This is a genomic window from Flavobacterium sp. CG_9.1, assembly GCF_015751645.1.
GTDB classification, from domain to species: domain Bacteria; phylum Bacteroidota; class Bacteroidia; order Flavobacteriales; family Flavobacteriaceae; genus Flavobacterium; species Flavobacterium xanthum.
In genome coordinates this window covers 57672-115342 of record NZ_JADOVC010000010.1, presented here as the reverse complement: position 1 = coordinate 115342, position 57671 = coordinate 57672, and the positions used below count along the sequence as shown (strand labels likewise).

General features: G+C 34.1%; 53 protein-coding genes (1 of these 53 only partly in view). 20 read left to right on the top strand and 33 right to left on the bottom strand.

Annotated elements, in window-relative coordinates:
* Positions 1-215: 215 nt before the first annotated feature.
* Entirely contained in the window at positions 216-521 is a 306-nt protein-coding gene (locus IWX83_RS07525) for a helix-turn-helix domain-containing protein (RefSeq protein ID WP_196828793.1), read from the bottom strand.
* A complete protein-coding gene (locus IWX83_RS07520) occupies positions 505-843 on the bottom strand; it encodes a type II toxin-antitoxin system RelE/ParE family toxin (RefSeq protein WP_073351169.1) in 339 nt (112 codons plus the stop codon). Before IWX83_RS07520 ends, IWX83_RS07525 begins: the two co-directional genes overlap by 17 nt.
* A 441-nt stretch (positions 844-1284) precedes the next feature.
* On the opposite strand from IWX83_RS07520, the gene IWX83_RS07515 reads away from it, so the two are divergent.
* Complete coding sequence (locus IWX83_RS07515; protein ID WP_196828791.1) at positions 1285-2292, top strand: IS110 family transposase; 1008 nt, start codon at positions 1285-1287, stop codon at positions 2290-2292.
* Positions 2293-2388: 96 nt separating this feature from the next.
* On the opposite strand, the gene IWX83_RS17450 is transcribed toward IWX83_RS07515, so the two are convergent.
* The 5 genes from IWX83_RS17450 to IWX83_RS07490 form a co-directional block, all read right to left on the bottom strand.
* On the bottom strand, positions 2389-3846 hold the full coding sequence (locus tag IWX83_RS17450) for a Helicase associated domain protein (protein WP_370568396.1): 1458 nt from the start codon (positions 3844-3846) through the stop codon (positions 2389-2391).
* 8 nt (positions 3847-3854) lie between these two features.
* Positions 3855-4043, bottom strand: coding sequence for a hypothetical protein (locus IWX83_RS07505; protein WP_196828787.1), 189 nt, complete (start codon positions 4041-4043; stop codon positions 3855-3857).
* Positions 4044-4284: 241 nt separating this feature from the next.
* The gene (locus tag IWX83_RS07500; RefSeq protein ID WP_196828785.1) at positions 4285-5622 is read right to left on the bottom strand and encodes a DEAD/DEAH box helicase; all 1338 of its coding nucleotides are present in this window, start codon (positions 5620-5622) and stop codon (positions 4285-4287) included.
* 217 nt (positions 5623-5839) lie between these two features.
* Entirely contained in the window at positions 5840-7384 is a 1545-nt protein-coding gene (locus IWX83_RS07495; RefSeq protein WP_073351180.1) for a DEAD/DEAH box helicase, read from the bottom strand.
* A gap of 107 nt (positions 7385-7491) precedes the next feature.
* The gene (locus IWX83_RS07490; RefSeq protein ID WP_196828783.1) at positions 7492-8019 is read right to left on the bottom strand and encodes a DUF6155 family protein; all 528 of its coding nucleotides are present in this window, start codon (positions 8017-8019) and stop codon (positions 7492-7494) included.
* A gap of 146 nt (positions 8020-8165) precedes the next feature.
* Here IWX83_RS07490 and IWX83_RS07485 point away from each other — a divergent pair, with 146 nt between their 5' ends.
* Positions 8166-8450, top strand: coding sequence for a DUF3817 domain-containing protein (locus IWX83_RS07485; RefSeq protein WP_196828781.1), 285 nt, complete (start codon positions 8166-8168; stop codon positions 8448-8450).
* Positions 8443-9699: a mechanosensitive ion channel family protein gene (locus tag IWX83_RS07480; protein WP_196828779.1), complete on the top strand. Its 1257-nt coding sequence runs from the start codon at positions 8443-8445 to the stop codon at positions 9697-9699. Before IWX83_RS07485 ends, IWX83_RS07480 begins: the two co-directional genes overlap by 8 nt.
* 37 nt (positions 9700-9736) lie before the next feature.
* Here IWX83_RS07480 and IWX83_RS07475 read toward each other — a convergent pair whose 3' ends face one another.
* Positions 9737-10120, bottom strand: coding sequence for an acyl-CoA thioesterase (locus IWX83_RS07475; protein ID WP_066077555.1), 384 nt, complete (start codon positions 10118-10120; stop codon positions 9737-9739).
* 70 nt (positions 10121-10190) lie between these two features.
* Between IWX83_RS07475 and IWX83_RS07470 the strand changes: the two genes are divergently transcribed.
* The 16 genes from IWX83_RS07470 to IWX83_RS07395 all read left to right on the top strand — a co-directional run bounded on the left by IWX83_RS07470 (position 10191) and on the right by IWX83_RS07395 (position 26813).
* The gene (locus IWX83_RS07470) at positions 10191-10592 is read left to right on the top strand and encodes a glyoxalase (RefSeq protein ID WP_196828771.1); all 402 of its coding nucleotides are present in this window, start codon (positions 10191-10193) and stop codon (positions 10590-10592) included.
* A gap of 295 nt (positions 10593-10887) precedes the next feature.
* On the top strand, positions 10888-11601 hold the full coding sequence (locus tag IWX83_RS07465; protein WP_073351190.1) for an esterase family protein: 714 nt from the start codon (positions 10888-10890) through the stop codon (positions 11599-11601).
* A 43-nt stretch (positions 11602-11644) separates the two neighbouring features.
* On the top strand, positions 11645-12592 hold the full coding sequence (locus IWX83_RS07460; RefSeq protein ID WP_196828769.1) for a RimK family alpha-L-glutamate ligase: 948 nt from the start codon (positions 11645-11647) through the stop codon (positions 12590-12592).
* 193 nt (positions 12593-12785) lie between these two features.
* Positions 12786-13892, top strand: coding sequence for a carboxylate-amine ligase (locus IWX83_RS07455; protein ID WP_196828766.1), 1107 nt, complete (start codon positions 12786-12788; stop codon positions 13890-13892).
* A 42-nt stretch (positions 13893-13934) separates the two neighbouring features.
* Entirely contained in the window at positions 13935-14765 is an 831-nt protein-coding gene (locus IWX83_RS07450) for a type 1 glutamine amidotransferase (protein ID WP_196828764.1), read from the top strand.
* 15 nt (positions 14766-14780) lie between these two features.
* Entirely contained in the window at positions 14781-15971 is a 1191-nt protein-coding gene (locus tag IWX83_RS07445; RefSeq protein WP_196828762.1) for a hypothetical protein, read from the top strand.
* A 459-nt stretch (positions 15972-16430) separates the two neighbouring features.
* Positions 16431-16994, top strand: a complete 564-nt coding sequence (locus IWX83_RS07440) for a gluconate 2-dehydrogenase subunit 3 family protein (RefSeq protein WP_196828760.1) — start codon at positions 16431-16433, stop codon at positions 16992-16994.
* A gap of 48 nt (positions 16995-17042) precedes the next feature.
* Entirely contained in the window at positions 17043-18746 is a 1704-nt protein-coding gene (locus tag IWX83_RS07435) for a GMC family oxidoreductase (RefSeq protein ID WP_196828758.1), read from the top strand.
* Between the two features lie 7 nt (positions 18747-18753).
* On the top strand, positions 18754-19917 hold the full coding sequence (locus tag IWX83_RS07430) for a Gfo/Idh/MocA family protein (protein ID WP_231379856.1): 1164 nt from the start codon (positions 18754-18756) through the stop codon (positions 19915-19917).
* 39 nt (positions 19918-19956) lie between these two features.
* On the top strand, positions 19957-21009 hold the full coding sequence (locus IWX83_RS07425; RefSeq protein ID WP_073351208.1) for a sugar phosphate isomerase/epimerase: 1053 nt from the start codon (positions 19957-19959) through the stop codon (positions 21007-21009).
* A gap of 19 nt (positions 21010-21028) precedes the next feature.
* Entirely contained in the window at positions 21029-21403 is a 375-nt protein-coding gene (locus IWX83_RS07420; RefSeq protein ID WP_196828756.1) for a c-type cytochrome, read from the top strand.
* Positions 21404-21490: 87 nt separating this feature from the next.
* The gene (locus IWX83_RS07415) at positions 21491-22948 is read left to right on the top strand and encodes a Gfo/Idh/MocA family protein (RefSeq protein ID WP_196828754.1); all 1458 of its coding nucleotides are present in this window, start codon (positions 21491-21493) and stop codon (positions 22946-22948) included.
* Between the two features lie 32 nt (positions 22949-22980).
* Positions 22981-23718: a DUF1080 domain-containing protein gene (locus IWX83_RS07410; RefSeq protein WP_196828752.1), complete on the top strand. Its 738-nt coding sequence runs from the start codon at positions 22981-22983 to the stop codon at positions 23716-23718.
* Positions 23719-23774: 56 nt separating this feature from the next.
* Positions 23775-25013: a nucleoside permease gene (locus IWX83_RS07405; RefSeq protein WP_196828750.1), complete on the top strand. Its 1239-nt coding sequence runs from the start codon at positions 23775-23777 to the stop codon at positions 25011-25013.
* A gap of 11 nt (positions 25014-25024) precedes the next feature.
* Positions 25025-25918, top strand: a complete 894-nt coding sequence (locus IWX83_RS07400; protein ID WP_196828748.1) for a hydroxypyruvate isomerase family protein — start codon at positions 25025-25027, stop codon at positions 25916-25918.
* 19 nt (positions 25919-25937) lie between these two features.
* Positions 25938-26813: a sugar phosphate isomerase/epimerase gene (locus IWX83_RS07395; RefSeq protein WP_196828747.1), complete on the top strand. Its 876-nt coding sequence runs from the start codon at positions 25938-25940 to the stop codon at positions 26811-26813.
* A gap of 66 nt (positions 26814-26879) precedes the next feature.
* On the opposite strand, the gene IWX83_RS07390 is transcribed toward IWX83_RS07395, so the two are convergent.
* The 24 genes from IWX83_RS07390 to IWX83_RS07275 form a co-directional block, all read right to left on the bottom strand.
* Positions 26880-28535 (bottom strand): M1 family metallopeptidase, encoded by a 1656-nt coding sequence (locus IWX83_RS07390; RefSeq protein ID WP_073351331.1) that lies wholly within the window; start codon positions 28533-28535, stop codon positions 26880-26882.
* A 58-nt stretch (positions 28536-28593) separates the two neighbouring features.
* Complete coding sequence (locus IWX83_RS07385) at positions 28594-29637, bottom strand: alkaline phosphatase D family protein (RefSeq protein ID WP_196828745.1); 1044 nt, start codon at positions 29635-29637, stop codon at positions 28594-28596.
* Positions 29638-29783: 146 nt separating this feature from the next.
* A complete protein-coding gene (locus IWX83_RS07380; protein ID WP_196828743.1) occupies positions 29784-30998 on the bottom strand; it encodes an acetyl-CoA carboxylase biotin carboxylase subunit family protein in 1215 nt (404 codons plus the stop codon).
* Between the two features lie 3 nt (positions 30999-31001).
* A complete protein-coding gene (locus IWX83_RS07375; RefSeq protein WP_196828741.1) occupies positions 31002-32435 on the bottom strand; it encodes a M17 family metallopeptidase in 1434 nt (477 codons plus the stop codon).
* An 11-nt stretch (positions 32436-32446) separates the two neighbouring features.
* A complete protein-coding gene (locus IWX83_RS07370) occupies positions 32447-33223 on the bottom strand; it encodes an alpha/beta fold hydrolase (RefSeq protein WP_196828739.1) in 777 nt (258 codons plus the stop codon).
* Positions 33224-33296: 73 nt separating this feature from the next.
* A complete protein-coding gene (locus tag IWX83_RS07365) occupies positions 33297-34427 on the bottom strand; it encodes an alpha/beta hydrolase (protein ID WP_196828737.1) in 1131 nt (376 codons plus the stop codon).
* Positions 34428-34558: 131 nt separating this feature from the next.
* Positions 34559-35158: a bifunctional phosphoribosyl-AMP cyclohydrolase/phosphoribosyl-ATP diphosphatase HisIE gene (hisIE, locus tag IWX83_RS07360; protein WP_196828735.1), complete on the bottom strand. Its 600-nt coding sequence runs from the start codon at positions 35156-35158 to the stop codon at positions 34559-34561.
* A gap of 31 nt (positions 35159-35189) precedes the next feature.
* Entirely contained in the window at positions 35190-35945 is a 756-nt protein-coding gene (gene hisF / locus IWX83_RS07355; RefSeq protein WP_196828733.1) for an imidazole glycerol phosphate synthase subunit HisF, read from the bottom strand.
* A 99-nt stretch (positions 35946-36044) separates the two neighbouring features.
* A complete protein-coding gene (gene hisA / locus IWX83_RS07350; RefSeq protein WP_196828731.1) occupies positions 36045-36806 on the bottom strand; it encodes a 1-(5-phosphoribosyl)-5-[(5-phosphoribosylamino)methylideneamino]imidazole-4-carboxamide isomerase in 762 nt (253 codons plus the stop codon).
* A 103-nt stretch (positions 36807-36909) separates the two neighbouring features.
* On the bottom strand, positions 36910-37539 hold the full coding sequence (gene hisH / locus IWX83_RS07345; protein WP_196828729.1) for an imidazole glycerol phosphate synthase subunit HisH: 630 nt from the start codon (positions 37537-37539) through the stop codon (positions 36910-36912).
* 44 nt (positions 37540-37583) lie between these two features.
* A complete protein-coding gene (hisB, locus tag IWX83_RS07340) occupies positions 37584-38720 on the bottom strand; it encodes a bifunctional histidinol-phosphatase/imidazoleglycerol-phosphate dehydratase HisB (protein WP_196828727.1) in 1137 nt (378 codons plus the stop codon).
* A gap of 131 nt (positions 38721-38851) precedes the next feature.
* Positions 38852-39901, bottom strand: coding sequence for a histidinol-phosphate transaminase (gene hisC, locus IWX83_RS07335; RefSeq protein ID WP_196828725.1), 1050 nt, complete (start codon positions 39899-39901; stop codon positions 38852-38854).
* Entirely contained in the window at positions 39891-41183 is a 1293-nt protein-coding gene (gene hisD / locus IWX83_RS07330) for a histidinol dehydrogenase (RefSeq protein WP_196828723.1), read from the bottom strand. Before hisD ends, hisC begins: the two co-directional genes overlap by 11 nt.
* 87 nt (positions 41184-41270) lie before the next feature.
* A complete protein-coding gene (gene hisG, locus IWX83_RS07325) occupies positions 41271-42128 on the bottom strand; it encodes an ATP phosphoribosyltransferase (RefSeq protein WP_073351247.1) in 858 nt (285 codons plus the stop codon).
* Positions 42129-42397: 269 nt separating this feature from the next.
* Complete coding sequence (locus IWX83_RS07320; RefSeq protein WP_066077505.1) at positions 42398-42901, bottom strand: DUF2231 domain-containing protein; 504 nt, start codon at positions 42899-42901, stop codon at positions 42398-42400.
* 99 nt (positions 42902-43000) lie between these two features.
* Positions 43001-44119 carry a VIT1/CCC1 transporter family protein gene (locus IWX83_RS07315; protein WP_066077503.1) on the bottom strand — a complete coding sequence of 373 codons (1119 nt, stop codon included), beginning with the start codon at positions 44117-44119 and terminating at the stop codon, positions 43001-43003.
* Between the two features lie 19 nt (positions 44120-44138).
* Positions 44139-45254 carry an efflux RND transporter periplasmic adaptor subunit gene (locus tag IWX83_RS07310; protein WP_196828721.1) on the bottom strand — a complete coding sequence of 372 codons (1116 nt, stop codon included), beginning with the start codon at positions 45252-45254 and terminating at the stop codon, positions 44139-44141.
* 9 nt (positions 45255-45263) lie between these two features.
* Positions 45264-49598 carry a CusA/CzcA family heavy metal efflux RND transporter gene (locus tag IWX83_RS07305; protein WP_196828719.1) on the bottom strand — a complete coding sequence of 1445 codons (4335 nt, stop codon included), beginning with the start codon at positions 49596-49598 and terminating at the stop codon, positions 45264-45266.
* 57 nt (positions 49599-49655) lie between these two features.
* Entirely contained in the window at positions 49656-51050 is a 1395-nt protein-coding gene (locus IWX83_RS07300; protein ID WP_196828717.1) for a cell wall metabolism sensor histidine kinase WalK, read from the bottom strand.
* Between the two features lie 4 nt (positions 51051-51054).
* A complete protein-coding gene (locus IWX83_RS07295) occupies positions 51055-51717 on the bottom strand; it encodes a response regulator transcription factor (protein ID WP_196828715.1) in 663 nt (220 codons plus the stop codon).
* Between the two features lie 27 nt (positions 51718-51744).
* Complete coding sequence (locus IWX83_RS07290; RefSeq protein ID WP_196828713.1) at positions 51745-53187, bottom strand: DUF3570 domain-containing protein; 1443 nt, start codon at positions 53185-53187, stop codon at positions 51745-51747.
* Between the two features lie 43 nt (positions 53188-53230).
* On the bottom strand, positions 53231-53443 hold the full coding sequence (locus IWX83_RS07285) for a DUF4266 domain-containing protein (RefSeq protein WP_196828711.1): 213 nt from the start codon (positions 53441-53443) through the stop codon (positions 53231-53233).
* A 14-nt stretch (positions 53444-53457) separates the two neighbouring features.
* Positions 53458-54441: an FAD:protein FMN transferase gene (locus IWX83_RS07280; RefSeq protein ID WP_196828709.1), complete on the bottom strand. Its 984-nt coding sequence runs from the start codon at positions 54439-54441 to the stop codon at positions 53458-53460.
* Positions 54438-54875 (bottom strand): thioredoxin family protein, encoded by a 438-nt coding sequence (locus IWX83_RS07275; protein ID WP_196828707.1) that lies wholly within the window; start codon positions 54873-54875, stop codon positions 54438-54440. The genes IWX83_RS07280 and IWX83_RS07275 overlap by 4 nt, the downstream gene beginning before the upstream one ends.
* Before the next feature lie 162 nt (positions 54876-55037).
* Here IWX83_RS07275 and IWX83_RS07270 point away from each other — a divergent pair, with 162 nt between their 5' ends.
* Entirely contained in the window at positions 55038-57137 is a 2100-nt protein-coding gene (locus IWX83_RS07270) for an LTA synthase family protein (protein WP_196828705.1), read from the top strand.
* Between the two features lie 57 nt (positions 57138-57194).
* Here the strand turns inward: IWX83_RS07270 and IWX83_RS07265 are convergent, their stop codons facing one another.
* Positions 57195-57671, bottom strand: partial view of a zinc dependent phospholipase C family protein gene (locus tag IWX83_RS07265; protein ID WP_073351267.1) — the 3' portion only. The gene runs 522 nt beyond the window's last position; 477 of the gene's 999 nt are visible here — the last part of the coding sequence; its start codon lies beyond the right edge, outside the window — the gene reads right to left on this strand; it ends in the stop codon at positions 57195-57197.

Here is a 57671-nt window from a genome sequence, read left to right as displayed (position 1 = left end):
AAAAAAGTTATTTAAAACGATATGTTTAAATGATTATGTATATTAAACATGCAAAATAAATAAAACAACTGCTACTTAATATTAGATTTATGTTTCTTTTCATATTTATGTCTTAATATATAATCAGCGCTAATGTGGGAGCATCGGACATGTAATTTCGCGCTAACTTCGCGTTGTTATATCCTAGCGATCTGGATTCATTGTTTGTATGCTCACTATAGTTTAATTGATAATTCCAAATGGCCACCTAAACCAAGTTCAACAATTTTTTGTAAGGTAGAAAATCGGGCTTCTTTGACATTATTTTCAATTTTTGAAATGTAAGACTTTGTAGTTCCAACTTTATCGGCAAGCTCTTCCTGAGTTAATCCTTTTTGAAGTCTTGCATCATGAATCATTGTACCAATTTTAAAGTTGATAAAGCCTGCTTCAAGTTCGTCACGTTTCTCAGTTCCTACAGCTCCGTAATGTTTAGTTTTAAACTGATCGAGTGTTTGGATAGATCTATTTTTCGTTTTCATATTCCTTTTTTATTTTAATTGCTTTTTCAATTTCATTTTTGGGAGTCTTTTGTGTCTTTTTTTGAAATCCATTCGTAAGAATTACTAATTGGCCTTCATCAAAAAAACAAAAGATTCTAAAAATATCACTTCCTTGCTGAATTCGTATTTCAAAAAGTCCGTCTGTATTTTCAATATGTTTAAGATACGTTTCGGGAATTCTATCTAATTCTTCAATTAATTCCAACGTCCAAATAATTTTCGCCTTGACTTTTTCACGCTGCCTGATAAAGAATTCTTCAAAGTAATCTTTAAAAAAAATTATTGTTCGTTTCTTACTCATTTTACAAAGATATAAAAGTTGCACCAAAGTGAAACTTATATTTGATGATTTTATAGTGTATTGTCATTTCGACGGTGGAGAAATCTTCATCAGTTGCTCATGGTATTTGATTTCTCCTTCATAGAAATGACAATATAAACGTAAATTTGATTAACGGTTTTTATACCTGCATACTATTGTACTATGGCTAGCAGGATTCTCATGTTGGGCAAGGAATGCAATTCCGCCTTTACTTTGTATTTGACAAAAAAACATTAAATTTATTCAAAGGAAAACAGAGGTGAACTATCAAATCCGCCAAGTTTATGACTTATTTAGCGCATTAGTCCTCTGTCTTCTCCTTGAATCCCGTTGAATTGCTTCAAATAGAATGATAGACATCAAGGTCTAATAAAGGCTCTAAAGAAGTTCAACATTTTTGTTTATCCTAAATTCAAAGTTATGAAAAACTATTTATTTTACGTAGGTATTGACATTTCAAAATCAAAATTAGATGTAGTTATTTTAAAAAAAGAAGCACCCAATGTAACTAATCATTTCATTGTCGAAAACAACTTAAAAGGTATTAAAGAAATTTTAAAAAACTTAATAAAACAGAAAATAGATTTGACTACTGTTTTGTTTTGTTGCGAAAACACGGGTATTTATACATTTCCTTTGAGTAGCCATTTATCTGAAATCAACCTTGATTTCTGGGTAGTTCCAGCCATAGAAATCAAACGATCTAAAGGAATTTCCAGAGGTAAAAATGACAAGGCAGATGCAAAAGATATTGCTTTATATAGTATTCGAAATATCGACAAACTAAAGCTTTCGACTTTGCCTGAAACGGTAATTCAACAGCTGAAATTGCTTTATACTGAAAGAGAAAAAGTGATGAAATCTTTTAAGATTTTTAAGGCTATAAAAGAAAATGTTGATTTTATGCCCAAACAAGTTTACAAAACAATCGTAGGAATAAATAATAAAACGGTGAAATTTTTAAAAGCAACATTAAAAGCTATTGAGAAGGAAATGAAAGCAATAATATCTAATCAATTGGAATTGAAAAATCAATTTGAATTGATTAAAAGTGTTCCTGGTATTGGGGATAAAACTGCTATTTATATGCTCATTGCAACAAGAGGATTCACGGCTTTTGATAACGCAAGAAAATTTGCTTGTTACGCCGGAACTGCACCTTTTGAATACAGTTCGGGTTCTAGTATTAAAGGACGAACCAAAGTGAATCATATGGCAGATAAAAAGATGAAATCAATATTACAAATGTGTGCTTTAGTTGCCGTAAAACATGATCCGCAACTCAAAGAATATTATGAAAGAAAAAAAGGTGAAGGTAAGAACGCAATGCTGGTTTTAAACAATGTAAAATGTAAAATTATTGGTCGTGTTTTTTCTGTAATTAACAGACAAACTCCCTATATAAATACATATAAATTTGCCTGTTAAATTTTAAATTTTTTTTTGTTTTTTATCATAGAATGCGCTAACTTCACTTTGCGATATCTGAGCGATCTGGATTCTAGCTGTTGGCAGATATTACCTTTATGTCCAATCAAAACCTATTTCATTCAACCTATCTATTCTCCATTTTCCCTCTTCAGACTTATCATCTTTATAATTGTATTTGATGCTAGCTTTAATTTCTAACATTTTACTAAATCTAATATCTCCCCGAACACCTTTTCCATCTGGATATTCTTTTTTAAATTCTAAATAAGTTGCAATAAATTTTTCAAGATTTGCTTTTCTGATGTTTAGTTGATAATCAAAATCAACTCCAAGGTCAATTAACCACTCTTCACGTTCTTTTGTTAATTTTATTATTTCTCCATTTGCTTTTTTTCTTCCAGTATTCCTTAAAGTTCTTTGGTCATTAACCCATTTACCTAATTTTTTTATTTCTAAATCTTTATCTATTTGCGATGGATTTGCATTTCCAGTTTTAGTTTTATACTCTTCTAGTTTAAAATAATTTTCAAACCATTTTCTATCTAGTGGAGTACCCGAAATTTTAGAACCGAATGTTTCCCATAGAAAATTGATTTCATTCATTTTTTGCTCCTCGTATTCTGTCCAAATTGGAGGACGTATTCCTTTTCTTCTTAATTTTTGTAATGCACACCACGTTCCTAATGAATAATAAGGACTGTTTTGATTTTTAGTTTGAGGAATATGTGCGAAATCTATTTTATGTTTCGTTTTGTATGCTACTAAATCCTCAAAACGTTCCTTCCATCTTATTCGACTTTTGACAAGTTTTCCATCTTCAAATGGAAAATCACTTTCTTCAAGTTGCTGCATTATAAAAAGTGGAATTTCTCTATTATTATTGATGAGATATTTTATATTTCTAAACCAAGTAAATAAAGTTCTATCATCTGTGTCTTTTTTGACAACTCCGCCGCTTTTAGGATTATTTTTTTTATATTCTTTCCATCTTTCAAAAAGTATTGGAAATTTTTCTAAAGAGTTGGCTGTAAATTGTATATCATAATCTCTGTCATTTTCTAATTCTTCAGGTAAATCTAAATTACCTAATTCTAAATTTTTAAGATTCAGTTTTTCCATTTCTGGAAAAAGTTCTAAATTTTCTAAATTTTCAATTTCTTCATCGCTTTTAAAACGAGTGTTTATTTCTTTTATTACAAGACCTTGAGATATCAATATCTCTAAAAATTCAGTTGTCAGTTTTTCTATATTTTGATGAGTTTTATTTAATAAATCTTCAAAATAAAGTTTGAACTGATTTATGATTTTTATTCCCTGAGCGTCACTTGTCCTAAAATTTAATGAAATTGGACCTTCTACATTTATAAATAGTCCAGAACTGGTTAAATTAGTAGAGCCGATAATTAATCTATTCCAATTTTTTCCCTCGAATAGAAAAATTTTAGGATGAAAAATCATTGCGGATTGTGTGTGAAAAATATACGTTTCAATTTTATTTCGTATAAGTTCCTGTAATGCATCTTTTGATGTTCCATTATCGTCAACACCAATGAAGAAATTTAATTTTTTATATTTTTTTTCGCAATATTTATGGATGGAACAAGTTTATTTACGCCTGCGTAAGATGCGAACGCTACTAATCCAGTGAAACTATCAAACTTATTTTCCCCAAACGAAGTTACTAAAATATTTCCAACTGTATTTTCGTTTTTAGGGTCTAATCCGTGTCCAATGAAATTAACTTGCATAATTTATTTAGGTGTTTTAGCTGTTTTTTTTCTGCGATTCGAGGGCATTTTTGCCGTCTTGCATATTAGACCCATAAAAGAGGCTATTATTTGTTTAGCTAAAATATAAAAATTTTATTACAAATCATCCAGTAAAATCCTTTTCTCTATAATTTTTATCTAAAACAAAACCATAAAAAAAACCATTGCCCTGCTTTCTCAAGCTTTGCAATGGTTTTTCAATTATAAAACAAAATAGTTGTTATTTCATTTTTTGTCTTTTTACCGGTTTCTCTGTCGGTTCGTTTTTGTTTTGCAACAAATAATTAGCCAACAATTTTTCGATTAATTCATCTTTAGTCAAATGATGGAAAACGGTTTTTATTTTAGTTTTCAATTCCGCATCCACCTCATGGTTGGGTTTGGTTTTGAAGATTTGTTTTGCCCATAAAAGGGCGTTGTTTTCTTCGATGCTTAGCGAGCTTGGTTTTTTGAACTCGGTGAATTTAATTCCCAGTTCTTTTTCAAAATCGGCGATTTCTGAGACTTCTTCGGGTTGTAAAACGGTTAACGAAAGTCCCTTTGCTCCTGCTCTAGCCGTTCTTCCGCTGCGGTGCACATAGGCTTCATACACATCAGGTAAATGGTAATTCACCACATACGAGATTTCCTTAACGTCAATTCCTCTAGCAGCTAAATCAGTAGCTACTAAAATATTGATATGTCCTTCACGGAATTGCTCCATGATTCGGTCACGGATTCCTTGTGATAAACTGCCGTGCAAAGCGCCTGATGAAAATCGATTGATGGCTAAGTTTTTGGCTAATTTATTAACCGCCGCTTTGGTTTTACAAAAGATAATACCGCGTTCTCCTTCTTTCGAATTCAAGAAATGCATTAAAACATCCAGTTTTTCAATAGGATCTACCACAATATATTCGTGGTCAATACCTTGATTTCCTACCGTTTCCATGTTGGCACGAACTTCTACTACATTTTTATGTAAGTAATTCTGAACCAATTGTTTGATTGTTCCGGGCATGGTTGCTGAGAACAAAATTGTTTTGTGTTCTTTTGGCAATTCGGCAACAATTTCGTCTAAGCTTTCTTTTAAGATGGTTACCATTTCATCGGCTTCATCGAGCACTAGGAATTTGGTTTCTTTCAAGTTGATTGCTTTGCGCTGAATCAAATCGATTAAACGACCTGGAGTTGCCACCACAATGTGCGTAGGCAATGCAAGTCTTTCGATTTGTGGTTTTATTGGAATTCCACCGCAAGTTGTTGCAATCGAAACTTGTGGTAAAAATTTAGCAAAATCTTCTAAGTTTCTAAAAATTTGGTGTCCTAGTTCGCGTGTTGGAACTAAAATCACAGCTTGTAGTATTGGTAAAGCAGTATCAATTAATTTTAAAATAGGCAATCCAAAAGCCGCCGTTTTTCCGGTACCGGTTTTAGCTAGTCCAACCAAATCTGTTTCATTAGCTAATAAAAGTGGAATTGTTTTTTGTTGAATTTCTGTTGGTACCACAATTTTCATTTCGGTAAGCGCTTGTACTAATGGTGCTGAAATTCCTAAATCAGAGAATTGTTTTGGCATTTTTTTGGATTTTATATTTTAAAAAAAAAGTTGTTGTATTATGGTAATTTTTAGCCCCGATGGAAACGACATCCTGTTGTGGCGGGGTTCGCCACAACAGATATAGTGTATAGCGGGATTAGCTCCTAAAAACGGATCTCGATACATTTTTTGTTTGCTTCGCTACACAAAGAACACTCGAACTGACGTTATTGATACTAAAACCTGAGCGTTAGTGTTAATCTTCGTCCGGTTCGTTCATGATTTTTTCCCGGTATTTCTTCCCGGTTAACAATATCAGTTTCAATTTGTAATCGTCAACAAGCCACTCGCGGTAATTTTTACTACACTGACTTAAACATTTTGAATAGCGTTTGATGCGGCAATCAATGTCATCCTCTAACAATTTTCCTAATATTTTGGCCTCTTGCAAAGTATCCGAATTATCTACACACATAGCAGCGTGTTGTTCTAAGGATTTTTCTAGCACTTCTTTGGAACGCAAATTTTGTTTAATGATGAGTTTGTGCTCTTCATCAACATCAAAGGCTACAACGGCCGTTTTACTAAATTTTTCACGTAATTCAGGAGGCATACTGTATTTAAAATACAATTCAATTTCCGTATCATCACGTAAATTTTCCAAGTAAAACTCGGGTGATTTAAAGATGTGTTGCCAGTTGACCGGCTCGCTCCACAGTCCAAATCTTGCGGCATTATTTCCTAAATCGATCACGTTAAAAACATCTTTATTAGGCAATTTTCTGGAACCACGACCAATCATTTGATAGTATAATGTCAAAGATTTTGTCGCTCTATTCAATATTATAGTTTCTACTGTAGGCTCATCAAAACCGGTGGTAAGAATCCCAACCGATGTTAAAATAGCATCCGGCGTGTGTTTGAACCAATGTAAAATATCTCTTCTCTCCTCGTTATTGCTGGTATTATCTAAATGGCGAATCGCATACCCGGCTTCTCTAAATGTTTCATACACATATAATGATGTATTGATTCCATTATTGAAAATTAGGGTTTTCTTACCTAAGGATTTTTCCGTGTAGGCGTGCAACAATTTTTCCTGCATGGCCATATTGGTATATAAATCATCTGATGATTTTACCGTATAATCTCCGTTGATTCCTACTTTTAGTGACGTTAAACCCACATCATAACTATAGGTAACTGCTTTTGCCAAAAATCCATTAGCGATCAAAGAGCTAATGGTGTCTCCTACGATTAATTCATCATAGCTTTCATGCATTGGCAACTTAATATTAGAACTTAATGGAGTTGCTGTAACCCCTAAAATAAAGGCGTTTTTGAAAGAGCTCAATAATTTTCTAAAGGAATTGTAATGCGCCTCATCGATGATTACCAATCCTACATTATCTAAATGTAGTTTTTCATCGTTGATACGGTTTTTCAACGTTTCAACCATGGCAACAAAACAAGAATAATCGTTTTGGTCCGGAAGTTCTTTTACTTTACTGTTGATGATTTTGTTTTTTACGTCAAAACCCTTCAACATTTTTGAAGTTTGCTTGCACAACTCAATTCGGTGTGTTAAAACAACTACTTTTTTATCATGTTGTGATAAATAACGGCGCACGATTTCTGAAAAAACTACTGTTTTTCCGCCACCAGTAGGCAACTGGTATAATAAATGGTGCTGAGGAGGTGCATTATCTATGCGTTCAAATATGGCATCAATATCGCCTTTTTGATAGGCGTAAAGTTCTTTTTTGTCTTCGATTTCTATTTCTGAAGTGTTTTGGGACATTGCTTATTGTTGGATTTTTGCAAAAATACGCCTAAAAAACAGTTTAACTGTCACTTTTAATTAAAAAAAAAGGGGATGGATTAAATAAAATTCAATTATAACACCATTTAATACTCAATACGTTCTAAAACGGCATTAAATTCAGGTTCGTTATACCATTTCTGGTTGATTGTTTGCTGATGAATGACTTTTAATCGGGATTTGAACTCCTGCAGTATTCCATTTCCAATCAAGAAAATAACGGCTTGTTCAAAGGAATTGAACATACTTTTAAAAAATAATTCGTGTTTGATTGCATTTTCCGAAGCAAATGTTTGAGCAATTTCAATATTGTAAAGCATAACATCGGCAATTACAAAGGGATCTACACCCAAAAGAATGAAATGTTTGATGTGTTTTTGAGCAACGGAGCGTCTCATTTTTGGTTTGCTGCGTCTTCCCGATTTTTTTAAAGGATAGTATTCGTTTGAAATTTTGAGTTTGCATTCCTGTAAAAGCGTTTCTTCCTTTGGATTAAAAACAAAATTATAATACACTTTTACGGGACTAAATTTCTCATACAATTCGATAATTTGTTGTTCGAGTTGCTCTTTATTTAATTCAGACAAATATTTTTTTAAATCGCGTTTGCTCATTATCACAGTTTAAGGATACAAAAGTAATTTACTTTAGGAATCAATGTGCCGTAAATCAAGGATATTACTTAATTTTGACACAAATAAAGGTAGATGTTCCTTTTTTCAAAACCTATTTTTTTACTTTTATACCCAAATTTAATCTTATGCTCAAAATTTTCAAAATTGTCGCTATACTCGAAGGCGTTTCTTATTTGGCTTTGTTTACAAATATGCTTGCTGTAAAACCAACTAATTTAGTTCTTTATAAAACATTGCTTTTCCCAATAGGAATGGCTCACGGAATCCTATTTGTAAGTTATATCATATTAGCTATTATGCTGAAATTTGAACAAAACTGGGATTATAAAAAATTTGGAATTATCTGTTTGGGTTCTTTAATTCCTTTTGGAACTTTTTATGTAGATAAGAAATATTTACAAAATGTATAAATACATAGAAAAAATATTCACTTTTCTATATCCTGTTTTTCGTAAATGGGGATTGGGAAGCAGCACCGCTTCGTATCTTAGTTTAGTATTGAATATTCTTGTTTTATGCGTGATGGCGTATGTCATCTATGTTATTTTTCGTCTTGTTTTAGTTACTATAATGGCCGTTATTGCCCAAAAAACTAAAACTAAGTTTGATGATTTATTAGTTACAAATAAGACAGCCAAATATATTGCGCACTTAATTCCGCTTTTATTTATTTACAAGTCAGTTCCCATAATTTTGGACCGATTTGTTTATTGGGAAACTTTTTTTGGCAAGCTCGTTGGAATCTACATAATCATTTTAGTGCTATGGATTATACGCACTATTTTTAATGCATTGCGGGATTATTTAAAGTTAAAACCCCGCTACAGCGATAAGCCAATCGATAGTTTTATTCAGGTCATTATGATCATGCTATGGGTAATTGGAATAACCTTAATCATTTCAAAATTGTTTGAAATTGATCAAAAAGAGCTATTGACGATTTTAGGAGCTGTTTCGGCGGTAATTATCTTAATTTTCAGAGATACTATTTTGGGTTTTGTATCCAGTGTTCAGGTCTCTATTAATGATATGGTTCGAATTGGGGACTGGATTACGATGGATAAATTTGGAGCTGATGGTGATGTTATCGAAATTAATTTGGCAACGGTAAAAGTTCGAAATTTTGATAATACCACCACTACTATTCCTACCTATAGTTTGAGTTCGGATTCGTTTCAAAACTGGCGAGGCATGCTGAATTCAGACGGACGACGTATTAAAAGACACATCCTTATTAAAACAAGCAGTATTCGGTTTTTAGAAGAAGCAGAACTGGATAATTTGAAAAAAATCCATCTAATATCGGATTATCTTGACAACCGAAAATTAGAAATAGACGAATACAATGCGGCTAATAAAATTGATAAATCACTTGCAATTAACGGTCGAAATATGACCAATTTAGGCTTGTTTCGAAAATATATTACAGAATATTTACTAAATTATCCTGAATTAAATAAAGACATGTTGATGCTTTGTCGCCAGTTGCAATCTACTTCGCATGGCGTTCCTCTGGAAGTTTATGCATTTTCACATGACAAACGATTTGAGAATTACGAGTACATCATGTCTGATATATTTGATCATATTATTGCCTCAGTAGGTTATTTTGATTTGGAAATTTTTGAAACTATCTCTGAAAATGATTTCAAAATATAAAGAAAATCCTAAACACGTACTGCTTTAGTTTACAAATCTATAGCCTATCTTTGATATATTCTATTGCTGATTTTCCGTGGGCTTTTGGTTTTCCATCTGCGTCTAAATTTACCATTGTAGTATGATCAATTGTGATAATCGTTTCGCGCGTCATCATGTTTCTTGCCTCACACTTTAAGGTCAGGGAAGTAATTCCAAATTTGATGACATCAATACCAATTTCGATAATATCACCTTGTCTCGCTGAACTTCTAAAATTGATTTCTGACATGTATTTAGTTACGATTCGGGTGTTTTCTAGTTGAATAATGGTGTACAAAGCTAATTCTTCATCGATCCAAGCTAATAATTTACCTCCAAATAAAGTCCCATTGGGGTTTAAATCTTCGGGTTTTACCCATTTTCTGGTATGAAATCTCATAAGTTTTTATTTATAAGTGCAAAATTAAGCTATTCCTATTTCATTTTTTTTTAATTTTAAAGAAAAAACAATGAACACACGAGATACATTTTTAAATGATTTTAGAGGACAAGCAATCGGTTCAGTAACCACACAATCTACAACAGAAGAATCATTTCAAAATGAGGTACTTCGACCTATTCTAAAGTTACAAAACGACTTATTTATTGCCTCTTTCCTCAATTATGCAAGCAAAAATAAAACTGATTTTCAAACCTACACCATCGAAAAAAAAATGGCTACTATGGAAAATGCAGTTCAAAAAGATACCAAGTTTAGAAATGTCTTAAAAGGAATGGTAATCGGTTTATTTACCACAGCGGAATACGATATTTATGCAAAAAACGCTTCCAACATTAACAAGCGAATGATGAGTATGTTGGTGGAACGATTAAAAAGTCAAGTACAACTCTTTGAAACAAAGTCAAAGTAGAGAAGCAATTTTTACCTTTTTTATTTTTATTAATTCAATTACATAAAAAGAAAATAATTGATTTAGTCAAGATGCTTAATTTTGACTTACAAAATAATTTTTTTAGCATAACAAGAGGTTAAACCAATTTGGGCTTATTGATTTTAATTTAAAAAACAGGGCCTTATTTATCTAAAAATTACCATTTATTTCCAATTTGGTAATCCTAATCTTTTTTATAATAAATATTAGTTAAGTATACTATTATGTGCTTTTTGTATGATTTTTTTCATTATAATTGATAAAAGTAAATAGTATGAAAGAACAGTATTTCAAATGGTATTCTCCAAATTTAAATAGAGATATAGAAATGTTGGTTTTTGGACATGCTGGATATCCTGTAATCTTATTTCCAACTTCGATGGGAAGTTACCATGAAAATAAAGATATGGGATTGATAGAATCCGCAAAATGGTACCTTGAGCAAGGTTTAATCCAAATATTTTGTCCAGACAGTATTGACAAAGACAGTTTTTACAATAAAAATATTCATCCTGTTCATCGCATAGAAAATCATGTCCGATATGATAAAATGATTTGTCACGAAATCGTTGAAAAAATTAAAAATAACACTTCCTCTGGAAAAGTAGTTGTTGCAGGTTGCAGTTTTGGTGGGTATCATGCTGCAAATTTTGCCTTTCGTCATCCCGGTTATGTGAGCCATCTGTTTTCTATGAGCGGTGCCTTCAATATTAAGAGTTTTATGGATGGTTTTCATAATGACGATGTGTTTTACAATAGTCCTGAAGATTATTTGTATGGACTGGACGACCACGAATTATGGAATATGGACATCGTTCTTGGGACCTCTAATTGGGACATTTGTTTTGACGCTAACCTAAAAATGAGTAAAGTGCTAACGGATAGAAATATCCACCATTGGTTAGACATTCGTCAAGAACGAAAACACGATTGGCCTGTTTGGCAAGAAATGTTTCCCCATTATTTATCAAGAATCAAGTTTTTTTAAAAGTAGTAAGAATCGAGTATTAAGTATAAAGACCAACAACAAGATGAAAAAAATAGGAATATTATTCGGAATGGAAGATACGTTTCCGCAAGCATTTATAGATCGGGTGAATTCAAAAAATGAAAAAGGAATCATTGCAGAAGCTGTTGCTATTGATAAAGTAGTTCAAAATCAAGATGGTGAATATGCTGTAATTATTGACCGAATATCACAAGATGTCCCTTTTTATCGTGCGTATTTAAAAAACGCTGCTTTAACAGGAACCAATGTAATCAACAATCCGTTTTGGTGGAGTGCTGATGATAAGTTTTTCAACAATGCATTAGCGGATACCTTAGGCGTTCCGTTGCCTAACACCGTAATTCTTCCTTCGGCAGAACATCCAACAGACACCACTGGAAAATCATTTCGCAACCTAAAATACCTAATGGATTGGGAAGGAATATTTCAATATATTGGATTTCCTGCCTACATGAAACCCTACGCTGGCGGTGGTTGGAAAAACGTCTACCGTTTAGAAAATGTAGAGGAATTTTGGGAAAAACACCAGGAAACAGGACAATTAGTAATGATGTTGCAAGAGGAAATTGTTTTTACGGAGTATTTTAGAGTGTACTGTTTGGGTTGCAAAGCCGTTAGAATTATGCAATACGAACCAAGGAATCCGCATCATTTGCGTTATGTAATTGACGGTCCTCCAGTAGATAAAAAATTATTGGCCACCATAAAAGACTATACTTTAAAACTGTGCAAAGGCTTAGGATACGATTTTAATACCGTAGAATTTGCCGTTCGTGACGGGATTCCGTATGCGATAGATTTTGGAAATCCTGCGCCTGACGCTGAATTAACTTCAGTTGGTGCTGAAAATTTTGAATGGGTTGTTGAAGAGGCTGCAAAAATGGCTATTGCTGCCGCAAAAAAACAAAAAGCAGGAAAGATGAATTTAACTTGGGGAACTTTTATCAAAGAGGCGGCGGCGGGAAAATAAAAGAAATGAATTAACGAAATTCATTGACCCCACTCTACCAGCCGACAGATAGGTTACTATGGAAATTCTTTATTACTTGCTGGCGTTTTTGCTTGAAAAAGCAAAAACGACCAACAATATTTAACTTTGAAACGGAAAGCGGGACCCGAGCGAAGCGAACTGACGAAGTAAACAGCTCCTAAAAAATATTCTAATGAAAAAATTACCAGTTTTTACACTTGGTGTAGAAGAAGAATACCAAATTATAGATCCTGTTTCAAGAGATTTGCGGTCGCATTTATCTAAAATTGTGGATGGTGCTAAAATTATTTTGAATGAGCAGGTAAAGGCTGAAATGCATCAATCTGTCGTGGAAGTGGGAACTAATATTTGTAATAATGTCAACGATGCTAAAAATGAGATTCGGTTTTTGCGCTCTAAAATTGTAGAATTGGCCGACAAACAAGATCTAATTGTAGGCGGAGCTGGCACACATCCTTTTTCGAAATGGCAAGATCAACCTATCACTGACGATCCACGATATCATGATATCGTCAATGAATTGCAGGATGCAGCACGTTCTAATTTAATTTTTGGAATGCATTGTCATGTAGGCATTGAAAATCGAGAAATCGGTTTACAATTGATGAATCAAGCAACCTATTTTTTACCTCACATCTTTGCGCTGTCCACAAATTCTCCTTTCTGGGAAGGCAGGCAAACGGGATATAAATCCTTTAGAACTAAAGTTTTTGACAAGTTTCCAAGAACAGGATTGCCAGAATATTTTGATTCAGTGGCATCTTATGACAATTATTTGGAAACTCTGGTAAAAACCAACTGTATTGATAACCCAAAGAAAATTTGGTGGGATTTGCGTTTGCATCCGTTTTATAATACGATTGAATTTAGGATTTGTGATATGTCATTGACAGTCGATGAAACCATTTGCATTGTCGCCATAATTCAGGCAATTGTAGCGAAATTGTACAAGTTAAACATGAACAATACCAGTTTTAATGTGTATCGATTGGCTTTAATTAAGGAAAATAAATTTCGAGCTGCACGCTACGGAATTGAGAATAACATGATTGATTTTGGTTTACAAAAAGAAGTGGAAACTAAAATGCTAATTTTGGAATTACTAGATTTTATAGATGATGTGGTGGATGAATTAGGCAGTCGCGACGATATAAATCGCGTTCATGAAATTCTGAAATACGGAACCGGTGCTGATAAACAATTAGCTGTTTTTCACCAAACAGGTAGTCTGTCGAGCGTGGTCGACTTTATAACAAGTGAATTTACCAAGGGATTATAAAATATAAAGTACCTTTGCTTATTATTTTTTAGAACTACGATTATGTTAAATAAAATTATAAAAATTGCACTTTTAGATATGTACAACGGAGAACCCAATCAGGGAATGCGCTGTATTATTGATGTGGTGAGTAGATTTAGTCCTGTAGTCACTTTTGAAATATTTGATGTTCGAGGAAAATGTAAATTACCTGATATCAGCAAATTCGACATTTATATTTCTACTGGAGGCCCAGGAAATCCATTGATAGGAGATGGGAATTGGGATACCAAATACTATGAATTCATTGATTGTTTAGCAAAGTGGAATAACCAAAACACAATAAAAAAGCATGTGCTGTTTATTTGTCATTCGTTCCAAATGGCTTGCTTGCATTTTGGATTAGCGACAGTAACAAAAAGAAACGATACCTCTTTTGGAGTAATGACTATCCATAAAACAAAAGAAGGCATCACCGATCCTTTATTTGAAGGTTTGGCTGATCCGTTTTATGCAATTGATTCTAGAGATTATCAAGTGGTACAGCCAAAACTCAGTATTTTCGCTAAAAAAGGAGCTAAAATTATCTCTTTGGAGAAAATTAGAGATCATGTGCAATACGAACGCGCAATTATGGCAGTTCGGTTTACTGATTATTTTGTAGGTACGCAATTTCATCCTGAAGCAGATCCTATAAGCTTTGTTGCGCACATGAGAAATAAAGATGCGAAGGAGAAAATCAAGAATATGAAAGGAAAAAAGAAGTTTCGCAACATGTTAGAGGATTTAATGGACGATGATAAAATTTACAGAACCAATGAAACCTTGATTCCAAATTTCCTTCGGATAGCGATAAATGACTTGATGAAAACAAAAAAAATGCTTTCTAATTAATACCATCTATTTCAAATGATTGCAAAATATCGGGAGTTGTTTACTACTCAATTTACAGACAAAAAATATCAAGACTTTAAAGATGATATTGCTTCCGATTTCAATTATCTACCTACATTCCGTTTGGGAGAAACCCCTTTTTTTATTTCGAAGGACCTAAAAAATCAATTGCTTGAGGGCTGTAATGAAGTTATAGCTTTTATTCAAAAGAACGAATTTAAATCACTTACAGAAAAGTCTTTAGAACTCAATCATAACGTACCTAATGAAGATGAGCACACTACTTTTTTAGCCATCGATTTTGGTATTTGCGAAGAAGACGGCGCGGTTATCCCAAAACTAATCGAAGTGCAAGGATTTCCATCTTTATACAATTATCAAGTCAATTTGTATGAGAAATTTAAAAATCAGTATCCCTTTCTCAAAGAGTTAACTCCTTTCATAACGGATGTTGATCCACAAGAGTATATGTCTATTTTAGAGGACGCAATTTGCAACAATCATCCCAAAGAAAATGTCATTCTGCTTGAAATAGAACCTGAAAAACAAAATACCAAAATTGACTTTTATTATTGTCAAAGGGATATCGGTATTCCAATCGTATGTGTTACAGAATTGATAAAAAAAGGCAAACAACTGTATTACAAAAATGAAAACGGTGATGAGATTTTGATAAAACGAATCTATAATCGGGTTATTTTTGATGAATTGGATTTGCGAACAGATTTAAAACTTGATTTCAATTTCTCCGATGATCTTGATGTCGAATGGGCCGGTCACCCCAATTGGTTTTTCAGAATCAGTAAATTTATATTGCCCTTTTTAAAAGGAAAATATTTTATTGAAACCACACTCTTAAGTGAGCTAAAGGAAATTCCTGAGGATTTAGAAAATTATGTTTTAAAGCCCTTATTCTCCTTTTCAGGAACAGGCGTTATTTTCCATGTTACTCAAGCGGATATCGGAGCAGTAATAGAAAAAGAACTTTATATATTGCAAAAAAAGGTACACTACCTTCCTATTGTGCAATCGCCTGACGGCAAAGTAAAAGCAGAAGTACGCGTCCTTTGCGTTTGGAAGAAAGAGGATAAATCCCCTACTCTACTTTGTAACCTTGTAAGATTGAGCCGTGGTGAAATGATAGGCGTAAAGTTCAATAAAGATAAAGATTGGGTTGGTGGTACTTTGGGTTTATTTGAAAGATAACTATTTTCCACATTAGGGTCTTACCTTTTTTACGAAACAAACTGAAATTTTATTTGTTTTTTTATCGCATTATCCCGTTTGTTGATCTTAATTCACAAAAAAATATTTGAACATCAATACACTACATTTTTTTTGGTGTAAATGTCATTTTAACGCATTGAAAGACTTTTTATCGAATTTTTTTCTATTTTTTATAAATAATAACTTGTTAATAAAGCATTAAATTAACTTTAATAGCGATTTTTCTTCCTTTTTTTATTTCCTAAATATATCTTTTTAGTCGATATCATCCATTTCATTGATACTTTAATGAATTTTTTTGTCTGATTTCCTTAATAATTTGAAAAATATGGAATTATTCAATATTTTAACATAAAAAAAATCAACCTGTTTTTTTTTTCTTTATTATTGTATAGTTATACTAAATTTTGAATAATCATTAATTTTAATAAGTAGCAAATGAATAGAAGAGAAGCACTTAAAAGCGTTGCCTTTTTAATGGGAAGCGCAATCTCCGCAACTACAATGGGAGTTTTATTTGAAAGTTTTACTTTGCCCGAAAAAGAGAAAAACCAAGTGTCTTTTTCTGCTACGGATGAAGAAATTTTGGATGAATTCGCCGATATCATTATACCGACTACAGCCTCTTCACCAGGAGCTAAAGCTGCAGGATTGGGTGCTTTTATTCCAATAATGATTAAAGATTGTTATCCTGCAAAATTACAAGAAATTTTTGCATCAGGATTAAAAGCAATGCAATATCAATGTTCAAAAGATTTTGGTAAGGATTTCTTGTCAATGTCTGTTGAAGAACGTCAAAAATTGATGACTTCCTTGCGTGATGAGGCAATTGCCAGCAACAGAGCTCCTTCTTTCTTTTTATTAGCTAGAGACTTAACGCTTTTAGGGTATTATTCATCAGAAATAGGATGTACACAAGCGCGTGAATATTTACCTGTTCCCGGACATTATGATGGAAATGCTACTTATGTACCAGGTCAAAAAGCATGGGCAACCAATTAATTGGCAGCGATTATCTTAAACTATTTTAATAAATAAAAAATACTACTCGTGAATATAAATACCAATTTAAAAGCGGAAAATACATACGATGCAATTGTTGTAGGATCAGGAATTAGTGGCGGTTGGGCTGCAAAAGAACTTACTGAAAAAGGATTAAAAGTTCTGATGCTAGAACGCGGAATGAACATTGAACACATTACAGATTATGAATCTGCCATGAAAGCCCCTTGGGAATTTGAGCATGCAGGTAAACTCACAGAAGAACAAAAAAGAACACATCCAGTACAAACGAGAGATTACCCTTATAATGAAGCTACCGAAAAATGGTGGGTAAATGATTTAGAATGTCCGTACACGGAAGACAAACGTTTTGACTGGTACAGAGGATTTCATGTAGGTGGAAAATCATTGATGTGGGGTCGTCAAAGTTACCGTTTTAGTGACCATAACTTTGAAGATAATGCTAAAGATGGTCATGGTAATGATTGGCCTATTCGATATAAAGATATTACAAAATGGTACGATTATGTAGAGAAATTTGCAGGAATCAGTGGGCAAGCCGAAAACTGGCCTCTTCTGCCAGATGGAAAATTTTTACCACCAATGGATCTAAACTGTGTAGAAAAATCAGTTAAAGAAAGACTTGAAAAACATTATAATAAAACTCGAATTCTTACTATTGGACGTACCGCTAATTTAACGGTACCTCATAAAGGACGCGGTAGTTGTCAATATAGAAATTTGTGTAGCCGTGGTTGTCCGTTTGGAGCTTATTTTAGTACACAATCATCAACATTGCCTGCTGCTATGGCAACCAATAGATTGACCGTAAGACCCTACTCTATTGTAAATCATATCATTTATGACAAAGACACCAAAAAAGCAAAAGGCGTAATGGTTATTGATGCAGAAACAAATGAGACCATGGAGTTTTATGCCAAAATTGTTTTTGTGAATGCTTCTACTTTAGGTTCTACTTTCTTATTATTGAATTCAACTTCAGAGGCACATCCAAATGGAATGGGTAATGCCAGTGGACAATTAGGACATAATTTAATGGATCATCATTTCCGTTGTGGTGCTGAAGGAAGTGCTGAAGGTTTTGAAGATAAATATACCTACGGAAGAAGAGCCAACGGAATTTACATTCCACGATACCAGAATGTAGGAAATGATAAACGTGATTATTTAAGAGGTTTTGGCTATCAAGGTGGTGCCAGCAGAGGATCATGGCATAAAGAAGTTGCCGAATTAGCTTTTGGTGAAAACTTTAAAGCTACCATGTCATTGCCTGCTGATTCCTGGAGCATGGGATTGGGTGGTTTTGGAGAAATGTTACCTTATTACGAGAACAAAGTATATATCGACCATACTAAAAAAGACAAATGGGGACAACCTGTTTTAGCCATTGACTGCGAATACAAAGAGAATGAAGCTAAAATGCGAGAGGACATGATGAATGATGCAGCTGAGATGTTGGAAGCTTCTGGAATCAAAAATGTTAGAACGTATGATAACGACTGTTATCCAGGTATGGCTATTCACGAAATGGGTACAGCCAGAATGGGTAACGATCCTAAAGATTCTGTTTTAAATAAGTGGAATCAATTACATGAAGTGAGTAATGTATTTGTCACTGATGGTGCTTGTATGCCTTCTATCGCATGTCAAAATCCATCATTAACATTCATGGCTTTAACAGCACGTGCTTGTGATTACGCGGTAAAAGAATTAAAAAAAGGAAATATTTAGGTTCATCATGAAGAGAAAATTAAGAATGGGAATGGTTGGCGGTGGCCAAGATGCTTTTATAGGAGCAATTCATCGCTTAGCCGCGAATATGGATGGACTTATAGAATTAAGTTGTGGTGCATTAAGCATCAGACCCGAAACTGCTCTCGCATCTGGAAAGGCTTTATTTCTTCCGGACTCAAGAATATATTTGACCTTTGAAGAAATGATCAAAGCGGAGGCGGCTTTACCTGCTGATGAAAGAATCGATTTTGTCACCATTGTTACACCAAATTTCGCACATTTTGCACCTGCAATGATGGCTTTGGAGCATGGTTTTAATGTAGTAATTGAAAAACCAATGACTTTTTCATTGGAAGAAGCAAAACTATTGAAACAAAAAGTAGAAGAAACAGGACTAATACTTTGCTTAACACATACCTACTCTGGTTATCCAATGGTAAAACAAGCAAAAGCTATGGTGCGAGAGGGAAAACTGGGTAAGATTAGAAAAGTTTTAGTTGAATATCCTCAAGGATGGCTGAGTACACTTTCTGAAAAAGAAGGAAACACACAAGCGGCTTGGAGAACGGATCCAAAAAAATCCGGTAAAAGCTCTGTTATGGGCGATATTGGAACTCATGCCTCACATTTAGCTGAATATATTACCGGTGCAAAAATCACCAATGTTTGTGCAGAATTAAATACATTAGTCGAAGGACGCATAATGGATGATGATGGAGCAGTCTTGTTGAAATTTGATAATGGCGCCAAAGGTGTTTTAACAGCATCACAAGTTGCTGCCGGTGAAGAAAATGCTTTAAAAATAAGAGTTTATGGTGAAAAAGGTGGAATAGAATGGTTTCAGCATGACCCTAATACTTTAACCGTAAGATGGCTAGATGAACCAACACAAGTTTTAAGAGCCGGATCTAATTATAGCAATTTATCATCTTTTGCAACTCATAATTGCCGTACTCCGGGCGGACATCCTGAAGGATACTTAGAAGCATTTGCTAATATTTATCGCAACTTTGCTTTAACGCTGGGCTGCAAATTAGATGGTACCGAACCAACTCCTGAAATGCTAGACTTTCCTTCTGTCGAAGATGGATTAAGAGGAATGGCGTTTATAGATAATGTAGTAGCATCATCACAATCAGATAAAAAATGGATTCCTTACGTTTTATAATAAATAAGGAATTCCTAAAAGTTTTAGACAAATTATAATATGACAACAATACAAGGTCCTGCAGTATTTTTAGCACAATTTATCAGTGATGAAGCTCCTTTTAATTCTTTAGATGGAATTTGTAAGTGGGCAGCTGATTTGGGTTTTAAAGGGATCCAAATGCCAACATTAGATACTCGATTTATTGATCTGAAAATGGCAGCAGAAAGTAAAACCTATGCTGAAGAACTTAAAGGTACAATTGCTTCTTACGGATTAGAAATAACAGAATTATCCACTCATTTACAAGGTCAGTTAGTGGCTGTTCATCCTGCTTATGATGATTTTTTTGATGCTTTTGCACCAAAAAATGTTCATGGAGAACCAAAAGCAAGACAAGAATGGGCCGTTCAGCAATTGAAATATGCTGCAAAAGCATCTCAAAATTTAGGATTGAATGCACATGCAACATTTAGTGGTTCTTTGCTTTGGCAATATTTTCACCCTTGGCCACAAAGACCCCCAGGTCTAGTAGAAGATGGATTTGCGGAATTGGCTAAACGCTGGCTACCCATTTTAAATGAGTTTGATCAAAATGGGGTTGATCTTTGCTATGAAATTCATCCAGGAGAAGATTTATTTGATGGTGAAACGTATGAAATGTTTTTGAAAGCGGTCAATAACCATTCTAGAGCTTGTTTATTATATGATCCCTCACATTTTGTATTACAGCAACTGGATTACATTCAATATATCGATTTTTACCATGAAAAAATCAAAGCGTTTCACGTAAAAGATGCCGAGTTTAATCCTACCGGAAAGCAAGGAACTTTTGGAGGATATCAAAGTTGGGTAAACCGTGCTGGACGCTATCGTTCCCCGGGAGATGGTCAAATTGATTTTAAAACCATTTTTAGCAAATTGGCACAATATGATTTCAAAGGTTGGGCTGTTATGGAATGGGAATGTTGCATTAAAAACCAAGAAGATGGTGCGCGTGAAGGAGCCGAATTTATAAAAAATCATATTATAAAAGTTACTGACAAAGCATTTGATGATTTTGCAGCGGTGGAAACAAATAAGGCTTTTAATAGAAAAAACTTAGGACTATAAAACTTAAATTGTAATGAAAATGAAATTAAAATATTTGCTTTTTGGGGTTGCTTTAATTGGTTTAACCTCATTTTCTGATGATAATTTAGACATAAAATATACTACTACCAGTAAAATAACTAATACTGTTTTTCAAGCATCAGATGGTGAAAAACTTATTGCTAAATCGGATTGTATTGGATGCCATAAATTGGACAAAAAACTGATAGGTCCCTCCTATTTAGAAATCGCTAAAAAATATCCTCAAACTGATAAAAATGTTGCCTATCTAACTGGTAAAATTATAAAAGGGGGTTCTGGAGTTTGGGGTGCTATACCCATGTCAGCGCATGCGTCATTAAAAAAGGATGATGCAAAATCAATGGCAATCTATATTTTATCCCTAAAAAAATAATTTCAATACTGTATTCAAACAAATAATACTTTTTAAGCTATTGAAGAACAGCTCTTTTATTACTATTAACTAACCGTATTAAAATAAATGAAAGAAAAAAAAGACGAAAATAAAATCATAAATAACCGTCGTGATTTTATAAAGACCACTGCAATAGCAGCTGCTGCTTTTATGATTGTTCCTCGCCATGTTTTAGGTAGAGGATTTGTTGCACCAAGTGATCGTTTATCAATAGCAAGTATTGGCATTGGTGGAAAAGGAAAATCTGATATTGCGATGTTTGCTAAAAGTGGAAAAGCTGATATTTCCTTTTTATGTGATGTTGATACCAGAAGAGCTGCTGCAAGTGTAAATGCATTCCCAAAAGCTAAATTTTATACCGATTGGCGTGAGATGTTAGACAAAGAGCATAAAAATTTCGATGCCGTTTCTGTTTCAACACCTGATCATAATCATGCCATTCAAGCGCTTGCTGCAATGCAATTAGGCAAACATGTTTATGTTCAAAAGCCTATGGCACATGATATTTATGAAGCTCGTATTTTGACAGAAGCGGCAAAAAAATATAAAGTGGTAACCCAAATGGGAAATCAAGGTGCCTCAAATGATGGTACCAGAATTATGAAAGAATGGTATGAAGCGGGTTTAATTGGAGATGTTCACACGATTCATGCTTGGACAGATCGTCCTGTTTGGCCACAAGGTATTCCTTGGTCTGCTAATAAAGCTGATATTCCAAAAGAATTAGATTGGGATTTATGGTTAGGAACTGCTCCTTATAAAGACTATGTAAACAAATTAGTCCCTTTCAACTGGCGCGGTTGGTGGGATTATGGCACTGGCGCATTAGGAGATATGGGATGCCATTTATTGGAAGCTCCATTTAGTGTATTGAACTTAAAATATGCTAAAGACGTTCAATGTAGCGTAGGTTCTGTTTACGTAGACGAATTTCAAAGAGGCTATTTCCCTGAGAGTTGTCCGCCTTCAAGTCACGTCACCTTAACTTTTCCAAAAACAGAAAAAACAAACGGTGATATAGCAGTACACTGGATGGATGGAGGAATTCAACCTGAAAGACCGTCTGAATTAGGTCCCAATGAAATTTTTGGAGATGGTGGAAATGGAACCTTGTTCACTGGAACTAAAGGAAAAATGATGTGTGACACCTATGGTTTAAATCCTCGTTTGCTTCCTCTTAGCAAAAATGAAAATTTAAATATAGCTCAAAAGTACGCGCGGGTTAGCGATGGCTCTGAAGGCCACTATAAACAATGGGTTGAAGCTGCAATCGCTGGTTACGGAAAAAAAGAGTTGAGTTCTCCTTTTGAAATTGCTGGACCTTTAACTGAAGCTTTGTTAATAGCAAATTTAGCAATTAGAGGATATGATTTAAAAATAGATGAGCTTGGGGAAGATGTTTACCCTGGACGTTCTGCAAAACTGTTATGGAATAATGACGCGATGAGAATTACAAACTTTGATGAAGTAAATCAATTTGTGAAACGTGACTATCGTCAAGGTTGGAAAGCTTTAACTTTATAAGCAAGATTAATTATTAATTCAAAAATAAAAAAATGATTAAAAATATTTGTACAACATTACTAGTTATGATATTGATTCAAACTGCAAATGCACAACAAGCACCCGTACCAAAAGGATTTAAATCAATATTTGATGGACAATCAACAACGGGTTGGCACACTTATGGAAAAAAAACAGCTGGTTCTGGTTGGAAAGTGGAAGATGGTGTCTTGCATTTTGATCCTACTGCTGCCCAAAATGGACAAGGAGGCGATCTTGTAACTGACCTAGAATACGAGAATTTTCATTTGAAATTAGAATGGAAAGTTGCAGCAAATGCCAATAGTGGTATTATTTTTTATGTGAATGAGGATTTGACAAAATTCAAGAATACTTATGAAACCGGTCTTGAAATGCAAGTTTTAGACAATAATGGTCATCCAGATGCTAAAATTGAAAAACATAGAGCTGGTGATTTGTATGATTTAATAAAATCTTCCTCTGAACCGGTAAAACCAGTTGGAGAATGGAATTCTGTTGATATTGTATGTAAATTCGGGAAATTAACGATGTTAATGAATGGTGTAAAGGTAATTGAAACAACACTTTGGGATGCTAATTTTAAAACTATAGTTGCTGGAAGTAAATTCGCTACTTGGCCAGGTTTTGCAGCATTCAAAAAAGGTAAAATTGCACTACAAGATCATGGAGACAACGTATGGTTTAGAAATATTATGATAAAAGAATGGAATACAATGAAAATTACAACTGGATGTGAAGCCGGAATGTAATTGCTATTTGAAAATAAAAAACAACTAAAACCAAAAAATAACCAACCAACAAACCAATGAATAGTACTATCCGAATTAAATTATCCATAATGATGTTCCTTGAATTTTTTATCTGGGGCGCATGGTTTGTAACTCTTGGAACTTTTCTAGGGAATAATTTAAAAGCTTCCGGTTCAGAAACTGCTGCCGTTTTTTCGACACAGTCTTGGGGTGCAATCATTGCTCCTTTCATTATAGGATTAATAGCTGACCGATATTTTAATGCGGAGAAAATATTAGGAATTCTACATCTTATTGGTGCATTTTTAATGTATCAAATGTATCAGTCCGAAGAGGTTGGAATGTTCTATACCTACGTTTTAAGTTATATGGTTTTATATATGCCAACATTAGCATTAGTAAATTCAGTTTCTTTTAATCAAATGAAAGATCCGGAGAAAGAGTTTGCAAATATTAGAGTTTGGGGAACTATTGGATGGATTATTGCCGGTTTATCAATCAGTTATTTCTTTCATTGGGATTCTGCGGAAGGAATAAGTTCAGGTTTACTCAAAAATACTTTTTTACTAGCTGGTATTGCTGCCTTTGTATTAGGTCTTTTTAGTTTTTCTTTACCAAAAACACCACCAAAAGTGAGCGATGAGAAAATTAAAATTGGAGATATCATAGGACTAGATGCATTAAAATTGTTGAAAGACAAGAACTTCGCTATCTTTTTTGTTTCATCTATTCTAATTTGCATTCCACTTGCTTTTTATTATCAGAATGCTAATCTTTTTTTAACAGAAGCTGGAGTTGAAAATCCAACCGGAAAAATGGCTATTGGTCAAATATCGGAAGCCTTATTTTTGTTATTGATTCCTGTATTCTTTACCCGTTTTGGTTTCAAAAAAACAATTTTGATTGGGATGTTAGCATGGGCCATTCGCTACGTTTTATTTGCTTATGGAAATGGAACTGATTTAAGCTTCATGCTGATTTTAGGTATTGCATTACACGGTATTTGTTATGATTTCTTTTTTGTTTCGGGGCAAATTTATACTAATTCAAAAGCAGGAGAGAAATACAAAAGCGCGGCTCAGGGCTTAATCACTTTAGCCACTTATGGAGTTGGAATGCTGATAGGTTTTGCAGTAGCAGGTTGGATTACGGACAATTACAAAATGGCTGACGGTGCTGTGAATTGGCAAATGGTTTGGATCATTCCTGCCGGTATTGCTATCGTTGTGTTTGTACTTTTTGCACTTTTATTCCATGAAAAAAATAAAGTAGAAGAAATTTCTTCTACTGTATAAAAAATTAAAAAATGAGTACAAACGTAAATAGGAGATCCGCCATAAAAGGAATATTAGCCGGAACAGCGGTTATGGGAATTACACTTGGATTTTCTGCTTTGGCTATGCCAAAAAACGAAATAGAAACACAATTAGGTACATTGAAAGGAAATATTAATCATTCTGTTTCTCGCTGGTGTTTTGATAGTCTTGATTTAGATACACTTTGCATCGAGGCTAAAAAAATTGGAATTACCGGTATTGATTTAGTTGGTCCTGCTTCTTGGCCCACATTGAAGAAATATGACTTAGTTTCAACAATGTGTAATGGCGCTGAGATTAATTTAGTAGATGGTTTTAATGACTTAAAATTTCACGAAACACTATTAAAAAACTATACTGAAATGATTCCGCTTGTGGCAAAAGCGGGTTATAAAAATCTAATTTGCTTTAGCGGAAGCCGAAGAGGAAAAACTGATGAGGAAGGTTGGAATAATTGCGTTGTTGGTTTACAAAAATTAATTCCATTGGCAGAAAAGCATAATGTAATTTTAGTAATGGAACTTTTAAACAGCAAAATAGATCATAAAGATTATCAATGTGACCGAACATCATGGGGAGTAGCATTAGCAAAACGTCTAAATTCCGAGAATTTTAAATTACTTTATGATATTTATCACATGCAAATTGATGAAGGGGATGTGATTAGAAATATAAGAGACAATCACCAATATATTGCGCATTATCATACGGCTGGTGTTCCTGGACGTAATGAAATTGACGATACACAAGAATTAAATTATACCGCCATTATGAAAGCAATTGCAAAAACCGGTTTTAAAGGTTTTGTAGGACAAGAATTTATTCCTAAGAATCCAGACAAACTAGCTTCATTGAAACAGGCCATTGCAATTTGTGATATTTAACTAATCTAAAAAATAACCCATGATAAAAAGAAGAGAATTTTTAATAAACACTGGTTTAGCATTAGGCGCATTATCCATTGCACCTTCATTCGCTTTTGAATCAAAAAAGAAAGCTATCGGAATTCAGTTGTGGACACTTCGTGATACTTTGCCAAAAGATGTCAAAGGAGTTTTGGCTCAAGTAGGAAAAGCTGGGTTTTGTGAAGTAGAAACTTTTGGTTACTCAGCCGACAAAGGTTTTTTTGGAACCTCTATTCGTGATTTTAAAATGATATTGGATGATAATGATTTAAAAGCTACGAGTAATCATTTCGATTTTAATTCAATGATAAAAGATGGTTCTACGGATTTAGTTCAGAATTACATAGAAACAGCCAATTTATTGGGTAGCGAGTACGTTACAGTGCCTTATATAGTTTCAGAATTGAGAGGAACTACCGGTGATGCTTATAAAAAATTAGCTTTACAAATTAATAAAGTGGGTGAACTTTGTAAAGCTGGAGGTTTAAAATTAGCGTATCACAATCATGATTTTGAATTTACTAAATTTGGTTCAACCAATGGCTATGAGATTTTGTTAAATGAAACGGATAAAAATTTAGTTGATTTTGAATTGGATTTGTACTGGGTAGTTCGTTCCGGAAATGATCCATTACAATTATTCAAAAAATATCCGGGCCGTTTTACAATGTGGCACGTAAAAGATATGGATAAAGTAAATCCAGATTGGAATGCAGAAATAGGAACTGGAACAATTGATTTTAAATCAATTTTTGCACAAGCAAAATTATCCGGAATGGAGCGATTCTTTTTGGAACATGAATCAAATTACAAACCCAATCCAATAGAATCTGCTGCAACAAGTTTTAATTACATTAAAAAGAATTTGATCTAAAATTTTTATCAAAATAGTATAAAAAAGGGATACTCTACGTGTCCCTTTTTTACAGTATTTTTCACCTTACTCTGTAATATTAAAACTGGCTACATAAAAGTTTTTATCTATTTCCAGTATTGAATTTTCAGTATTTACTGGAACATTTTTCCATTCTGTCTCTGGTTGAAGTAATTCTTCTTTTCCATTCAACGTTATTTTAACAGGCATATTAAATCCAGCCACGCAATTCGTCCATCGATATCCCAGCTGATTGTCTTTGAAAAAATATTCTAATGTTGGAATTCTCGTATCTCTTAAATACTGATTAAAAACGCTAGATAAATTGATTCCGATTTGCTGACTTAAATAATCCTCAATCTGTTTTGTGGTTACCGTTTGATGATAAAAAGTACTGTTCAAACCTCTCAATATTCCTCTCCATTTTTCATCATTATTTACTAATTGGCGCAAAGTATGCAGCATATTTGCCCCTTTAGAATACATATCGCCTGAACCTTCATTATTTACATCGTATTTCCCAATGATAGGTTTGTCATTCTCAATGTTTTTTCTGGTTCCTCTCACGTACTCGAATCCAGCTTCTTTCCCATAGTAATATTCTACAAAAAGACTTTCAGAATAGTTGGTGAAACTCTCATGAATCCACATATCAGCAATATCTTTATACGTAATATTATTAGCAAACCATTCATGACCCGATTCATGAATAATGATAAAATCAAATTTTAATCCCCAACCCGTTCCACTCAAATCGCGTCCTAAATAGCCATTTTGAAATTTATTCCCGTAAGTCACTGAACTTTGATGTTCCATTCCTAAATACGGAGCTTCGACTAACTTAAAACTGTCTTCATAAAATGGATATGGTCCAAACCAGTGCTCAAAGGCTTTCAACATTTTTGGAACATCCTGAAATTGTTTTTTGGCTTTCGCCAAATTGTCTCGTAGAACGTAATATGTACAATCTAAATCGCCTTTTTCTCCTTTATACTTTTCCGAAAATGAAACGTAATCCCCAACATTTATATTTACTCCATAATTATTGATGGGATTGGAAACATACCAATTGTAGGTTTTGGTACCGTCCTTTAATTGCTTAACACTTAACAAACGTCCATTCGATACATTTGTCAAGTTTTTTGGAATATTTACACTAATCAACATATTTTCCACTTCGTCATACATGTGATCTTTGTTCGGCCACCAAACACTAGCACCCAATCCTTGGCAGGAAGATGCTATAAAAGGATTACCATTGCTATCTTTTTTCCAAGTGATCCCTCCGTCCCAAGGCGGATTAACAGCAACTTTTGGTTTTCCACCGTAAAAAACTATCAGATCTTTTACAGCATCTTTTACTTGAGGAGCAATTAATTCTACAAAAAAAGCATTTCCATCTCTTCTAAATTTTAAAGATTTACCATCTTGAATAACTTTATAAATTTGCATTGGACTTTGCAAATCAATTTGCATCGTCCTATATTCTTGAACAACTTGATATTTTATTGTATTGGAACCTGAAATAGTGCTATCTGCAGGATTTACCTTTATGTCAAGATGGTAGTTTTTCACGTCCCACCATGCTCTTTCTTTGGTGATACTGCCACGCAAAGTATCTTGTTTGGTAAATATTTCCCCTTTATTTTCCAAAAGTCCTTGCGCTTTTACTCCATTAAAAATAGCGAAAGAGATAAAAATGAGACAGAATTGTTTTTTCATAGTGAATGTACTTTGGACAAAAATAAACTTTAAAATTTTAGAAAGATAATTCCTGAAATTATTTTCCAGGATAGATTTGAACATATTCTTGCAACAGCTTATTCTGCTTTCCTCTAATTTCCATGATTACTTTGTTGTTTTCAAAATCAAACTTCAACAACCCAAAATTAATATCTTTGATTACTTCGCCTTTCACATACGGATTTTCTTCACCTGAAAAAGAAGCGTAGGTGTGCGTCAATCCACTAGATGTAAAATCAACTAAAGGATAAGATAATCCAGTAACATTTTTAGAAGAAAAAGTTGCGATATGACGATCTCCAGAGATTATAAAAGTACCCTTAGCTTTCGTTGAAACAATCAATTGCTCTAATTTTGCTACCTCATGAGGGAAATTCCCCCAAGCTTCAAAACCATGTTTATCGGAAAGAAATTGAATACTGCTGACGAGTACATTAAATTGTGCATCGGAAGTTTGAAGTTCTTTTTCCAACCAATTCCATTGTGCATTTCCTAACACCGTTCCCTCACCATATTTATTGGGTTGGAAACGTTTTTTGGAATCGGTGGCTTTCGTTAGTTTTGTTCTGAAAAAACGAGAGTCTAAGACTATTATTTTAACTTTATGTCCATTTATAGCAATGGTTTTCGAGGTGTAAACGCCATCTCTTTTTCGTAAAGAATCAGTTTTTGAAGTGTCTAAAAAATCCAACAAAAGCTGTTGACTTTCTCTTTTAAAAGGATATTCTTCTCCGCCGTCATTTGCTCCAAAATCATGATCATCCCACGTTCCCATTACGATTTTATTTTTTATAAACTGAAGATAATCAGTATCCTGTTTCTGAATTTCATAATTTTTTTTAAGAAACTCCATATCCTCAGTGTCTGAATAGACATTATCACCTCCCCAAATCCAAACCGAAGGATGATTTTTATCTATCGCTGGCCATAGTTCATTTTTAATTTTTTGATTGTCACAAGAACCAAAAGCAATTGTAAAGTATTCATTCTGAATTGGTGTTTGAAGTTTAATTGGAGTATCAATTGATGATTTGCAGCTAATAAATCCTAAAAAACTAAAAATGAGAACTATTTTTTTCATAAGGGATTGAGATAGAAACTTTTATTGAAGCACAAAAATTTTTAACGAAGGTATAAAATCGGACCTAATTATAGATTAATAAAACTTTAAAAAAAAAGCGACTATCTATTAAAAAAGTCGCTTTTTTGATCGTTCATCAATGTCATTTAATGTAAGTTAGTTACCTTACTTTGTTCTACTACAGCAGTAAAATCATTGGCTAAACGGGTACCGTAATCCTCCAACAATTCTAAAACTCTTTCCTGTTTATCTGATTTTACGATAAGGCCCGCATGATAGTCTAAAGGTACTTTAAAGCAAACTTCTGGATCTGAAAATGACGATAAATTAGGATGTTGAAATTTAGATAAGGTAAGGACAATCCCTGCATATCCCTTTTTTACTTTGGGTAAAATGTATTTAGTTTCTTTGACCAATCCATTTTCAATTGCCGCCCATTCTTTCCATAAATTAATATTTGATGCCTCTGCAACCATTTCGGCTAAATGCGCTCCTCCTACTCTTGAGGATGTTTCCAAAAAGTAAATCTGACCATCATCAATGCTTTTTATAAACTCCGTATGAGCAGCGCCATGTTTCAAGCCAAAGCCTTTCATCACTTGCTCATTTAGTTTTTTTATCGCTTTGTCATCATCAGAATTGTATTTGATATTTGCGGAACGAAAAACACCACCACCTTGCGAAATTTCCATTGGTGTAGCTAAATATCTAGAAGTTAAACTAAAGATTATTTTACGATCTGAAATCAAACTATCACAATGATACACATCACCAGGCTTGAACTGCTCTAATAAATATTTAAATCTATTATTTCCCATTTCATTTATATGAATCCACAAACTCTCTTTATCATATACTTTTATAATCCCTGACGCCGAAGCTTCAGAGCGTGGTTTCAGAACCCATGGAGCTGGAATTGTATCTGCAAAAGTATTGATGTCATGGTCATTAAATAACGAACAAAAAGCCGGAATAGGAATTCCACAACTTTTGGCTCTCATTCGCATTGCCAGTTTGTCTCTAAAATAACGCCCCGTAGTTTGTCCCATCCCGTCAATGCGAAGATTTTCTCTCAGATAGGTTGCTTTTTCAACATCATAATCGTCTAGAGCAACAATAGCATCAATTTTAGTGGACTTCAAGAAATTACCAACGCCTAATAACAAATGCTCTAAATTCCAATCTACATCTTGTCCTTCCATATAGAAAATCTCATCAATGTACTCATGTGGCCAGGGCTTATCCCTTAGTTTTTCGCTTGTTACTAAATAAACTTTGTTGCCCAATTTTTTTAAATGAATCAAAAAATCGGCACCTTTGAAATAATTTGAAATACAAAGAACCGTTTTAGAATTTTCCATACATTATAAATTTTCTATGAATTTAGTTAATAAATGAACACCAAAGGCTGTAGCATGTTTGCTTTTTGCAAACTCATCGTCGCCAAATGCTACACCTGCAACATCAAGATGTGCCCAAGCTTTGTGCTCTTGTGTAAAATATTCTAAGAATTTGGCAGCACTTATGGCTCCTGCTACGGCTTTTCCACTAAAATTCTTAACATCGGCAATATCACTTTCTATGTCTGATTTATAGACATCCCAAAGTGGCAAGGGCCACAAACGTTCTCCAATTGCGTCTCCATTCTCCTGTAGTTTTTTAGCCATTTTTTCGTTATTGGTAAACAAGGCTCCACATTCAAAGCCAAGTGTAGCGACGCTACTTCCTGTAAGTGTGGCAATATCTACAATATATTCTGGTTTGAAATTTTTAATTAAATACGACAATCCATCTGCTAAAACGAGTCGGCCTTCTGCATCTGTATCAATTATCTCTATTGAATGACCGCTGTAACTATGAATCACATCGCTAGGCAAAAATGACTTGGCATCTACTGCATTTTCTGCGCAGGGAACAATTGCTGTTACTTTCACTGGTAATTGTAAATCTGCAATCAATTGCATTGCTCCAAGAACAGCGCCACCTCCAGCCATATCGCACTTCATGTGAAGCATTCCCGCCGTTTTTATATTTAGTCCTCCTGTGTCAAAGGTTATACCTTTACCTACCAAACCAATGTGTTTTAAGGATTTTACTTTTTGTTTTGGAGTATAATTCATAATGATAAATTGAGGTTCGTTCTCGCTTCCTTTTCCAACTGCTAAAAAAGCCCCAAGACCAGCAATTTTTGAAGCATCATAACCCAAAACTTCAACATCAAATCCATATTTCTCCCCTGTTTCTTTTGCCCAGTTGGCTAAATATTTTGGGTTAACCGTATTTGGTGGTAAGTCTACTAAATGATAAGTAGCTAATTGTGCTTTTGCAATTTTAATTCCTTTTTTGGCTGCAGCCAAAAAATCCTTCTCAGAGAACAAGTTTAGATTAAAATCTGTTTCTAAAAAAGGATGAGTTGTCTTATCCGTTTTAAAATGGCCTAAATCGTAGGTTCCTAAAAGTAAACCTGAAACTATTGCTTCTACTTGATCTTCAGTAAATTGATCTAGTAAAACTAAAGCGATATCCGAACTAAAATGCTCTTTTTGTTTCGCTGAAATGCGTCGAAAAACAGTTTTTAAGGATTTATAATCAATCGTTTTTCCCAAACCTACAAATACGTAGGTATTGTTGTTTTTTTCGGCTACATAATGTGTGTCCTTTTTTCCAAAAAAAACTGCAGAAGGAATTTCTAAGGAATTGAATGTGATAGGAACTATACTTTTTGCATAAGTCTCAAAAACGGGAATTATAATTGTTCCTGAAAAATTATCTAAGTTTTTAATGGTATTTATTTTCATGATTTCGATTTTTAGTTATTTAGAAAACTCAATATGTAGTTATTTATTTCTCTTTTTTGCTTTCTACTGCCGTTATCATTCATATCATTATGAATGGTATTGTTAAGTTTAATTATAGTCATCTCAAATTTTTGTTGTTCTTCAATGGTTGGTAAAACCCCTTCATCAGCAGGTTGATCCGTAGACCGTAGCGAATAAATTTTCGGATGCATTGTTCTCGGTATTTTCATTCTGCGATTGTCCAATGAAATTATTTTATCAACTAAATCTGGATATTTTTGTGCAAACAAAACGGTCATATCGCCACCATTAGAGTGTCCTATCAATACTAAATGCTTAAAATCTAGTTCCGGATTGTTTTCTTTTATTTCCTTAATAACGAACATAATATTTTCACTACCTCGTTCCCAAAATGGTCGTCGAACAAGTTGAGGAATACCTGTTTTAGGGATTAATTCATCTGTTGGCAATTCGTGCTGTATGCTTACTACAAAATATCCTTTAGATGCTAATTTTTCCGTTAAATAAGAATAGGCTTTATTTGCTCCAAGTCTGTTTTCTGCATAACCATGGCTAAAAATTACTACTTTTTGGTCAATAATTTTCTTCTTTGTTTTTGGCAAATAAAAAGCAACTGGAATTGATCGCTTTCTTAAAGTATCGTATAAATTTATGGAATCTACTCTGATTTCAAATTTTTGAGTTGCAATTTTAGAATTTGGAACCCTTTTATTGGAAATACAACTAATTAACAGCATGCAAAATAATAGATGTATGTATTTACCCATATTTTTAATTACTTTATTTGATTCTTTAGCTTTGGTTAGCCAATAAACAGACTAGATAAATAGTGTCTTAACATTATTTTGTTTGAAAAAACAACCATTCAATTGCTTTAGGAAATTCATCACTCCAATAAGTTTCACTGTGCTTTCCTTGCCTGTTAATACTCAAATTAATTTTCGATTTGTCTTTAATAAATTCACTTTCAATCAAATCATCCCTAAACTTTTTTGTATGCTCGATCATAGTTGCGCTTTCGTCGCCTCCAGCATACAAATAGATTTTAGTATCCTCAGCATTAGTTTTTTTAGGTTTTATTTTTAAATCTGGTTTTACCCACAGTGAAGGCGAAAAAATCATCAGTTTGCCATACACTTCAGGATTTCGTAAACCACTAAAAATACTTACTAATCCGCCCATCGAACTTCCTCCTATTCCTGTAAATTCGCGCTCTTTTTTTGTTTTAAAATTACTATCTACATAGGGCTTCAACGTATCAGTTACAAACCGAATGTATTTTTCACCTTGCCCTTTCCCCAAGACAGTTTTACCTACGTTATATTCCTTGATACGATCTTCTTCTGCGTGTTCTATGGCAATTACAATAATTTTTCCAATCTTATACTCGGACATAACGGCCAGTTTTTTGTCAATTTCCCAATTTCCAAACTCTGCCTTTTCATTGAATAAATTTTGAGCATCTTGCAAATACAGTACGGGATAATGCTCACTTGAATTGTCATAATCATGCGGCAATAAAGCCCAAATCTTTCTGGTTTTATTCAATTGCGGAATCTCAAATTCATCTGAGATCAACTGAACTTGTGGCAAAAAAGATTGCTTAAACGGCAACCAGTTTTTCCTCCATCTTGCAACATGTTCATTTTGAATACCAGTATGGTTGTGAGTGGAACGATTTTCTGTTCGGTTGCCGTGGCTATCGATTTCGACTTCACTCCAATCGCCTTTTGTAAATTTATATAAAAGCAGTTCTGGATAATCAAAATCATGCGAGAATTTAAAGTGATAAAGCCTGTTTCCAAATTTTTCCATCATAAAATCTTTGTCCTGAGTGCGCCAATCATTAAAATTCCCAGCGATATACACCGGTCGAGCATCATCTTCATCGGTAGTTAAGATAATATACAGCCCCGTATTTATGATTGGATCGTTGTGCTCTTGTATCAATGTGGTATTGTCTAAATTCATCACTTGCATTGTGGTATTCCTATTTTTAAATAATAGTAAATATAGTGGATTACGATTTGAAATAAAAGAAAACCCAATAGTTTATGCATTTACTATTGGGTTTTATTGCTAAAAATATTTAAAATAAATTTCTATTTCTGCCGACTTTTCAAAACTTCAACTACATCATTCAATTTAAAACCTTTGGCTTGTAATAAAATAAGATAATGAAAAAGCAAATCGGCACTTTCGCTCAAAAACAGGTCGTTGTTATCATCTTTTGCTTCGATAACCACTTCTACTGCTTCCTCACCCACTTTTTGAGCGATTTTGTTGATTCCTAATTTAAATAATGAAGCCACGTAACTTTTTTCAGAATCCGCATTTTCTCTTCGAAGTTGAATGGTATCTTCCAAATCTGAAATAAAGCCATAATCAGCTTTGTTTTCACTTGCCCAACATGTATCCGTTCCTTTATGGCAAGTAGGTCCTTCCGGTCTTACCTGAATCAACAAGGTGTCGTTATCACAGTCATTTTTGATGTCAATCAGATTCAAAAAGTTCCCACTTTCTTCACCTTTTGTCCAAAGTCTTTGCTTGGTGCGGCTATAGAAAGTTACTTTTTTAGTATCAATTGTTTTTTGGTAGGCTTCGGCATTCATAAAACCGAGCATCAAAACCGTTTTAGTTTCGCTATCTTGAATTATGGCTGGAATTAATCCATCGGTATTTTTTGAGAAATCGATATTCATTTTTTTTAGTCTAAAGTTTTAAAGTCGAAAATTAGATTCTTACTTCAATATTATTATTTTTAAGCGCTGTTTTCAATGTTTTTATTTCTATTTCTTTAAAATGAAATACGCTTGCTGCTAATGCTGCATCTGCTTTACCAATGGTAAAACTGTCCACAAAATGCTGTATATTCCCTGCACCACCTGAAGCAATTATTGGAATATTAACCAGTTCCGAGAGTTTAGCCAAAGCTTCATTTGCAAAGCCGTTTTTTGTACCGTCATTATCCATCGAGGTAAATAAAATTTCGCCTGCGCCGCGTTGGGCTACTTCAGTCGCCCAATCAAATAAATTTAATTCGGTTGGTATTTTTCCTCCCACTAAATGCACCATCCATTGTCCGTCAATTTGTTTGGCATCTATAGCCACTACCACGCATTGGCTTCCGAATTTCTGTGCCAAATCATTTATCAACTGTGGATTCTTTACCGCCGAAGAATTGATAGATACCTTATCCGCACCATTCTGCAATAAAACTTCAACATCTTTTACAGATGAAATTCCTCCTCCTACAGTAAATGGAATATTAATCGTAGATGCCACTTTCCGAACCAAATCCACTAAGGTTTTGCGTCGTTCTTCGGTTGCTGAAATGTCTAAAAACACCAGTTCGTCTGCTCCTTCATCTGAATAGATTTTAGCTAATTCTACGGGATCGCCGGCGTCACGCAAATCTACAAAATTTACACCTTTGACGGTACGTCCGTTTTTTATATCGAGACAGGGAATAATTCTTTTTGTAAGCATATTTTTTATTGTTACACAGAGATTCACGAAGATTTCACAGAGACACACAAAATTCTTTGAGAATCTTTGTGTTTTCTTTGTGTGCCTTTGTGAAATAATCTATTTTATTATATAATTCTCTAATTGCTTTAAACTAATTCGTCCTTCGTAAATTGCTTTTCCAATTATTGTTCCTTCACAACCTAATTCGGCTAATTTAGGCAATTCATCAAAAGTTGATATTCCTCCCGAAGCAATCAATTTAATCTCGCCTCTCGACTGCGCTCGAGGTGACAAACTCGATTTGTCATCACATTGTTCCAAAATTTTAGCATATAAATCAAAACTTGGTCCTTCCAGCATGCCGTCTTTGGCAATATCGGTACAAATGACGTATTGAATACCTTTATTTTGGTAGTTTTGAATAAACGGAATCAGATCCTCATTAGAATCTTCTAACCAGCCTGATACCGCTACTTTTTCATTATTGGCATCAGCTCCCAAAATAATTTTATCAGAACCGTATTCAGCAATCCATTTTTCAAAAATCGCTCTATTTTTTACTGCAATGCTACCACCAGTAATTTGGTTGGCACCACTTTCGAAAGCAATTTTCAAATCGGCATCCGACTTTAATCCACCGCCAAAATCTATTTTTAGTTTGGTTTGCGTCGCAATTTGTTCTAAAATTTTATAGTTCACAATTTGGCTTGACTTAGCACCATCCAAATCAACTAAATGTAAGTATTCAATGCCGTGCGCTTCAAAAGATTTAGCCACTTCAAGCGGATTTTCATTGTAAATGATCTTCGTATTGTAATCGCCTTTCGACAAGCGAACACATTTTCCGTCGATGATATCTATTGCTGGTATTATTCTCATTTTAATCAGCCCCCTAACCCCCGAAGGGGGAATTCCTATTAGGGGTAAATAGGCTTTTTAGTTATTATTTTTTCGTATTTGTTGAGAGTGCCCCCTTCGGGGGTTAGGGGGCTAGAAAGTTCCCCAAAATTTTCTCTCCAACATCACCACTTTTTTCCGGGTGAAATTGTGTTCCATAGAAATTGTTCTTTTTCAGAGCCGATGCGTATTCCAATTCATAATTAGTCGTTGCAATGGCCTCATCACAAAGCGGAGCATAGAAACTGTGAACTAAATACATGTATTCATTTTCAGCAATTCCTTTGAATAAATCCGATTTCAAATTATAAATTTGGTTCCAGCCCATCTGAGGCACTTTTACTTTTGGTGTAAATTTAATGACATCAACATCAAAAATACCTAAACCTGTGGTATTTCCTTCTTCTGATTTGTTACACATCAATTGCATACCTAAACAAATTCCCAAAACAGGTTGTTTTAAAGTTGGAATTAATACATCAAGACCGCTATCCACGAGCATTCGCATGGCAGAACTTGCTTCGCCAACACCTGGAAAAATCACTTTATCAGCAGCTTTGATTTCCTTCCAATCATTGCTTAAAACAGCCTCAAAACCCAATCGTTCCATGGCAAACATAATGCTTTGAATATTTCCTGCTCCGTAATTTATGATTACAATCCCACCATCTCCCAAAGGGCGAGTTGAAGTTGATTCTTTTATATTTTGACTCATTTTTATTCTTTTACATTTTAGTTCCCCCTCCGGGGGTTAGGGGGCTACAGCATTCCTTTTGTACTTGGTAAAATCATTTTTTCGGTATCGCGCTTTACAGCAACTTTTATCGCTTTGGCGAAAGCCTTGAAAATAGCTTCAATTTTGTGATGCTCATTTGTACCTTCGGCTTTGATGTTGATATTTGCTTTTGCACCATCTGAGAATGATTTAAAAAAGTGAAAAAACATCTCCGTTGGCATTTTACCAACCATTTCTCGTTTGAAGTCGGTCTCCCAAACCAACCAGTTTCTTCCACCAAAATCAATAGCAACTTGTGCCAAACAATCGTCCATTGGCAAACAAAAACCATAACGTTCAATTCCCAATTTATTGCCTAATGCTTTGGCAAAAACTTCACCAAGCGCAATGGCAGTATCTTCTATTGTATGGTGCTCGTCAACCTCTAAATCTCCTTTTACAAGAATTTCTAAATCCATTTGTCCGTGACGGGCAATTTGGTCTAGCATGTGATCAAAAAAAGCAATTCCGGTCTCGATTTTACTTTTCCCGGTTCCATCTAGGTTTAGGTTGATGTAAATATCGGTTTCATTTGTTTTTCTTGAAATGGTAGCGGAACGTTCCTCTAATTTTAGAAATTCGTAAATTACTTTCCAATCCGTGGTTTGTAATCCAATAACTGCGTCTAATTCTTCTCTTATTGACGCGATTTCATCTCCTCCTAATGCTTCGTCCGTATTGATAAAAATTGCTTTTGCACCTAAATTTTTGGCCAATTCTACATCTGTAATTCGATCTCCTATTACATATGAGTTTTCTAAATCGTATACTGGATTGCCAATATATTTTGAAAGTAAACCCGTTGCTGGCTTGCGTGTTGGTGCATTTTCATGCGGAAAGGTTTTGTCAATTAGCACTTCACTGAAAACAACTCCTTCATTTTCGAATGCTTTCATAACTAAATTGTGAACGGGCCAAAAGCCTGCTTCTGGATGCGAATCAGTTCCCAAACCGTCTTGATTGGTCACCATAACTAGCTCAAAATCCAATTCTAAAGCAATTTTACCCAAATACTGAAAAACATTCGGATAAAATTCTAATTTTTCAAAACTGTCAAGTTGGTAATCGTTTGGTTCTAAAACCATTGTTCCGTCACGATCTATAAAAAGGACTTTTTTCATATTATTTTATTTTGAAACACCGATTTCACAGATTTTTACAAATTAATTTATTTCAATTCCCGAAAGAAGACTAAAAAATTAGTCTAAAATAGAAAATTTAAGAATCTGTAGAAATTTGCTTCAATTAGCATTTAAATTTCTTTTAAAGCTTCTATTAATTTTTTGTTTTCTATTTCGGTTCCAACAGTCAAACGCAACGTATTTTCGCAAAGTGGTTGTGTTGTTCTGTTTCGAATTACAATTCCTTTGGCAATTAATTCAGCGTATCTTTTATTAGCATCATCTACTTTTACCAAAATAAAATTGGCTTCAGTTGGATAAATTTTTTCTACATAATTAACATCAAGCAATACTTTAAGTAATTCTTCTCTTTGTGCTATAATAGAAGTGATTTCACTTGTTACTTTAGCAATATCATCCAATCGCTCCAAAGCGCGTCTTTGAGTCAATTCATTTACATTATACGGTGGTTTAATTTTATTTAAAACTGCAATTACAGTTGCAGAACCGTAACAAACTCCCAATCTTATCCCTGCTAAACCATACGCTTTTGACAGCGTTTGAGTGATTACTAAATTAGGATATTCATCTAATTCATTGATCCAACTGTCCTTTTTAGAAAAGTCGATATACGCTTCGTCAATGACCACCAAACCATTGAAATTTTGTAAAAGATAGGCAACTCCTTCATCTGAAAATGAATTTCCGGTTGGGTTATTTGGAGAACACAAAAAGATCATTTTTGTATTTTCATCTATGGCAGCGACGATTTTTTCAATTTCTGGTTGAAAATCTTTTGAAAGTAAAATTTCTCTGTTTTCAACTGCATTGATAGTGGCCAAAACGCCATACATTCCGTACGTTGGTGGTAATGTAATCACATTATCTGTTTTTGGCTCACAGAAAGCTCGGAACAGTAAATCCAGCACTTCATCACTGCCATTTCCAAGCAGAATTTGAGTCGTTTTTACATTTTTTTGTTTTGCCAATACTACTTTTATACTTATTTGCTGTGGATCAGGATAGCGATTTACGCCATTCTCAAACGGATTTTCATTGGCATCCAAAAAAATCATATCAGCAGTATCAAAATCCTCAAATTCATCGCGAGCAGAGGAATACGGCTTCATTGTTTTTACATTCTCTCGAACCAAATTATTGATATCAAAACTATTTCCCATCTTCAAGTGCTTTTAATCGTAATGTAACTGCATTTTTGTGTGCTTGCAACCCTTCGGCATCAGCCATAATTTCGATTGCTTTTCCAATATTTTGTATTCCTTTTTCAGATATTTTTTGGAAAGTCATCGTTTTTGTAAAACTGTCTAAATTGACACCACTGTAATTTTTAGCGTAGCCGTTCGTTGGTAAGGTGTGATTGGTTCCTGATGCATAATCACCCGCGCTTTCAGGAGTGAAATTTCCAATAAAAACAGATCCTGCATTACAAACGCCATTACTGTAATAATCATCAAATTCAGAACAGATTATAAAGTGTTCTGGTCCGTATTCGTTGATTAAATCCAGTGCTATTTTATCGTTTTCAACAAAAATTAATTTGGAATTGGCAATCGCTTTTTCGGCAATGGTTTTTCTAGGTAAAGCCTCGATTTGGATTTGAACTTCCGCTTCTACCGCATCCATTAATTTCTTGGACGTAGAAACTAAAATCACCTGACTGTCTGCTCCGTGTTCTGCTTGTGACAATAGATCCGAAGCCACAAAAGCAGGAACTGCAGTATCATCAGCTACAATTAATAATTCCGATGGACCTGCAGGCATATCAATAGCTACGCCAAATTGTGTGGCTAATTGTTTAGCAACTGTTACAAATTGATTTCCAGGTCCAAAAATTTTATATACTTTTGGAATTGTTTCTGTTCCAAAGGTCATCCCAGCAATAGCTTGAATACCACCTACTTTTAAAATTTTAGTTACTCCACATAAGTTTGCAGCAAACAAGATTGCCGGATTTATATTTCCGTTTTTATCTGGTGGCGAGCACAATACAATTTCGTTACAACCTGCAATATCCGCCGGAACGGCAAGCATCAATACGGTTGAAAATAGAGGTGCTGTTCCTCCCGGAATATACAATCCTACTTTTTGAATCGGTCTTTTCTCTTGCCAGCAATTCACACCTTCGATTGTTTCTACTTCAACCCGATCTGTTTTTTGAGCGGTGTGAAATTTAGTGATATTGGCTTTTGCAAGCGCAATCGCCTCTTTTAATTCATCTGAAACAGTAGCGATAGCAGCCTCAATCTCTGCTTTAGAAACTTCAATATTTGCAACGGAAGCGCCATCAAAAAGCGACGTATATTTGGCTACTGCGGCATCCCCTTTTTTCTGAACTTCCTTGAAGATCTCTTTTACCGTAGCTTCAATATCATCTACAGTCTTGGTTGGCCGTTCTAAAATTGATGACCACGTTTCTGGTTTTGGATTGTATATTTTATTCATTGTATTGTTTTTAACCGCAAAGTTCACAAAGGTTTTCGCAAAGTTCGCAATGAATTCTTAAATAGAATATGTTATGATTTAAAACTTTTAAAGGACCATTTTCTCAATTGGACAAACTAAAATTCCTTCGGCTCCAGCTTCTTTTAATTGATCGATCACATCCCAAAAAGTATCTTTATCGATTACAGAGTGTACACTACTCCATCCTTCTTGTGCTAATGGCAATACCGTTAAACTGCGCAGTACTGGCAGAATTTTACCTACTGCTTCAATTTTGTTATTTGGAACATTCATCAAAATGTATTTTGATTTCCTTGCTCTTAAAACAGATTCGATTCTGAATTTTAATGTATCAATTATTTTTTGAGATTCTGGTGTTACTTTTGGCGAAACCGCTAAAACTGCTTCACTTTTAAAAATAACTTCCACTTCTTTAAGATTATTTTTGAATAAAGTACTTCCGCTAGACACAATATCAACTATAGCGTCTGCTAAACCTATGTTTGGCGCTATTTCTACTGAACCTGATATTTGGTGAATATCGACTGTCACTCCTTTGGAATTGAAAAAATCAAGTACTGTTTTAGGGTAAGAAGTGGCAATACGCATTCCGTTTAAATCTTGAACCGATTTGTAATCAAATGCTTTAGGCACAGCAACAGATACTTTACATTTTGAAAAACCTAGTTTTTGTATAACTTCGATATCATTTCCTTTCTCTACTAGCAAATTATCCCCAACTATGGCAATATCTACAACTCCGTCAATTAGATATTGAGGAATATCTGAATTTCTTAAATACAAAACCTCTAATGGGAAATTTGATGCTTCGGCTTTTAACTGGTCTATACCATTGTCGATTGAAATACCTGCATCTTTAAGAATTTGAATGCTGTCTTCGTTTAAACGTCCTGATTTTTGAATTGCAATTTTTAATGTACTCATTTTGTTTTTTTTGTTTAAAATATTTTGATTGAGTACAAACATTGGGCAATAAAAAACCCGTTTGATGTACTCAAACGGGTTTTTAGAATATGATGATTTACACACATATCATTAACACATCGCTTGAGAGCAATAATGGAAATGATGATGATGCAATTGATTTGTAAACATTTTGTAATCTTTTTTTATACTTGTGCAAATATAGTCTATTAAATATTTACAAAGCAATTTTTATTTTAACTTAAACTTATATTTTTGTTAAATTAATACTAGTCGTTCTCTTTTTCCTTTGCATCAGCAGCGTTTGTATTCCCAATAGGAGAAAAAGTACTATCATTTCTAATTTCAGTATGACGAATTTCTCCTCCTGAAGTTCCTGTTTGCTGCGCAAAATAAACGGCAATCAAAGCAATACCTAAAGCGATGTAGGAAACTAAAGTGGCTTTAGTTTTATTTTTCACATTAGTGTAAATCCCAAAAACAGAAATAAGGGCTAGTGCGTACAAGACCAACGCTAATTTCTCTGCTACTTCTTCATGTTCATGAATTATAGCTTTGCCAATTCCAGGAAAGTCTTCAACTATTTCTTCTGCACCTTCACCAGTTGCAATGCTAAAGAAGCCAAAAATAGCTGCAATTACAAACAAAACATAAGCTGTATTTTTAACAGCATTGTTTTTTAGAAGTAATCCAACTACTAAAATTCCAAGTCCAAAGATGGTTCCGATAATCGGAAAATGGTTTACCACCAAATGTATATGAGCGTCATTCATGTCCTAATTTATTTAAGTTTTAAAAATTCAAAGTGTATTATTATTATTATTATCTAATTTTCTTCATTCGCTAAGCACTACAGACCGCTAATTGCTGGTTTATCCCGCTAATGAGACTCCAATCAGAGAGCCAATACCGTATGTGATTGCGGCAGCTCCCAAACCAAAACCAACTTGTCTAAATCCAGAGAACAAAATGCTTTTTCCAGTCAATAACGTGATAGCTGCTCCAATACCAAATAGTCCAATAACACTGCTACCTACGCTTAGTAATATTGCATTTTTTCCATCTAAAAACATAAAAGGATACAAAGGGATTATGGCTCCAATGGCGAAAAGAATAAAAGAAGCCGTTGCGGCTTCCCAGGCTGATCCACCTAACTCATTTTTATCGATACCTAATTCCTCTGTTATAATAGCATCAATTGCCGTTTGAGGATTTTCAAAAGCTTTATCGGCCAATTTTTGTGCTTCGATTGCATTCATTCCTTTGGCTTGATATAGTAAAACCAATTCTTTTTTTTCTTCTTCGGGTGAAGCTTCTAATTCTTCGGTTTCCAAATCAATTTGGCGTTGGTTTAATTCTCTCGAACTTTGTACCGAAAGCCATTCGCCTAAGGCCATCGAAATAGCTCCAGCTAAAAGTCCGGCACTACCTGTTAACAAAATCGTATTGTTTGAAACCGCTGCCCCAGCTACTCCCATAACCAAACTCATATTAGAAACTAAGCCATCATTAGAGCCTAAAACAGATGCCCGCAATGCATTTCCTCCTACTGATTTATGTCGACTTTCAAATTTAGACAGCAAGCCACCGGAAACATTGAGTGCGGCATTATTGTTTACAGCTTCAATGATATTAAGATGATTGTGCTCAAATCCTGTAGGCTTTTCTCCACTTTTAATTTTATTTTTAATTGCATTTGCTGCAAACTGCTTCTCTATATTTGAAAGACTGCTAATGATGGAGGTGTAACCAAATATTTTACCCAGTTTTAATTGAAACTTGGCTCTAGAAGAAGGCGAAGGCATTTTATACTCTGGTTCGAATGTCAACACTTTATCATGCATGTGTTTCGCATGACCTTTTTCAATTTCGCTAAGGCTACGCAACACTCTTGTAAGCGCATCATCAGACTGAATTTCAGCAATACTATCGTATAAAAAGGCGGTATCGACTTCCGTTTGCAATTGATCTTTTAGTTTGTTTAAATCCATTTTTGTCCTTGTTTAATGATTATTTAGATAAATCAAATGCCCCTTTTGTTAAAATTCTCGCTGAGGTTGTAATGTTTGCACTTGGTAGTATTTCAACAAAATTTTCAGACTTTTCGCCTACTGTCACGCCTACTTTCTTAAAAGAGTACCCGTTTTTTTCCTCAGCTACTAAAAGTACGAAATTTTTGTTATTCTCCGTTATCAATGCTTGAGATGGAATGGCCAAACCTTTTTTGGAATTTGTCACAATTTCAGCTTCAACAAACATTCCGGTCAATAATTTTTGCTTAATAGCATCGTCTAAATGCCCGTGAATATTGATTGTTCTATCATTTCCTTCAATTGATTTACCAACCAAATGGACTTCAGCATTAAAGAACTCTGGAGAAGCTTCTGGAACTTTAAAAAGGATCTTTTGTCCAATTTTAACTTTTAAGATATCTTTTTCAAAAACACCTAATTCTAAATGCAAATGATCCGTATCTACAATTTCTAAAATCACATCAGAAGGAGAGACATACATACCCACATTAGCATTCATAATGACAATATCTCCCGTTATTGGAGAAAAAATAGTAATTATCGAAGTTAAAATTCCTTTCTCCACATTTTTCGGATTAATGTTTAAAAGTACTAATTTGGCTCGCAAACTTTGATGCATTGCTTTGGCCCTTCTGAACTCACTCTCTGCTTTTAAGTAGTTTTTTTGGGAAGTTATTTTTTCATCATATAATGTTTTTTGACGGTCATATTCAGACTTTAAAAAAGTAATTTGCTCCGCCACTTCCATATATTCCTTTTGAATGTCAAGGAATTCTGTACTTTGCAACGTTAACAAAGCTTGGCCTTTAGTTACTTTATTTCCAACTAAAAGTGTTGTTGATTTCACATAACCACCTATAAAAGTATTTACTTTAGCCCGGTTTTGTGGCGGAACATCAATTTTTCCAGCTGCTTTTACCGTTACATCAAAATCATGTTCTATTGGACTTGAAATTTCCATCCTTGAAGACTGGAATTGGGCAGCGGTCACCGCAATCAACCCATTGTCTTTTTGTTCTACTACTTCTGTTTTTGCTTCTTTACAAGCGAACAAGACAAGAGACAGAGTGATAATATATAGTGATTTTTTCATTGTTTTAATTTAAAAGTTTAAATATTGCAAATCTAATTGGGTTTGATTGAATTGAAGAACAGTTTCTAAATGGTCCACTTGAATGGTAGTAGCATTTTCTAAACTTTGAATGTATTGAAAGAAATCAATCTCGCCATGTTTGTAGCTGTTATTTCCAACTTTAATGATCTCGTCTGATAATTTCTTTCCATACAGATTGTAATAATTTATTGCTTCTTGATGCTTGGCTAACTCGTTCTTTTTTTGACTTAGGTACCGCTCTATTTTCACCTCTTCATTTTGCTTTTGTTGCTCCCAACTTTGTAATTCTAGTTGTGCAACTTTTATTTTAGAAACTGTTCCAGAGAATAATATGGGTACTGCCAAACCAACTTGGAATCCATATAAAGATTGTGATAATCCATTATTTTTTCCTTGAAAATAATCAAAATTAATATCGGGTAGCCAATGCTGCTTTTGAAGCTTAATTTGACTTTGATAATTTTTTGTAATACTTTCTAAATATGTGGTATAAAATGACTTACTTGACTGGTTAGTCAAAGTGTTTAATGGAATAATAATATTGCTTCTAATAACTATTTCCTCATCAGTTTGAAGCAAGGATTGCAACAGTTCATACTGCGCTTTTTTATCTTTATCTATTTGTGAAAGTTTAGTTTTTATTTGGCGAAATTTAGCTTGAGCCGTAATTTTCTCCAGATAATTAGTTTCTCCTAACTCAAAACGTCTGTCGCTCGCTTTAGAAAAAATTTGATACAAACTATCTAAATACTGATACAGTTTTTCCTGCTGCTGCAAATAAACGATATACTGATACGATTTAGAAACGGATAAAGAAAGCTTGTTTTTCTGAATATCAAAATTAGCTTTTTCCCTCTCGTATTCGGAGGAATATACCTTTTTCTGCGCCCCATATACTGTAGGAAAAGCAAACCGTTGTTGCACTCCAAAAACGCGCAATGGAGCATTATTCAATGCTAAATTATTTTGATCATAACTATAATAAATATTGGTTTTGTCAAAAGTATTTGCCGTTTTAATATTGGCTTTTGTTTTATCCACTTGCAATTGAGCCGCCTTTATTCCCCTGTTATTTTGAATTGCTTTGGACAGGAGACCTTCTAATTCTGGATTAGAATTTTGTGAAAAAGCCAAAGAAGAACTCAATAAAAATAAAATTATATAGGTTGCGCTACTATGTTTCTTAAACTTCGCTTTTTTAAGGGCGACACTATCAAAAACTTTATACAATATTGGCAAAACGATCATGGTTAAAATCGTTGCGGTAAACAATCCACCAATAACGACTGTTGCTAATGGCCGTTGCACTTCTGCTCCTGCAGATGATGAAATTGCCATTGGTAAAAATCCTAGTGCTGCTGCTGCTGCCGTTAATAAAACCGGACGCAATCTATCTGTAGTTCCTTTTAAAATTAATGCATCGATATCTTTCATGCCTTGGTGTTTTAATTCTTTAAAATGTTCAATCAGCACAATTCCGTTTAGCACTGCAATTCCAAAAAGGGCTATGAATCCTACACCTGCCGAAATACTGAATGGCAAATCTCGCATCCATAAAAATAAAACCCCACCCACTGCCGACAAAGGAATCGCGGAATACACCATTAAGGCTTCCTTTACAGATCCAAATGCGAAATACAAAAGGATAAAAATCAAAAATAAAGCGATGGGAACTGCAACCATCAAACGGGCTTTGGCACTTTGTAAATTTTCAAATTGCCCACCATATTTCACATAATATCCCGCTGGCAGCTTTACTTGGGTTGCTACAATTTTTTGAATATCAGTCACCACGCTTTGCAGATCTCGGTTTCTAACATTAATTCCCACTACAACTCTTCTGTTGGTGTTGTCTCTTGAAATTTTTGCAGGACCTTCTGTATATTCGATTGACGCTAATTCGCTCAACGGAATTTGTTGTCCGTTCGGTGTTGGAACATATAAATTACGTAAATCTTCAATATCGTGCCGATTTGCTTGATCTAAGCGTATTACCATATCAAAACGTTTTTCTCCTTCAAATACATTTCCTACTGTTTTTCCGGCAAAGCCAAGAGCAATCATTTCATTTAAATCAGAAATATTTAAACCGTAACGAGCAATTTTAGAACGATCGTACACCACTGACATTTGCGGTAAACCTTCTGTTTTTTCTATAATTATATCTGATGCACCTTCGACTTTTGCAATTGCATTTTTTATTTCATGCGCTTTTTGTGCTAAAATATTTAAGTCTTCGCCAAAGACTTTAACCGCTACATCCGAGCGTGTTCCGGAAATTAATTCGTTAAATCGCATTTCAATAGGCTGTGTAAATTCGATTTCCATATTTGGAATTTCTTTTTCAATAGCTGCTTTAATTTTGTCGGCCAATTCATCTTTTGTCGAAGCCGAAGTCCATTCTGATTTTGGTTTTAATTTGACGATAACATCACTTTCCTCCATAGACATTGGATCTGTTGGTACTTCAGCAGCGCCAATTCTACTGACAACTTGTGTGACTTCGGGAAACTTTTTGAGAATTATTTTTTCTATTTTTGTAGTTGTAGCAATCGTTTTTGTCAACGAAGTTCCAGTTTTCAAAACGGGCTGAATTACAAAATCACCTTCATCTAATGTTGGAATAAATTCTCCTCCCATCGTTGCAAATAATCCAACAGCCAACAATAATAATCCTAAAGCTCCATACAATACTTTTTTAGTATTGCTTATTGCCCAAGTAATAATGGGTAAATACCAAGAGTTAAGTTTACGGATTAATTTGCTCGATAACGAATTTGGATTTTCTACTTTTGGTTTCAAAAATAAAGAAGAAACAACCGGAACATAAGTAAAACAAAAGATCATTGCACCCAGTAAAGCAAAACTAAAAGTCATTGCCATAGGTTTGAACATTTTACCTTCGATTCCCGAAAGCGATAGAATAGGTATGAAAACGATAAGAATAATCAACTGACCGAAAATAGCCGAATTCATCATTTTAGAAGCACTTTTATACGTAATTTGATCTATTTCTAATTGACGTTCTTCTTTGGGTAGATTTACTAAGTGTGCTGACTTGCTGGCTATTTGAAAAGCAATAAACTCAACAATAATTACCGCTCCATCGATAATAATTCCAAAGTCAATGGCCCCTAGACTCATTAAATTCGCATCGATACCAAAAATATTCATAAACGAAATTGCGAATAATAAACACAATGGGATTACTGAAGCTACTACTAGTCCAGAACGCCAATTACCCAGTAACAGAATAACAACGAAAATTACGATTAAGCATCCTAAAATTAGGTTTTCGGCAACAGTGAATGTTGTTTTTCCAACCAATTCGCTACGTTCTAAAAAACCATTAATGTAAACACCTTCAGGCAGTGTTTTCTGAATTTCAGCAACTCTATTTTTTACATGATCTATTACTTGTTTGGAGTTTCCTCCTTTAAGCATCATCACTTGTCCCAAAACCTTCTCTCCTTCTCCATTTCCAGTGATAGCTCCAAAACGGTTGGCATGACCAAAACGAACGTCGGCCACATTTTTTATATACACCGGTAATCCACTGGTATTACTTACTACAATATTACCAATATCTTCGAGAGCATTTACTTTACCTTCTCCTCTTATGAAATAACTTTGATTTACTTTTTCGATGTAGGCACCTCCAGCAATGCTATTGTTTTTTTCAAGTGCCGAAAAAACAGCAGCCGTAGTAATGTTCATCGCTTTTAATCGCGCCGGACTGATTGCAATTTCATATTGCTTCAAATAACCGCCCCATGTATTAATTTCGACAACCCCTTTAATACCGGATAATTGGCGTTTTATTACCCAATCCTGAATTGTTCGCAAATCAGTTACCGTGTAATTACCTCTGAATTCTGGTTTAACTTCTAGCGTATACTGGTAGATTTCCCCAAGTCCTGTTGTGATAGGACCCATTTCTGGTGTGCCAAAACCTTGTGGAATTTTTTCAGACGCGGCTTTAATTTTTTCAGCGATGAGCTGTCTGGGCAGATACGTCCCCAGGTTATCTTCAAAAACTATGGTCACAACAGACAAGCCAAATTTAGAGATCGATCGGATTTCCTTTACACCAGGCAGATTTGCCATTTCTATTTCTACGGGATATGTAATAAACTGTTCAATGTCCTGAGTAGAAAGATTGCGTGAAGTAGTAATTACCTGAACCTGATTATTAGTTACATCGGGCACGGCGCCAATGGAAATTTGGAATACGGAGTACAAACCAAATCCAAAAACTCCAAGGGTGAAAAGCAAAACAATTAGTTTATTCTTTAAACTGAAAGCAATAATTTTTTCGAGCATTTTTTATCTTATTTATACTTCAAAAGTAAGGCCTAAAGATAAGGATTTCCTTAAGAACTACTTAAGGTCTGCTTCAAATAAACTTAAAATTACGGTAGTCCCTTTATTCTCTTGACTAGTAATTGCCACTGTGATGTTGAGTAATGAACATAATCTGCTAACAATGGATAACCCTAAACCGGTTCCTTTAATTTCAGGATGATCGCTTGATTTTGAACGGTAAAATTGATTGAAAATTCTTTCTAAATCCTCTGAAGGTATTCCAATGCCCGAGTCAATGATGTGGCATTCAATCTTAGCACCATTGCTTACTATTTTAATGGTTAGACTGTCATCTGAATTAGAATATTTCAGCGCATTTGAAATCAGGTTGTTAATTATAATTGAAAATAAATAACTGTCTGTTTCTATAAAATAATCTTGGGAAAATTCAGCTGAAACAGTAATTTTTTTGGATTGGATGGTGGAAGAAGATCGAGCAATAGTGTCTAAAAAGATAGCATTCAAGTATACTTTTTCAATTTTTAAGGTTTGCTTTTGGTTTTCAAATCGCGCCAATAGGAGAAGCTGATCTACTAAATGATTCAACCGATTTACTTCTTTTACACAAAAATTAATCTTTTCTTCGTATTCAGCAGCATCTCTTGGCTTTCGTATTAAAACCTCCAAAGTGCCTTTTATTACGGTTAAAGGAGTTCTTAGTTCATGAGATGCATCTGAAGTAAATTGTTTTTCTCTCTCAACGGCGGTTTCAATGCGGTCTAATAAATTATTGATTGTTTGAGACAAAACAAAAAGTTCGTCTCTATTTTGAGGCATCGGAATTCTAGAAGTCAGATTGTCTTTGGTAATGACATTGGAAGTTTTAATAATAGCACTAATGGGTTTGATACTTCTTCCAGCAATAAATCGAGCAATGAAGAACAACAAAATTAAAATTAAAGGATAGACAATAATAAGCACTTCAGATAAATTGTTAAGCACTAACGAGGCATCTTCTAGTGACATCGCTATTAGTATATAGCCAATTACCTTGGTCTTTTGATAAATGGGGACCTGAATTTGACGAATAGTGTTCGTTTCTAATTTTGTGTCAAAAACCTCATTATCAATTTTTTTAGAAAAATAGGTCAAGGTTTGTTTTTTGAGATTGGGAGATTTTTCAATCACAACTCCTTTTTTATCAATAAATTGAATAAATACTGGATTTACATCAAGTGTATTGTGCTCCCGTTCCTTCCACTCCTCTTCATGAATCAAATGAAAACTATTACCTACAACTTCAATTTCAGTAAGATGTTTCTCCACTTCAATGCTAATATCAGTATTTACATGGCTGTAAACACTAAACCTAACAATAGAATAGATAATAAAAAAAACTACAAAAATTAATAATGCAGTAGTTATAATATAATGTGAAGCAATTCGATTTTTAAAGGAAAGTTGTGGCATTTTTTTAGTCATTAGCAATATAACCTACACCGCGGACGGTTTTTATATAATCTTCTTCAATTTTTAAGTTTAATTTTTTGCGTATGGCATTTATAAAAACATCGATAACACCGGTGTCATACTCAAAATGTATGTCCCAAACATCTTCAATAATTTGAGTTCTAGTGCATACTTTTCCTTTGTTTTTTACTAAATAACTTAGGAGTTCAAATTCACGTTGTGTTAGTGCTACTTCGATTTTATTGACCAAAACCTCATGTTTGACGGTATCGATTTCAATCGTACCAAGAGTCAGAATTTCATTTTCCTTTTGGTTTCTAAAATGAATTTTAATCCGTTCCACTAATTCATCAAAACTAAACGGTTTCTTTATATAATCGTTAGCGCCTGCTTTGAGTCCTTCAATAGTTTCTTGAACCGTATCTTTGGCAGTCAAAAATATAATTGGAGTACTGTTGTTTTTCAACCGAATAGCTTTACACAATTCTAAACCAGTCATTTTGGGAAGCATCCAATCCAGCAAAATAAGATCAAAATTCTCTTTTTGAGTTAACTGAAAACCCAATAAGCCATCAGAAGCACTAGTAATCGTATATCCTTCTTCTTCTAACCCTTGCTGAATAAATTGAACAATGCCCGCTTCATCTTCTACAATTAATATGTGCATTTTATACTTTTTTTGTAAATTTAAGCATTATTGCATTACAAACTTGAAACCAATTGTAGCAATATTAGCCTTAAGATTATCACTTCGTTCATAGTGATTGAATCTAAAATCAATGTTTTTCAAACCAAATTTCCATACTTTCGATGCTGTAAAAATATCTGTATAGTTGATACCAAAACCGTATTGATTAGCATCAAATGTGGCTAAATCCGCATCTGACGTATAAAATTTTTCTGTGGATAAATGTGTTTCGTACGGTGCGTAATATTTAGAAGCTATTTGTGTATAGTACCGATACATTGGAAAAACAGTAAACTTGTCTGATAATTTCACAGGAAGTTCAATAGTAGCGGTATGAGACTGAATGTTCCAGTTATCTGAGTAAAAACGATAATACGTTCTCAATAGGAAGTGTTCATTAATGTAATAATTTAAACGGGCTCCAATAGGAAGTTTGAAACGAGAATCTGGTAATCTTTCGATATCGTCTGCTAATTTGTAGACTCCAGCATTGCTTGTACTCTCATAATTATTAATGTATTGCGCTTGTCCAATGTAAAAATTAGCTTTGTCAGCTAAATAGATTCGGTGATATGGGGAAGACAATAATCCTTGTTGCTGCAATACATCAAAAAATACGGACACTTGTAATTTCTTAGATAAGACCTGAGAAAAACCTATGGATGCTGAGAAAGAGTTTCTATTCACTGCATTTATCGTTTGAAATGCTGATGGCAAATAATTGGCGGTAGATTGTCCATTTTGATCCAAAACCGTTACTCCATTAAAATAGCCTTGGTTTAAAAAGTTAGAACCATATTTAGAATATTCGTGCAATTCCGTTGGATAAATTGGTCTCCATTGATCCAAATATGCATTTACTTTCAAGCTTAATTCTGTATTTTTTTCATTAAAAAGACCGGCAATTCCGCCTCCAAACCCAACAGAAGTGTAATCATATTCATTTGAAAAAGAAACATCTGTATTCCATATAAAATTTCTGGAGTCACTACTATGGCCGTAATTAGCAACCACCGACACCAATTGATCACTTCTAGACGCACCAGATGAAGCTTGCCATGGCGTTCCAGAAGGACCTAAAGCCACTACTTTTCCACCCGCTACTCTATCATCATCGTCGCCACCTCCTCCAGCAGAAGCGCCAGTGGAATTAAATGGATTTATATTACTTGAAGAAGCTGATGAATAGGCTGATATTCCCAAATCAATAGTCAAAACATCATCATCATTTAATGGCATTGCCACCACAATATTTGAGGCTACATCTGTAAGTTTTTCAGATCCTACGCCGCCTGAGACAGCTGATCTTGAACCATTTTGATCGTAGTAACTGGTTAAAAAGTCAACTTCCGTACTTTCTAGCACTCTTTTTTTAAATACCGGGTCTTTATCTTGTGCAAAAGCAGCAGTAGTCAGTAAGATAAAAAAAGATAAAATTTTTATTTTCATTTTTTCAAGGATTCAAATTTACCATCTAAATACATGCTTTTAATTAGTTGCACCCGCAACCACCGCCAGATTTTCCTCCATTGGCTCCTGCAGCAGCTTCCCGATACACTTGAAAAGAAGTCTCATATCGTTCCGCGGTTCTCGCTGATAATTTCATATCAGGATCATTAATTTTTTCTTTCTCGTATTCTTTTACGGAACTGCAGGACTGTAAAATCAATGCTGTAAAAAACACAAAGGCTATTTTATTTATCATCTTCACTTTTTTATTTAGTTATATTTTTGAACATCAATACCATTGGAGGAATGAATCTTGCCTTTATCATCTACAATAATACATTCAACACCTTTAATTTGATTTACTAAATCCAACCCGACATCCACCCCCAGCACAAAAATTCCAGTTGCTAAAGCATCTGCGATTTCAGTTTTTTTAGCAAAAACGGATACACTTACTACTCCTGTAGCTGGATAACCTGTTCTGGGATCGATAATATGAGAATAGCGAATGCCATTAAAAATAACGTACTTCTCATAACTACCTGATGTTTCCACGGCACTATCTTCGATGGGAAAAGTTGCAAATATTTTATTTTTGTTCAAAGGATTTACTATTCCAATATTCCAAGATTTGCCATCTGGTTGTTTTCCCCAGGCATTAATATCTCCTGAAACATTTACAATTCCAGCTGTACAGCCTTTTGAGAATAACAAATCCTTTATTTTGTCAGCAATAAATCCCTGTCCTATTCCGCCTAAGCCTAGCTTCATTCCCGCTGATTTTAGAAAAATAGTCTGTTCTTTTTTATTTAAAATAATATTTTTGTATCCAATTTTTGCAACTGATTTTTTTATGGCTTCCTCCGTCGGCATTGTTTTCATGCTACCGTCAAATTTCCATATTTTATCCATGGAAGCGTACGAAATATCAAATGCACCCTTTGTAATTTGAGAAATTTTGATGGAACGTTCTACTAAATCAAAAACTTCTGCATCTACTTTTACAGGTTTTATTCCTGCATTTCTATTTACGTCAGAAATTTGTGTAGTGGGAATCCAATCAGAAATTAAATTCTCGATACGTTTTACTTCGGCTACAGCCAAATCAATATATTCATTAGCTTTTATAGTGTCGGTAGCAACAGCGGTTACCTCAAAAGGACTTCCTAACATTGACAACTTTCGCTTATGCGCAATTTGTGCATTAGCTACTATTATTGCTAACAAAAAACCTATACAGAGTGTTTTTCTCATTTGATTTCAAAAGAATGAATGAGTTGAATGTATTGCTCTGGACTTGTGTTCTTATATCCTGTTATCCCTAATACCCTGCCCGTTTTATCTAAAAGAAGTACCAGTGGGAAATTTCCGGATTTATTATATTCCGAAGCCAATTTTCTATTGCTACTTGTTACTTCAGCGGCTAACAAATTTGCTTTTTTCTTTGGAAAATCAGCTTTGTACAAGACCCATTTTTGATCGGCTTCCTTTTTAAATTCTTCAGATTGCCAGATTGTTTTATCTAATTTAATACAAGGTGCACACCAATCAGATCCGGAAAACACAAGTATAATATTTTTATTTTCTGCAATAGCTTGCGATTTTGCTTCTTCAAAACTAGATTTCCAGTTTTGGGAATAGCCCATTGTCCCTATGAAAAGAAACAAAATCAATATATTTTTTTTCATTGTAATTGCATTTTAAATTCCTAGTAAAATTATTGCTTTTATTTTGTTTTGGAATATGCTAAATTCTATCTTAAGTCAATATTAATTTATAGTAAAAAATTAAGCTATTCTTAAAAATTATGTTTAAAAATTAATTATATTTTTACATAAAAATATATATACATGAATTTATCAAAAAAAGTCTCTCCATTCTATTACTTACTCCTTTTTTACAGTACCGTTAGTTTTTGTTTAAGAATAATTCTATTTTTTCATCCTATAACTCAAGCTACCTTTTCTTGGGTGGATACCGTATCCTTATTTGTATTTGGCTTTTTATCTGACTTTTTTGTTTTTGTGCTAGTAAGCGGCTTCTTATGGCTGTACCTTATTTTTATATCTAATTCCAAATATTTTAAACCTTATGGCTACTTAATCCTTGGATTATTAGTTGCACTAGTGCTTTATATTTCCTTTGGAAACACGGTGCTCAATGAATATGGAAGTGCTTTGCCAAAAATCGTAATTGCCTTTCTTTCGATAAAAACAATTTTATTTGCATCGCTTCTTTTTTTACCTAAATATCGGAGCCAAATTCGGTACTGGCTATTTTCCTTTGTGATCTTTTTATATGTGGTTTTAATTTTACAAAATGGCATCAGTGAATACTTTTTCTGGAATGAATTTGGAGTGAAGTACAATTTTATAGCCGTAAATTATCTCATTTACACGAATGAAGTTATTGGAAATATTATGGAATCATATCCAGTTATCCCCATATTTTCAGCACTATTCATCATTGCTGGTCTAGTAACCTATATTATTGTAAAAAAATCGAAAGTTTATATCGAAAGCATTCCTGCTTTCGTTGAAAAAATGAAAATTTCAGGAATTTATTTCCTTCTTTTTGGATTGTCTCTTTTTGCCATTCCAGCTTTATCGGTAAAGGAAAATTCTCAAAATATTTTTGCAAATGAATTGCAAGCGAACGGAATTTATAAGTTCTATTTGGCATTTATGAATAGTGAGCTAGACTATTTTAAATTTTATAAAACCGTTCCAAGTGCTGATGCCTATGCACAATTAAAGCAACAGATTCCACAAATCTCTGGAGAAACAACCTTGAGACAAATTCAAAGTGAAGCTGCCGAAAATCATAAGAATGTGGTTTTGATAACAATCGAAAGTTACAGTGCGGAATTTATGAAAATGTATGGAAACGAGAAAAAAATCACTCCTTTTCTAGATAGCTTGGCAACAAAAAGTTTGGTTTTTACGAATCTTTACGCAGTAGGAAACAGAACAGTGCGTGGCCTTGAAGCGGTTACACTATGTTTTCCTCCTACAGCAGGCGAAAGTGTTGTAAAAAGGAAAGACAATAAAAATAAATTCTCAACTGGAGCTATATTTAAAGAAAAAGGATATGCCGTCAAATTCATGTATGGAGGCGATGCTTTCTTTGATAATATGGAAGATTTTTTCGCAGGAAATCAATACGATATTGTAGATAAAAAGACGTTTGCACCAAACGAAATTACTTTCGATAATATTTGGGGAGTTTGTGATGAAGATATGTACAATAAAGCTATTGGGATTATGAATAAAGAGGCTTCTACTAACAAGCCATTTTTTAATCATATTATGACGGTGAGTAACCACAGACCCTTTACTTACCCCAATGGAAAAATTGATATTCCCGGCGATGCAAAATCGCGAGATGGTGGTGTAAAATATACTGATTTTGCCATCAAAAAATTCTTTGAAATGGCTAAAAAACAGCCTTGGTTCACGAATACTGTATTTGTCATTTTAGCAGATCATTGTGCTTCGAGTGCTGGTAAAACAGAACTTCCTGCAGATAAATACAGAATTCCTGCTATGATTTTTAGTCCTGGATTTGTAGCACCTCAAAACTACACTAATTTAATGTCACAAATTGATGTTATGCCAACCGTTTTAGGGCTATTAAACTTTAAATACCAAAGTAAATTTTATGGTCAAGATGTGTTAAAACCAGATTATAAACCTAGAGCCTTGATTGCCACATACCAGGATTTAGGATTGATAAAAGACAATATTTTAACGGTTATTTCACCTAAAAAAAGCGTCAAACAGTTTCAGCTAGCATTGAAACCAAACCAGACAGTACCGTTGGATTTCCAAATATTCTACGAACAAACGCCATTGAAAAAAGAAAGAACAGATTTAGTAAACGAAACTGTTTCATACTATCAAACTGCCTCCGATATATTGAAAAATAAGAAGTATCAAAAAATTAATTAGCATAAAAAAACGGGTGAGATATAAGTCTCACCCGTTTTTTAATTAGAAAAGTAGCATTTATTCTTTTTCATTTATTAAACCAAAGAGACTTCCCTTTTCAAAGGTTTTCAAATCTTTTTTTAGATTTTTGCTGTTGCGTTTTGTAAGTTCAGTAGCATCGAGATTGCTTAAGTCTGGTTTTCCAGCATTGACCCAAGCCGTATACCAAAAACTTGCTGTTGCTGTAATCGCTTTCTTCATTTGTTGTTCCACCATCCCGTTTAAATCTGTATGCAATTTACCTGCATACTCATCAGAATATAACATTCCACCATATTTGTTTTTCACAATAGTTCCAGCGGCATCCGTTACGTACATTTTGTTTTCAGGAGTTGCAGTTCTTAGTTTTTTATCGGTAGCCAATAAAGGTTCCACTAAACTGTGGGTGTCAAAAATGATATCCCAAGTAGCCTTCTCCACATTTTCTAAATATTTCCCTTGCGCTACATTCAATTTATAGTTTTTTACAAACAATTCAGGCAAACGACTTTCCCA

What these genes read in the sequence shown, in the direction of transcription:
- IWX83_RS07525 (WP_196828793.1), bottom strand. Translation starts at nt 521, where the DNA reads ATGAAAACGAAAAATAGATCTATCCAAACACTCGATCAGTTTAAAACT.
- IWX83_RS07520 (WP_073351169.1), bottom strand. Translation starts at nt 843, where the DNA reads ATGAGTAAGAAACGAACAATAATTTTTTTTAAAGATTACTTTGAAGAA.
- IWX83_RS07515 (WP_196828791.1), top strand. Translation starts at nt 1,285, where the DNA reads ATGAAAAACTATTTATTTTACGTAGGTATTGACATTTCAAAATCAAAA.
- IWX83_RS07505 (WP_196828787.1), bottom strand. Translation starts at nt 4,043, where the DNA reads ATGCAAGTTAATTTCATTGGACACGGATTAGACCCTAAAAACGAAAAT.
- IWX83_RS07500 (WP_196828785.1), bottom strand. Translation starts at nt 5,622, where the DNA reads ATGCCAAAACAATTCTCTGATTTAGGAATTTCAGCACCATTAGTACAA.
- IWX83_RS07495 (WP_073351180.1), bottom strand. Translation starts at nt 7,384, where the DNA reads ATGTCCCAAAACACTTCAGAAATAGAAATCGAAGACAAAAAAGAACTT.
- IWX83_RS07490 (WP_196828783.1), bottom strand. Translation starts at nt 8,019, where the DNA reads ATGAGCAAACGCGATTTAAAAAAATATTTGTCTGAATTAAATAAAGAG.
- IWX83_RS07485 (WP_196828781.1), top strand. Translation starts at nt 8,166, where the DNA reads ATGCTCAAAATTTTCAAAATTGTCGCTATACTCGAAGGCGTTTCTTAT.
- IWX83_RS07480 (WP_196828779.1), top strand. Translation starts at nt 8,443, where the DNA reads ATGTATAAATACATAGAAAAAATATTCACTTTTCTATATCCTGTTTTT.
- IWX83_RS07475 (WP_066077555.1), bottom strand. Translation starts at nt 10,120, where the DNA reads ATGAGATTTCATACCAGAAAATGGGTAAAACCCGAAGATTTAAACCCC.
- IWX83_RS07470 (WP_196828771.1), top strand. Translation starts at nt 10,191, where the DNA reads ATGAACACACGAGATACATTTTTAAATGATTTTAGAGGACAAGCAATC.
- IWX83_RS07465 (WP_073351190.1), top strand. Translation starts at nt 10,888, where the DNA reads ATGAAAGAACAGTATTTCAAATGGTATTCTCCAAATTTAAATAGAGAT.
- IWX83_RS07460 (WP_196828769.1), top strand. Translation starts at nt 11,645, where the DNA reads ATGAAAAAAATAGGAATATTATTCGGAATGGAAGATACGTTTCCGCAA.
- IWX83_RS07455 (WP_196828766.1), top strand. Translation starts at nt 12,786, where the DNA reads ATGAAAAAATTACCAGTTTTTACACTTGGTGTAGAAGAAGAATACCAA.
- IWX83_RS07450 (WP_196828764.1), top strand. Translation starts at nt 13,935, where the DNA reads ATGTTAAATAAAATTATAAAAATTGCACTTTTAGATATGTACAACGGA.
- IWX83_RS07445 (WP_196828762.1), top strand. Translation starts at nt 14,781, where the DNA reads ATGATTGCAAAATATCGGGAGTTGTTTACTACTCAATTTACAGACAAA.
- IWX83_RS07440 (WP_196828760.1), top strand. Translation starts at nt 16,431, where the DNA reads ATGAATAGAAGAGAAGCACTTAAAAGCGTTGCCTTTTTAATGGGAAGC.
- IWX83_RS07430 (WP_231379856.1), top strand. Translation starts at nt 18,754, where the DNA reads ATGAAGAGAAAATTAAGAATGGGAATGGTTGGCGGTGGCCAAGATGCT.
- IWX83_RS07425 (WP_073351208.1), top strand. Translation starts at nt 19,957, where the DNA reads ATGACAACAATACAAGGTCCTGCAGTATTTTTAGCACAATTTATCAGT.
- IWX83_RS07420 (WP_196828756.1), top strand. Translation starts at nt 21,029, where the DNA reads ATGAAATTAAAATATTTGCTTTTTGGGGTTGCTTTAATTGGTTTAACC.
- IWX83_RS07415 (WP_196828754.1), top strand. Translation starts at nt 21,491, where the DNA reads ATGAAAGAAAAAAAAGACGAAAATAAAATCATAAATAACCGTCGTGAT.
- IWX83_RS07410 (WP_196828752.1), top strand. Translation starts at nt 22,981, where the DNA reads ATGATTAAAAATATTTGTACAACATTACTAGTTATGATATTGATTCAA.
- IWX83_RS07405 (WP_196828750.1), top strand. Translation starts at nt 23,775, where the DNA reads ATGAATAGTACTATCCGAATTAAATTATCCATAATGATGTTCCTTGAA.
- IWX83_RS07400 (WP_196828748.1), top strand. Translation starts at nt 25,025, where the DNA reads ATGAGTACAAACGTAAATAGGAGATCCGCCATAAAAGGAATATTAGCC.
- IWX83_RS07395 (WP_196828747.1), top strand. Translation starts at nt 25,938, where the DNA reads ATGATAAAAAGAAGAGAATTTTTAATAAACACTGGTTTAGCATTAGGC.
- IWX83_RS07390 (WP_073351331.1), bottom strand. Translation starts at nt 28,535, where the DNA reads ATGAAAAAACAATTCTGTCTCATTTTTATCTCTTTCGCTATTTTTAAT.
- IWX83_RS07385 (WP_196828745.1), bottom strand. Translation starts at nt 29,637, where the DNA reads ATGAAAAAAATAGTTCTCATTTTTAGTTTTTTAGGATTTATTAGCTGC.
- IWX83_RS07380 (WP_196828743.1), bottom strand. Translation starts at nt 30,998, where the DNA reads ATGGAAAATTCTAAAACGGTTCTTTGTATTTCAAATTATTTCAAAGGT.
- IWX83_RS07375 (WP_196828741.1), bottom strand. Translation starts at nt 32,435, where the DNA reads ATGAAAATAAATACCATTAAAAACTTAGATAATTTTTCAGGAACAATT.
- IWX83_RS07370 (WP_196828739.1), bottom strand. Translation starts at nt 33,223, where the DNA reads ATGGGTAAATACATACATCTATTATTTTGCATGCTGTTAATTAGTTGT.
- IWX83_RS07365 (WP_196828737.1), bottom strand. Translation starts at nt 34,427, where the DNA reads ATGAATTTAGACAATACCACATTGATACAAGAGCACAACGATCCAATC.
- hisIE (WP_196828735.1), bottom strand. Translation starts at nt 35,158, where the DNA reads ATGAATATCGATTTCTCAAAAAATACCGATGGATTAATTCCAGCCATA.
- hisF (WP_196828733.1), bottom strand. Translation starts at nt 35,945, where the DNA reads ATGCTTACAAAAAGAATTATTCCCTGTCTCGATATAAAAAACGGACGT.
- hisA (WP_196828731.1), bottom strand. Translation starts at nt 36,806, where the DNA reads ATGAGAATAATACCAGCAATAGATATCATCGACGGAAAATGTGTTCGC.
- hisH (WP_196828729.1), bottom strand. Translation starts at nt 37,539, where the DNA reads ATGAGTCAAAATATAAAAGAATCAACTTCAACTCGCCCTTTGGGAGAT.
- hisB (WP_196828727.1), bottom strand. Translation starts at nt 38,720, where the DNA reads ATGAAAAAAGTCCTTTTTATAGATCGTGACGGAACAATGGTTTTAGAA.
- hisC (WP_196828725.1), bottom strand. Translation starts at nt 39,901, where the DNA reads ATGGGAAATAGTTTTGATATCAATAATTTGGTTCGAGAGAATGTAAAA.
- hisD (WP_196828723.1), bottom strand. Translation starts at nt 41,183, where the DNA reads ATGAATAAAATATACAATCCAAAACCAGAAACGTGGTCATCAATTTTA.
- hisG (WP_073351247.1), bottom strand. Translation starts at nt 42,128, where the DNA reads ATGAGTACATTAAAAATTGCAATTCAAAAATCAGGACGTTTAAACGAA.
- IWX83_RS07320 (WP_066077505.1), bottom strand. Translation starts at nt 42,901, where the DNA reads ATGAATGACGCTCATATACATTTGGTGGTAAACCATTTTCCGATTATC.
- IWX83_RS07315 (WP_066077503.1), bottom strand. Translation starts at nt 44,119, where the DNA reads ATGGATTTAAACAAACTAAAAGATCAATTGCAAACGGAAGTCGATACC.
- IWX83_RS07310 (WP_196828721.1), bottom strand. Translation starts at nt 45,254, where the DNA reads ATGAAAAAATCACTATATATTATCACTCTGTCTCTTGTCTTGTTCGCT.
- IWX83_RS07305 (WP_196828719.1), bottom strand. Translation starts at nt 49,598, where the DNA reads ATGCTCGAAAAAATTATTGCTTTCAGTTTAAAGAATAAACTAATTGTT.
- IWX83_RS07300 (WP_196828717.1), bottom strand. Translation starts at nt 51,050, where the DNA reads ATGCCACAACTTTCCTTTAAAAATCGAATTGCTTCACATTATATTATA.
- IWX83_RS07295 (WP_196828715.1), bottom strand. Translation starts at nt 51,717, where the DNA reads ATGCACATATTAATTGTAGAAGATGAAGCGGGCATTGTTCAATTTATT.
- IWX83_RS07290 (WP_196828713.1), bottom strand. Translation starts at nt 53,187, where the DNA reads ATGAAAATAAAAATTTTATCTTTTTTTATCTTACTGACTACTGCTGCT.
- IWX83_RS07285 (WP_196828711.1), bottom strand. Translation starts at nt 53,443, where the DNA reads ATGATAAATAAAATAGCCTTTGTGTTTTTTACAGCATTGATTTTACAG.
- IWX83_RS07280 (WP_196828709.1), bottom strand. Translation starts at nt 54,441, where the DNA reads ATGAGAAAAACACTCTGTATAGGTTTTTTGTTAGCAATAATAGTAGCT.
- IWX83_RS07275 (WP_196828707.1), bottom strand. Translation starts at nt 54,875, where the DNA reads ATGAAAAAAAATATATTGATTTTGTTTCTTTTCATAGGGACAATGGGC.
- IWX83_RS07270 (WP_196828705.1), top strand. Translation starts at nt 55,038, where the DNA reads ATGAATTTATCAAAAAAAGTCTCTCCATTCTATTACTTACTCCTTTTT.